The sequence below is a fragment of the Bradyrhizobium ingae genome (assembly GCF_055791185.1).
Genome location: NZ_JBVUBB010000030.1, coordinates 1 through 57671 on the forward strand (window position 1 = coordinate 1; position 57671 = coordinate 57671).

Annotated in this window: 43 protein-coding genes and 1 pseudogene (1 of these 44 running past the window's edge); 27 read left to right on the forward strand and 17 right to left on the reverse strand. The window is 63.5% G+C overall.

The features are described from left to right. The 7 genes from ACV1FX_RS30950 to ACV1FX_RS30980 form a co-directional block, all read left to right on the forward strand. On the forward strand, positions 1-1002 hold a 1002-nt coding region (locus ACV1FX_RS30950), incomplete at its 5' end, for an ATP-grasp domain-containing protein (protein WP_473121331.1). 243 nt (positions 1003-1245) lie between these two features. Beyond that, positions 1246-2073 (forward strand): metal-dependent phosphohydrolase, encoded by an 828-nt coding sequence (locus tag ACV1FX_RS30955; RefSeq protein WP_473121332.1) that lies wholly within the window; start codon positions 1246-1248, stop codon positions 2071-2073. 122 nt (positions 2074-2195) lie between these two features. After that, positions 2196-3089, forward strand: a complete 894-nt coding sequence (locus tag ACV1FX_RS30960; protein WP_473121333.1) for an alpha/beta fold hydrolase — start codon at positions 2196-2198, stop codon at positions 3087-3089. A 118-nt stretch (positions 3090-3207) separates the two neighbouring features. After that, positions 3208-3834: a GTP cyclohydrolase I FolE gene (gene folE, locus ACV1FX_RS30965; RefSeq protein ID WP_473121334.1), complete on the forward strand. Its 627-nt coding sequence runs from the start codon at positions 3208-3210 to the stop codon at positions 3832-3834. A 25-nt stretch (positions 3835-3859) separates the two neighbouring features. After that, positions 3860-5383, forward strand: coding sequence for an FAD-dependent oxidoreductase (locus ACV1FX_RS30970; RefSeq protein ID WP_473121335.1), 1524 nt, complete (start codon positions 3860-3862; stop codon positions 5381-5383). Between the two features lie 130 nt (positions 5384-5513). After that, positions 5514-6089, forward strand: coding sequence for an HdeD family acid-resistance protein (locus tag ACV1FX_RS30975; protein WP_473121336.1), 576 nt, complete (start codon positions 5514-5516; stop codon positions 6087-6089). A gap of 77 nt (positions 6090-6166) precedes the next feature. Next, on the forward strand, positions 6167-6391 hold the full coding sequence (locus ACV1FX_RS30980) for a LapA family protein (protein WP_473121337.1): 225 nt from the start codon (positions 6167-6169) through the stop codon (positions 6389-6391). A gap of 9 nt (positions 6392-6400) precedes the next feature. Here ACV1FX_RS30980 and ACV1FX_RS30985 read toward each other — a convergent pair whose 3' ends face one another. Continuing rightward, positions 6401-8140, reverse strand: coding sequence for a methyl-accepting chemotaxis protein (locus tag ACV1FX_RS30985; RefSeq protein ID WP_473121338.1), 1740 nt, complete (start codon positions 8138-8140; stop codon positions 6401-6403). A gap of 275 nt (positions 8141-8415) precedes the next feature. Between ACV1FX_RS30985 and ACV1FX_RS30990 the strand changes: the two genes are divergently transcribed. The 5 genes from ACV1FX_RS30990 (at position 8416) to ACV1FX_RS31010 (ending at position 18407) form a co-directional block, all read left to right on the forward strand. Next, on the forward strand, positions 8416-9798 hold the full coding sequence (locus ACV1FX_RS30990) for an ethanolamine ammonia-lyase subunit EutB (RefSeq protein ID WP_473121339.1): 1383 nt from the start codon (positions 8416-8418) through the stop codon (positions 9796-9798). Positions 9799-9971: 173 nt separating this feature from the next. Then, positions 9972-11558 carry a B12-binding domain-containing radical SAM protein gene (locus ACV1FX_RS30995; protein ID WP_473121340.1) on the forward strand — a complete coding sequence of 529 codons (1587 nt, stop codon included), beginning with the start codon at positions 9972-9974 and terminating at the stop codon, positions 11556-11558. A 6-nt stretch (positions 11559-11564) separates the two neighbouring features. Beyond that, on the forward strand, positions 11565-12347 hold the full coding sequence (gene eutC / locus ACV1FX_RS31000) for an ethanolamine ammonia-lyase subunit EutC (protein ID WP_473121341.1): 783 nt from the start codon (positions 11565-11567) through the stop codon (positions 12345-12347). 205 nt (positions 12348-12552) lie between these two features. Beyond that, on the forward strand, positions 12553-14919 hold the full coding sequence (locus ACV1FX_RS31005; protein ID WP_473121342.1) for an efflux RND transporter permease subunit: 2367 nt from the start codon (positions 12553-12555) through the stop codon (positions 14917-14919). A gap of 158 nt (positions 14920-15077) precedes the next feature. Further along, positions 15078-18407, forward strand: coding sequence for an AAA family ATPase (locus tag ACV1FX_RS31010; RefSeq protein WP_473121343.1), 3330 nt, complete (start codon positions 15078-15080; stop codon positions 18405-18407). A 166-nt stretch (positions 18408-18573) separates the two neighbouring features. Here the strand turns inward: ACV1FX_RS31010 and ACV1FX_RS31015 are convergent, their stop codons facing one another. Continuing rightward, on the reverse strand, positions 18574-19071 hold the full coding sequence (locus ACV1FX_RS31015) for a hypothetical protein (RefSeq protein WP_473121344.1): 498 nt from the start codon (positions 19069-19071) through the stop codon (positions 18574-18576). A 458-nt stretch (positions 19072-19529) separates the two neighbouring features. Here ACV1FX_RS31015 and ACV1FX_RS31020 point away from each other — a divergent pair, with 458 nt between their 5' ends. From ACV1FX_RS31020 to ACV1FX_RS31045, 6 genes are all read left to right on the forward strand, one after another. Continuing rightward, complete coding sequence (locus ACV1FX_RS31020) at positions 19530-19772, forward strand: hypothetical protein (RefSeq protein WP_284267304.1); 243 nt, start codon at positions 19530-19532, stop codon at positions 19770-19772. A gap of 182 nt (positions 19773-19954) precedes the next feature. After that, positions 19955-20839 (forward strand): squalene synthase HpnC, encoded by an 885-nt coding sequence (gene hpnC / locus ACV1FX_RS31025; protein ID WP_473121345.1) that lies wholly within the window; start codon positions 19955-19957, stop codon positions 20837-20839. After that, positions 20829-21668: a presqualene diphosphate synthase HpnD gene (gene hpnD / locus ACV1FX_RS31030; protein WP_473121346.1), complete on the forward strand. Its 840-nt coding sequence runs from the start codon at positions 20829-20831 to the stop codon at positions 21666-21668. The genes hpnC and hpnD overlap by 11 nt, the downstream gene beginning before the upstream one ends. Beyond that, the gene (gene hpnE / locus ACV1FX_RS31035) at positions 21668-22936 is read left to right on the forward strand and encodes a hydroxysqualene dehydroxylase HpnE (RefSeq protein ID WP_473121347.1); all 1269 of its coding nucleotides are present in this window, start codon (positions 21668-21670) and stop codon (positions 22934-22936) included. The genes hpnD and hpnE overlap by 1 nt, the downstream gene beginning before the upstream one ends. A 53-nt stretch (positions 22937-22989) precedes the next feature. Beyond that, positions 22990-24948 carry a squalene--hopene cyclase gene (shc, locus tag ACV1FX_RS31040; RefSeq protein ID WP_473121348.1) on the forward strand — a complete coding sequence of 653 codons (1959 nt, stop codon included), beginning with the start codon at positions 22990-22992 and terminating at the stop codon, positions 24946-24948. After that, positions 24945-25679, forward strand: a complete 735-nt coding sequence (locus ACV1FX_RS31045; RefSeq protein WP_473121349.1) for a phosphorylase — start codon at positions 24945-24947, stop codon at positions 25677-25679. The genes shc and ACV1FX_RS31045 overlap by 4 nt, the downstream gene beginning before the upstream one ends. 78 nt (positions 25680-25757) lie before the next feature. Here ACV1FX_RS31045 and ACV1FX_RS31050 read toward each other — a convergent pair. Then, positions 25758-26126: pseudogene (locus tag ACV1FX_RS31050) on the reverse strand (DUF3463 domain-containing protein); the annotation flags it as partial. Between the two features lie 58 nt (positions 26127-26184). Here ACV1FX_RS31050 and ACV1FX_RS31055 point away from each other — a divergent pair. Next, entirely contained in the window at positions 26185-26859 is a 675-nt protein-coding gene (locus ACV1FX_RS31055) for a transposase (RefSeq protein WP_473121350.1), read from the forward strand. 907 nt (positions 26860-27766) lie between these two features. On the opposite strand, the gene hpnH is transcribed toward ACV1FX_RS31055, so the two are convergent. Next, on the reverse strand, positions 27767-28915 hold the full coding sequence (gene hpnH / locus ACV1FX_RS31060; RefSeq protein ID WP_473121351.1) for an adenosyl-hopene transferase HpnH: 1149 nt from the start codon (positions 28913-28915) through the stop codon (positions 27767-27769). A 35-nt stretch (positions 28916-28950) separates the two neighbouring features. Next, positions 28951-29877, reverse strand: a complete 927-nt coding sequence (ispH, locus tag ACV1FX_RS31065) for a 4-hydroxy-3-methylbut-2-enyl diphosphate reductase (protein ID WP_473121412.1) — start codon at positions 29875-29877, stop codon at positions 28951-28953. A gap of 433 nt (positions 29878-30310) precedes the next feature. Here ispH and hpnN point away from each other — a divergent pair, with 433 nt between their 5' ends. Continuing rightward, positions 30311-32899: a hopanoid transporter HpnN gene (hpnN, locus tag ACV1FX_RS31070; RefSeq protein WP_473121352.1), complete on the forward strand. Its 2589-nt coding sequence runs from the start codon at positions 30311-30313 to the stop codon at positions 32897-32899. Here hpnN and ACV1FX_RS31075 read toward each other — a convergent pair. Continuing rightward, the gene (locus tag ACV1FX_RS31075; RefSeq protein ID WP_473121353.1) at positions 32867-33481 is read right to left on the reverse strand and encodes a DUF2147 domain-containing protein; all 615 of its coding nucleotides are present in this window, start codon (positions 33479-33481) and stop codon (positions 32867-32869) included. The two genes, hpnN and ACV1FX_RS31075, sit on opposite strands and share 33 nt — an antisense overlap. Positions 33482-33605: 124 nt before the next feature. Between ACV1FX_RS31075 and hpnO the strand changes: the two genes are divergently transcribed. Beyond that, positions 33606-34997, forward strand: a complete 1392-nt coding sequence (gene hpnO, locus ACV1FX_RS31080) for an aminobacteriohopanetriol synthase HpnO (protein ID WP_473121354.1) — start codon at positions 33606-33608, stop codon at positions 34995-34997. A gap of 225 nt (positions 34998-35222) precedes the next feature. Here the strand turns inward: hpnO and ACV1FX_RS31085 are convergent, their stop codons facing one another. The 6 genes from ACV1FX_RS31085 to ACV1FX_RS31110 all read right to left on the reverse strand — a co-directional run bounded on the left by ACV1FX_RS31085 (position 35223) and on the right by ACV1FX_RS31110 (position 40379). Continuing rightward, positions 35223-35984: an anti-sigma factor family protein gene (locus ACV1FX_RS31085; RefSeq protein ID WP_473121355.1), complete on the reverse strand. Its 762-nt coding sequence runs from the start codon at positions 35982-35984 to the stop codon at positions 35223-35225. Continuing rightward, positions 35981-36532 (reverse strand): sigma-70 family RNA polymerase sigma factor, encoded by a 552-nt coding sequence (locus tag ACV1FX_RS31090; protein ID WP_473121413.1) that lies wholly within the window; start codon positions 36530-36532, stop codon positions 35981-35983. The genes ACV1FX_RS31085 and ACV1FX_RS31090 overlap by 4 nt, the downstream gene beginning before the upstream one ends. 103 nt (positions 36533-36635) lie before the next feature. Further along, entirely contained in the window at positions 36636-36971 is a 336-nt protein-coding gene (locus ACV1FX_RS31095) for a cupredoxin domain-containing protein (protein WP_473121356.1), read from the reverse strand. Between the two features lie 24 nt (positions 36972-36995). Then, entirely contained in the window at positions 36996-37934 is a 939-nt protein-coding gene (locus ACV1FX_RS31100; RefSeq protein ID WP_473121357.1) for a metallophosphoesterase family protein, read from the reverse strand. A 127-nt stretch (positions 37935-38061) separates the two neighbouring features. After that, positions 38062-38751 carry a DUF4336 domain-containing protein gene (locus ACV1FX_RS31105; protein ID WP_473121414.1) on the reverse strand — a complete coding sequence of 230 codons (690 nt, stop codon included), beginning with the start codon at positions 38749-38751 and terminating at the stop codon, positions 38062-38064. An 8-nt stretch (positions 38752-38759) separates the two neighbouring features. Then, the gene (locus ACV1FX_RS31110) at positions 38760-40379 is read right to left on the reverse strand and encodes a GMC family oxidoreductase (protein ID WP_473121358.1); all 1620 of its coding nucleotides are present in this window, start codon (positions 40377-40379) and stop codon (positions 38760-38762) included. Positions 40380-40578: 199 nt separating this feature from the next. Here ACV1FX_RS31110 and ACV1FX_RS31115 point away from each other — a divergent pair, with 199 nt between their 5' ends. After that, a complete protein-coding gene (locus ACV1FX_RS31115; protein WP_473121359.1) occupies positions 40579-41748 on the forward strand; it encodes a M20 aminoacylase family protein in 1170 nt (389 codons plus the stop codon). 19 nt (positions 41749-41767) lie between these two features. Here the strand turns inward: ACV1FX_RS31115 and ACV1FX_RS31120 are convergent, their stop codons facing one another. The 3 genes from ACV1FX_RS31120 to ACV1FX_RS31130 form a co-directional block, all read right to left on the reverse strand. Beyond that, on the reverse strand, positions 41768-44299 hold the full coding sequence (locus ACV1FX_RS31120; protein ID WP_473121360.1) for a hypothetical protein: 2532 nt from the start codon (positions 44297-44299) through the stop codon (positions 41768-41770). 235 nt (positions 44300-44534) lie between these two features. Beyond that, a complete protein-coding gene (locus ACV1FX_RS31125; protein ID WP_473121361.1) occupies positions 44535-46157 on the reverse strand; it encodes an inorganic phosphate transporter in 1623 nt (540 codons plus the stop codon). Between the two features lie 108 nt (positions 46158-46265). After that, entirely contained in the window at positions 46266-47663 is a 1398-nt protein-coding gene (locus tag ACV1FX_RS31130) for a UdgX family uracil-DNA binding protein (RefSeq protein ID WP_473121362.1), read from the reverse strand. A 168-nt stretch (positions 47664-47831) separates the two neighbouring features. On the opposite strand from ACV1FX_RS31130, the gene ACV1FX_RS31135 reads away from it, so the two are divergent. Genes ACV1FX_RS31135 through ACV1FX_RS31145 form a run of 3 tightly spaced genes read left to right on the forward strand, consistent with a single transcriptional unit; the run spans position 47832 to position 53660 of the window. Beyond that, the gene (locus tag ACV1FX_RS31135) at positions 47832-48623 is read left to right on the forward strand and encodes an ImuA family protein (protein WP_473121363.1); all 792 of its coding nucleotides are present in this window, start codon (positions 47832-47834) and stop codon (positions 48621-48623) included. Next, positions 48514-50166 carry a Y-family DNA polymerase gene (locus tag ACV1FX_RS31140; protein ID WP_473121364.1) on the forward strand — a complete coding sequence of 551 codons (1653 nt, stop codon included), beginning with the start codon at positions 48514-48516 and terminating at the stop codon, positions 50164-50166. Before ACV1FX_RS31135 ends, ACV1FX_RS31140 begins: the two co-directional genes overlap by 110 nt. After that, positions 50163-53660 (forward strand): error-prone DNA polymerase, encoded by a 3498-nt coding sequence (locus ACV1FX_RS31145; RefSeq protein ID WP_473121365.1) that lies wholly within the window; start codon positions 50163-50165, stop codon positions 53658-53660. The genes ACV1FX_RS31140 and ACV1FX_RS31145 overlap by 4 nt, the downstream gene beginning before the upstream one ends. A 155-nt stretch (positions 53661-53815) precedes the next feature. Here the strand turns inward: ACV1FX_RS31145 and ACV1FX_RS31150 are convergent, their stop codons facing one another. Next, entirely contained in the window at positions 53816-54586 is a 771-nt protein-coding gene (locus ACV1FX_RS31150; RefSeq protein ID WP_473121366.1) for an SDR family NAD(P)-dependent oxidoreductase, read from the reverse strand. A gap of 178 nt (positions 54587-54764) precedes the next feature. After that, complete coding sequence (locus ACV1FX_RS31155) at positions 54765-55052, reverse strand: hypothetical protein (RefSeq protein ID WP_254096314.1); 288 nt, start codon at positions 55050-55052, stop codon at positions 54765-54767. Between the two features lie 56 nt (positions 55053-55108). On the opposite strand from ACV1FX_RS31155, the gene ACV1FX_RS31160 reads away from it, so the two are divergent. After that, positions 55109-56521, forward strand: coding sequence for a CoA transferase (locus tag ACV1FX_RS31160; RefSeq protein ID WP_473121367.1), 1413 nt, complete (start codon positions 55109-55111; stop codon positions 56519-56521). Between the two features lie 155 nt (positions 56522-56676). After that, on the forward strand, positions 56677-57671 hold the 5' portion of the coding sequence (locus tag ACV1FX_RS31165; RefSeq protein WP_473121368.1) for an efflux RND transporter periplasmic adaptor subunit. 250 nt of this gene lie beyond the right edge of the window; only the first 995 of its 1245 coding nucleotides appear in the window; the start codon lies at positions 56677-56679; its stop codon lies beyond the right edge, outside the window.

A 57671-nucleotide genomic window follows, 5' to 3' on the forward strand; every position in this document is an offset into this window, starting at 1 on the left:
GGCCAGAGCGAGGCCGCGGAGACTGCCTATGAGCGAGCCGTCCGGCTTCACCCGGTGCTGCGCCGACCCGCGACGCGGTCGCCGGCCAGCTTTCGCGTGCTCGCTCTGTTCGCGCCCTTCGTGGGCAACACGCCGGTCGCGTATCTGTTTCGGGATTGCGCCTACCAGACCGACATTCTCTCGCTGTCGCCCTCGACCCGCCCGGATAGCGCGACGCTCGCGCACGACGTCGTCGTCAACCTCGTATGCGACGCCGATCAGGGCGCGGCCGTGCTTCCGCTCGCCGATGAGATTGCCAGGCGCCTCGGCAAGCCGGTCGTCAACGAACCCGAAAAGGTCCTGCGGACGACACGCGATGCAACCGCAGTTGCGCTCGCCGGTATTCCTTGCTGTCGCGTGCCGCGCACGCTGCGCGTCGCAGCAGGTCAGGTGCACCCGCCCGAAGGAAACGAGCCGACGTTTCCGTTGCTGGCAAGACCGGCGGGGACCCATGGCGGGGACTTTTTCGCAAGATTCGAGGATCCCGATGCCCTGACGGCGTTCCTGACCGAACGCGTGAGTGAGGATCGCTATCTGATCGAGCCGATCGATTATCGGTCGGCCGACGGCTTTTTCCGCAAATACCGCTTCATTTTCGTGGGCGAGGAGATCCTGCCCTATCATCTGGCGATCGGAGACGGTTGGAAGCTTCACCGCGACAGCGCCGATATGGCAAGCCAGGACTGGATGCAGCGCGAGGAAGAGCAATTCCTGCGTGCCCCCAAATCGGTCTTTTCCGCAGGTCATTATGACGTATTGCGGACGATCAGGAGCCGCATCGGGCTCGACTATTTCGGTATCGACTGTGCGCTCGACGACCAGGGCAATCTCGTCGTCTTCGAGGTCAACGCTTCGATGCTGGTGCACGACGAAAATCCGGATTTTCCCTACAAGGCCCCGTTCGTTCGCCGGATCAAGACTGCGTTCGACGCCATGCTGGCCCGGCTCGCGCGGAGCGATTAGCCTCGGGACGCATGCCGGCAGCGCCGACCGACAGGTGCGGCACGCGTTGGCCTGACCGGTAATCCTCGCCATCCTCGATAGGACGACAAAGCTGTTGCGCGGCTCGCGCAACACAAATCTTTTCCCTGCGCCGCCATTGGAGATTTGGTCAGCGGGGCCGAGTTAGGCTATGCTGCCTCAGGCGAGGAGAAACGAGGCGTCAGGAGTTGGCGTGGGGACACCACCGACGACGGGGCTGCATCCATGATCACGTTACCGAGACTGGCTGCCGAATCTCTGGAAAAGCTGCTTGGCTCGTTCATGCGCCGCCGGTACGACGAGTCCGCTGCAAGAATGATCGAGAGCGCGACTCGCACGACGATGGAATGCATCGGCAACAGCGACGCGCTCTATCACAATATCGAGCATACGATGCTCGTGACGCTGGCGGGCCATTCCATCCTTAACGGCCGATACCTCCACACCCACCTGGAGGCGGAGGATTTCATCCACGTCCTGATCGCCTGCCTCGCTCACGACATCGGCTATGTGCGCGGCCTGTTCGAGGAGGATGACGAGGACGGCTTCCTGATCGACGAGGCCGGGACCAAGATCGCGCTGCCGCGCGGTGCCTCCGATGCCAGCCTGATGATGTACCACGTCGATCGATCGAAGCTTTATGTCATGCGGCGGCTGCAACATATCCCGGAGCTCGATCCGGAGCGCATTGCCCGTGCCATCGAGGGCACGCGGTTTCCGGCCCGGGACGGCCAGGACTACGACGCCGACGCCTCGATCCTGCGTGCCGCCGATTTCATCGGGCAGCTCGGTGATCCCAATTACCTGCGCAAGGCCAACGCGCTGTACTACGAATTCGAGGAGGTCGGCATCAACCGGCAACTCGGATATGACTCGCCTGCCGATATCGTCCATCGCTACCCGCAATTCTATTGGGACAGCGTCGCTCCGCATATCCAGACCGAGATCGGCTATCTCAACCAGACCGACATCGGCCGGCAGTGGATCGCCAACCTCTACAGCAACGTATTCCGCGCCGAGCGCGACATCCCGCTGTCGGGGCCGCAGAAGTAGCCGAGAGTTTGTAATCCGCATGGAGCGAACCGAAATGCGGGGACGCCGACGTGTGCGAATCCCGGCTTTCGCTGCGCTCCATGGGGCTACGGGGCAAGTTCGTTCAGAGGATTGTCGCAACAATGCAACCAAAAACAGTAACCACCGGCGTCCTCGAAATCGCCTACCTGGAATTCGGAGCGCCGGACGGCTGGCCCTGCATCATGGGTCACGGTTTTCCCTACGACGTGCACGCCTATGCGGAGAGCGCGCCACTGATCGCGCAATCCGGCGCGCGGGTGCTTGTGCCGTGGCTGCGTGGGTATGGCGCGACGCGGTTTCTGTCCAACAAGACGCTGCGCTCGGGCGAGCAGGCTGCGCTCGGCGCTGACGTCCTGTCCTTCATGGATGCCCTGAAGATCGAGCGTGCGGTGGTCGGTGGCTATGACTGGGGTGGGCGCGCTGCCTGCGTGGTCTCGGCGCTGTATCCGGAGCGGGTCGTCGGACTCGTCTCCGGCAATTCGTATAACATCCAGAACATCGCGCGGTCGATGGAGCCGGCTTCGCCGCCGGAGGAGGCCGCACTCTGGTATCAATATCTCTTCCACAACGAGCGCGGCCGCCGCGCGCTCGAGCGCAACCGGCGCGGCTTTGCCCGCCAGCTCTGGTCAATGTGGTCGCCGACCTGGGCGTTCGATGATGCGACTTTCGAGCAAAGCGCAGCCGCCTTCGACAATCCGGACTTCGTCGACGTCGTGATCCATTCCTATCGGCATCGCTACGCGTTGGTCGAAGGCGATCCTGCCTATGCGGCCATCGAGGCGCGGCTTGCCGCGCAACCGCCGATCCGCGTGCCGACGATGGCGATCGACGGTGATCGCGACGGCGTCATTCATGGCACCGCCCATCACGCGCGCAAGTTCGAGGGCTTTTTCGAGCGGCGCGTGTTCAATGGGGCAGGTCACAATCTGCCGCAGGAGCGGCCCGCTGAATGGGCACAGGCCGTCCTTGACCTGCGCAAGGCTGTAGAGAGCTAAGCCTGGTTCCGGGACATCCCGATTTTTCCGTATCTCTGGGAACCTTTTCCCGCTGGCGCCGTCCAAGCCTTGGTATCCGCGACGCAATCGTTGCGGCTGGTCAGGGGGAGGAGTCGACATGGAACGACAGGCGCGACGGCTGGAACGCGTTGCACTCGCGCAGGTGCCGGCAGGCATGCCAAGCCAGGCGGAGGTCGAGGACGCGGTGCGCACCATGATTCGCTGGGCGGGCGATGATCCCGCACGCGACGGCTTGCGCGAGACGCCGGACCGAGTGGCGCGTGCGTTCCGGGAATATTTCGGCGGCTACGCGCAGGACCCGACCGAAATCCTGCAAAAGACTTTTGAGGAGATCGAGGGCTATGACGAGATGATCGTCCTGCGCGGCGTTCGCTTCGAGAGCCATTGCGAGCATCACATGGCGCCGATCGTCGGACGTGCCTGGGTCGCCTACATCCCGCAGGGACGCGTCGTCGGCATCTCCAAGCTCGCGCGGGTGGTCGACATCTATGCCAAGCGTCTCCAGATTCAGGAAAAGATGACGGCGCAGATCGCCAACACGATCAACGACGTGCTGAGGCCCCAAGGAGTCGGCGTGATCATCAAGGCGACGCACCATTGCATGACGACGCGCGGCGCGCACAAGCCGGGCACCGATCTCGTGACCAGCCGCATGCTCGGCGTGTTTCGCGACAACGCGTTGACGCGACAGGAGCTGCTCGGCCTTGCCAACTCGGACGATTGAGACCTGAAGCCACGGGAGATGGCGCATGAGCGATGAGAAGAAGCCGAGCGGACCCGATCTGAGCAAGGGCGTGAACCTCGCCGATTTCAAGGACGGCAAGCTGCTCGGCCATGTCGGTGACGAAGACGTTCTCCTCGTGCAGCTCGGCGCCGAGGTCGTTGCGATCGAACCTGCCTGTACGCACTATCATGGTCCGCTCGCCGAGGGGCTCGTGGTCGACGACACCATCCGATGTCCCTGGCATCACGCCTGCTTCTCGCTGCGCACCGGAGAGGCGGTGGCAGCGCCTGCGCTGAATGCACTGGCTGTCTGGGAGGTCGAACGCACGAAGGACAAGATCGTCGTGCGCCGCAAGCGAGAGGCGCCACCCCAGGCCGCGCCGCACCGGTCCGCGCCGACGCCGGACCGGTTCGTGATCGTCGGTGGCGGCGCGGCGGGATTTGCGGCGGCCGAAATGCTCCGCCGCGAAGGATTTGCCGGCAGCATCACCATGCTAAGCAACGACAGCGCCTTGCCGGTCGACCGGCCGAACCTCTCCAAGGACTATCTGGCCGGCAACGCGCCGGAGGATTGGCTGCCGCTTCGGTCGGAGGATTATTACGCCGACGCAGGCATCGATCTCAGGCTCGACACGTCAGTCGCCGCGCTCGATACGAAACAACGTCATGTGACATTGGGCAACGGCGACAAGGTGCCGTTCGACCGGCTGTTGCTGGCGACCGGCGCAGAACCCGTGAAGCTGAGAATTCCGGGCAGCGACCTGCCGCATGTCCACACACTGCGATCGGTCGCCGACAGCCGCGCCATCATCGCGGCGGCAGGCAGTGCCAAACGCGCGCTGGTGATCGGGGCGAGCTTCATCGGCCTCGAGGTCGCCGCTTCCTTGCGGGCGCGCAAGCTCGAGGTTCACGTGGTCGCACCGGAGGAGCGGCCGATGGAGCGCATACTGGGAGCCGAGATGGGCGATTTCGTCCGTGCGCTTCATGAAGAGAACGGCGTCCATTTCCACCTCAAGGACACCGTCGAGAAGCTCGACGGCCGCCGCGCTCATCTGAAAGGCGGAAGCACAATCGAGGCCGACCTCGTGGTGGTCGGCATCGGCGTCAAGCCGCGCCTCGAACTCGCCGAGCAGGCCGGGCTTGCGGTCGATCGCGGCGTCACGGTCGATGCTTGCCTCGAAACCAGCGCGCCCGGCATCTTTGCGGCGGGTGACATCGCGCGCTGGCCGGACCCGTATTCGCGGACCAGCATCCGGGTCGAGCACTGGGTGGTTGCCGAGCGGCAGGGCCAGACAGCGGCGCGTAACATGCTGGACCGGCACGAGCGCTACGACGCCGTGCCGTTCTTCTGGAGCCAGCATTATGACGTGCCGATCAACTATGTCGGCCACGCCGAAGGCTGGGATGACATCAAGGTCGACGGCAGCGTCTCGGGCAAGGACTGCCTGCTTCGGTACCGGAAGGACCGCCGCGTGCTCGCGGTCGCTTCAATTTATCGCGATCTCGACAGTCTGAAGGCCGAGCTCGATATGGAGCGGTCGCGCGCGTGAAGCGCGCTTGGATCGCCTTGACCTGCATCAACGGCGGCGACGGCGACGGCTGCTCTTCTGGCTGTTGTCCTCACCGAGCCCGTGCTATCCTGGCGTGTGCCGTGGGGGTTCGCTTGTAGGAGTAGCCGTCATGACAACTGCTTCGGATATGTCTCATAGCCTAGGCTTGGGCTCCGGCATCGCGGCGCTGCGCCCGAAATGGGGCTGGATCGTCGCGCTCGGCATCGTCTACGTCATTGCCGGCTTCGTTGCGCTCGGCAGCGTGATGATCGCGACGGTGGCGAGCGTGCTCGTGGTCGGCGCAATGATGATCGTGGCCGGCGTGACCGAGGTCATCGGTGCGTTCCAGATGAAGAGCTGGGGCAAATTCCTGATCTGGGCGCTGCTCGGCGTGCTCTACGTCATCGCCGGCTTTTTGACCTTCGAGAATCCGCTGTTTGCCGCGGTGCTGTTGACCCTGTTCCTCGGTGCCTCGCTGATCGCTTCCGGTGTCGTCAGGCTGTTTCTCGCCTTCAGCATGAAGCGGGAGAGCCCCTGGATCTGGGTCGCGCTCTCGGCCGTCATCACCCTGCTGCTCGGTCTGTTGATCCTGGCGCGCTGGCCGGTCAACAGCGTCTACATCCTCGGCCTGTTCCTCGGCATCGACCTGATCTTTGCCGGCGCAGGCTGGCTGAGCCTCGGCTTCAGCCTGCGGCGCGGCACTTAAGGCGAGCGCGGGGGAAAGGCTGATTTCAAGTCGCGGTTGACCGCGCGATCCTGCGCGCGGCCGAAGGGGGGTGCTTCATGCGTTGGGTCTATCTCGCCATCATCATCCTGTTCGCGGTCGCGATCGTGGTGTTCGCCGCGCAGAATTTCGAGACCGTGACGGTCTCATTCTTCAGGGTGAACCTCAGCCTGCCGCTCGCACTGCTCTCCGTCGTCGTCTATCTGCTTGGCGCTGCGACCGGCGGCAGCCTGTTCGCGCTGCTGCGACGCTCCTACAAGGGCTCGTGGCGGAGCGTCGGCTGATGCGAAGAGCTAGCTCGCCTTAGCGGTGTGGCGCTCGGTGGGGCCCGAGCGCAAATTCTGGAAGAACTTTTCCACCTCGCGCGACAGCGTTTCGGCGGTAGCGGTGAGGCTGCTGGCGGCCGTGAGCACCGAGGCCGCCGCCGTATCCGTCTCGCCGATGGCGTCGCGGAGCGAGGTGATGTTGGCGACCAGCGTCTCGTTGCCTTGCGCGGCGGACTGCGCGTTGGCGGAGATCTCGCGGGTCGCAGCGTCCTGCTGGCCGACGGCGCCGGCAATCGCCGAGGTCACGTCGTTGATCTCGCGCACCGCGCCGCCGATCTCGCGCACGGCTTCGACCGCGTTGCGGGTCGATGACTGGATCATGCCTACGTTCTCGCTGATCTCCGCGGTCGCTTTTGCCGTCTGTCCCGCGAGCGCCTTGACCTCGTGGGCGACCACGGCGAAGCCGCGGCCCGCGTCGCCTGCGCGCGCCGCCTCGATGGTAGCGTTGAGCGCGAGCAAGTTGGTCTGCTCGGCGATCGCCTGGATCAAATTCAGCACGCCGTCGATGCGCTGCGTGGCGGCAGCCAGGCTCTCGATCTCGGAGATCGATTTCTCGGTGCGCTGGCCGGTCTGCTCGACGGCACTCGCCGATTGCCGCACCTGACGGCCGATCTCCTCGACGGATGCCGACAGCTCTTCCGCTGCGCCCGCAACAGCCGTGACGTTGTGCGAGGCCTGCTCGGTGGCGCTCGCCGCCGTGCAGGCCCGCGTGTTGGCATCGGCCGTGACGCGGGTGATGGTCTGTGCGGTCTCGCGCATCGCGGAGGCGTTATCGGTGAGGCCGCGCATGACCGCGCCGATCGCTTCGCGGAAGGTCTCGACAGAGGTCTCGATGTGGCTGGCGCGCTCGTCGCGCGCCGCGGAGTCCTGTGAGACTTGCGAGGCCAGATTGCGGTTGCGGTCCATCGCTTCCTGGAAGATCTGGATGGCGCGCGCCAGCGCGCCGATCTCGTCGGCGCGCCCGGTATGGGGCACCACGACATTCTCTTCGCCGTCGGCGACCTGCTTGATGGTCGCGGTGATCGTCGAGAGCGGCCGAGCGATCGAGCGCGCGATGATGACGATGCCGATCACGACGAGCGCCAGCGCGACGCCGCCGAGGCAGGTCAGCACGAAGGAAAGCGTTCGATTGGTCTCGGTTTCCTGCGCAATCTGCTTGGCGCGCTGAGCGTAGACCTTGGACAGCGCCTCGAGGTCCTTGTTCAGATCCAGACGGACGCTGCGGTTGGCGTCGTTGTCGCCCCATTCGCGGCCAGCAGCCGGACCGATCTCATAGGCGCGGCGAACCAGCTCCTTTCGGAACTCGACGAACTGCTCGATGCGCTTCTTGAAGGTCGCGAACTGCTCGGCGTCGTCGGCCTTGACGATGGTCTCCCAGCGTTTGACCACGTCGAGCATCTGCGCGGTGAACTTCAGGAGGCCATCGCCGTATTTCTTCACCACGGTCGGGTCGGTCGACATGTAGACGCCGCGAGATTCCATCACCGAGGCGTAGACCAGCGAGTTGACGCGCTCGACGTTCAGCGCCGCCGCATTCGCGGTCTCGATCGCCGCCGTGAGCTCGGTGCCGCGGCGGCTGTTGTAGTCCGCCAACCCTGCGATGGCCGCGGTGAGCAGCGCAAACAGTGCGAAAATCGAATAGAGCCTGGTGGCAAGGGTGAAACGGCCTGCCAGGCCGGCGGCATTCCCAGTGCGATCGTTTGTCATGGCTTCCAGAACGCGAACGATAAAATTGATAGGAAACTATGCACAATGAAGGTGGACGCGCCGTTAATGTGCCGGGGTTGCGTGTCTTGTCCTGGTCGTAGAAAATACGAGGTATATCAGACCGTTGGAGGCGCCAGCCGGTTCCGGCGAGGCGCTTCCTCCGATTGGCATGCCATGCTGCAGGGATCGGCGCGCATGATTGCCGCCAGGCAAGTACTGCTCGGGACTGGAGTTGGTCTGCATCGGCCATTGGCCGACTGACGCCGGAGGGGCTTTTGGTCTACCGCCACACCATCGATGCCACGACCTACGTTTTCGCCGATCTGCGTGACCTCCTGGCCAAGGCGACCCCGCCGCGCTCCGGCGACCGGCTGGCCGGGATCGCGGCTGCCAGCGCCGAAGAGATGATCGCCGCGCGGATGGCGCTCGCCGATGTTCCGCTTGGCCAGTTCCTCCAGGAGGCCGTGATTCCCTATGAAGCCGACGAGGTCACGCGCCTCGTCATCGACACCCACGATGCAAAGGCCTTCGCGCCGGTGTCTGCGCTCACGGTCGGCGGCTTCCGCGACTGGCTGCTGTCGGACGCGGCGACGACAGAAGGTTTGCGAACGCTGGCCCACGGCATCACGCCGGAAATGGCGGCCGCGGTGTCGAAGCTCATGCGCAATCAAGATCTGATCCTGGCAGCGCGCAAATGTCAGGTGATCACATCGTTCCGCAACACCATCGGCCTGAAGGGGCGGATGAGCACGCGGCTCCAGCCCAATCATCCCTTCGACGACGCCAAGGGCATCACTGCCTCGATTCTCGATGGCATCCTGCTCGGCGCCGGCGATGCCTGCATCGGCATCAACCCGGCGAGCGACGACCCCGCGACCATCGGCCAGTTGCTGCGGCTGCTGGATGAAATCATCGCGCGGCTGAGCATCCCGACCCAGGGCTGCGTGCTCACCCATGTGACGACGACGCTGTCGCTGATCGGGCAGGGCGTGCCGGTCGACCTGGTGTTCCAGTCGGTCGCCGGAACCGAGGCCGCCAACCGCAGTTTCGGCATCGATCTCGCTCTGCTCGGGGAAGCGAACGAGGCGGGGCTGTCGTTGAAGCGCGGCACGGTCGGGCAGAACGTGATGTATTTCGAGACCGGCCAGGGTTCGGCGCTGTCGGCGGGCGCCCATCACGGCGTCGACCAGCAGACCTGCGAGGCGCGCGCCTATGCGGTCGCCCGCGCGTATCAACCTCTGCTGGTCAACAGCGTGGTCGGCTTCATTGGGCCGGAATATCTCTATGACGGCAAGGAGATCATCCGCGCCGGGCTGGAGGATCATTTCTGCGGCAAGCTGCTCGGCCTGCCGCTCGGGGTCGACATCTGCTACACCAATCACGCCGAAGCGGACCAGGACGACATGGACAATCTCCTGACACTGCTCGCTGCCGCCGGCGTCACCTTCATCATGGGGGTGCCGGGCGCGGACGATGTCATGCTGAACTATCAGTCGACCTCGTTCCATGACGCGCTCTATGTCCGCGACGTCTTCGGCCTGCGCCGCGCGCCGGAGTTCGACGACTGGCTGGCGAAAAGTGGGATTGCCGGTGCCGATTTCCGGCTTGCTCGCGATGCGGGGCTGCTACCCGATTTTGCCTCGGGGTTGATCGCCTGAGCCGGCCCAAATTTCGCATGGTCACGGACAATCGGCATGAACCGAGGAAACCATTGGTGCGTCTCATGAATTAGGCCCATGCCACAATATTGAGGAATTTCGGGCCCAGCGTTACGTTATGTGTCTTGATGTCTATTCTGCACGGTTTGTAGGAAGTCGTTGGGGGAAGCTCGATGCGCGCTGAAAGCAACGGAACGATCCGGCATATTCTCTGTGTCTTCCCGCGTTACACCTCGTCCTTCGGCACTTTCGAGCACGCCTATCCCCTGACCGACGGCGTCAGGGCCTTCATGCCGCCGCAGGGGCTATTGCTCATATCCGCTTATCTGCCCAGGGAATGGCAGGTGAAGTTCGTCGACGAGAACCTGCGTCCGACGACGAAGGAAGAGTTCGAATGGGCGGAAGCGGTCTTCGTCAGCGGCATGCACATCCAGCGCCAGCAGATGAACGACATCTGCCTCCGTGCCCATGAACATGATCTGCCGGTTGCGCTCGGCGGCCCCTCGGTCAGCGCCTGCCCGGACTACTATCCGTCCTTCGACTATCTCCATGTCGGCGAGCTTGGCGATGCCACCAATGAGCTGATCGCGATCCTGTCGCGCGACACCGCGCGCCCGGCACAGCAGGTGGTGCTGACGACCAACGACCGCGTGCCAATGACGGAGTTTCCGATCCCCGCCTACGAGCTAGCGGAGGTGAAGAAATATTTCCTCGGCAGCATCCAGTATTCCAGCGGCTGTCCCTATCAGTGCGAGTTCTGCGACATTCCCGGCCTCTACGGGCGCAATCCGCGCATCAAGACGCCGCAGCAGATCATCGCCGAGCTCGATCGCCTGCGCGAATGCGGCATGACCGACACGGTCTATTTCGTCGACGATAATTTCATCGGCAACCGCAAGGCGGCGATGGACCTGTTGCCGCACCTGATCGAGTGGCAGAAGAAGACCGGCTATGTGATGCGGCTCGCCTGCGAGGCGACGCTCAATATCGCCAAGCGCCCCGAGATCCTCGAGAAGATGCGCGAGGCCTATTTCATCACCATCTTCTGCGGCATCGAGACGCCTGATCCCGACGCGCTGCACGCGATGCAGAAGGACCACAACATGATGGTCCCTATCCTGGAGGGTGTGCGCACGATCAACTCCTACGGCATGGAGGTGGTGTCCGGCATCATCATGGGGCTCGATACCGACAAGCCGAACACATCGCAGGCGCTGCTTTCCTTCGTCGAGGAGTCCCGCATCCCGCTGCTCACGATCAACCTGCTTCAGGCGCTGCCGAAGACGCCGCTGTGGGACCGGCTCGAACGCGAGGGCCGGCTGATCAACGACGACGGTCGCGATTCCAACGTCAACTTCCTCCTGCCCTACGATGATGTCGTGGCGTCCTGGAAATTCTGCATGGAGCGGGCCTACGCGCCCGAGAAGGTCTATGCGCGCTATCAGCACCAGTGCGACTACACCTATGCCAACCGCATCAAGGTGCCGGTCGCGCCGGAGATGAAGACCTGGCCGAACATCAGGCGCGGTCTCGTCATGCTGCGCAACATCTTCTGGAAGGTTGGCGTGCTCGGCGACTACAGGCGCGTGTTCTGGAAGTTCGCCCTGGACCGAATCAGGCACGGCGATCTCGAAGGCCTGATCGGGTGCGCCATGATCGCGCACCATCTCATCACCTTTGCGCGCGCGGCATCGAGCGGCCAGCAGAACGCATCGAACTACTCGCTGAGGCTGCGCGAGGCGTCCGTTCCCGCCGAATGATGCGACATGTCTAGCCCATCCGTTCCGAGCCGCCCGACCCTGGACCTGCGGAGGCTGACACCCGCGCGCGTCGCGCTCGGGCGCAGCGGGGCGAGCCTGCCGACCAGGCCGCTGCTTGACTTCACGCTAGATCACGCACGCGCCCGCGACGCCGTGCATGCCGCCTTCGATGCCGAGCGGATCATCGCCGAGCTCGGTGAGTTCGGCCTTCCCTTCCTTGCGGCGAGGAGCCGTGCGGCCGATCGCGCCGACTATCTGCGGCGGCCGGACCTCGGACGCCAGCTCGAGCCCGCCTGCGCCGAGCTTCTCGCAGCGCGTGCCACGGTTTCCGGCCGGCTTGCGATCGTGATCGGTGACGGATTGTCGCCGACCGCGGTGCATGTGCATGCAATCGAGCTGCTGCGCGCACTGCTGCCGCGACTCGCTGAACCCGCGCCTGTCGCAATCGGCCAGATCATTGTCGCGTCAGGCGCTCGTGTCGCGCTGGCCGATGAGATCGGCGCCATTCTCGGCGCAGCCATGGTCGTGATGCTGGTTGGCGAGCGGCCGGGATTGTCGGCTCCCGACAGCCTCGGGGCTTACCTGACATTTGCGCCCATGCCCGGCCGTACCGATGCCGAGCGCAATTGCGTCTCCAACATCCATCGGGCCGGGCTCAGCTATGGCGAGGCGGCCTTCAAGATCGCCTGGCTGGTCCGCGCAGGCCTGTCGCGAGGCGTGACCGGCGTGGCGCTCAAGGATGAGAGTGGTGATCCCCCGGCGCGAATCGGCACGGCACTGCCGGAATGAGCCGATCAAGGGCCGAAATCGCCGCATCTTGATCGATTTTGTTCCCCAGCGCGCGCTTGCGAGGAGGCGGGCCGACCTGCTAAACCCCTCGCGGCGATTTCCCGCGCATTTTCAAAGGCAAGCCTCCCATCTGTATGGCGTTTTCAAGCCGATATGCGGGGCGCATAAGCTCACCAACCGAGCCGATTTAGGAACTGGACAAGGCATGCTCGAAAAGCACAGCGAGAGTGAGGTTCATGTCGACAAGGTCGAGCACGGACCCTCGTCCTCCATCGCCTTCGGTATCGAGCGTCTCGGGCTGATCGCCATCCGCGCGCCGGTCCTGTCCTGCCTCATCCTGATCGCGCTGATCGTCGGCGCCGTCTTCGGCATCCAGCGGATCAAGATCGACGATTCGCTGTCGCAGCTCTTCCGCTCCAACAGCCGTGAATTCCACCAGTACGAGGAAGTGACCAAGAAGTTCCCGGCGGAGGAGTTCGACGTCCTCGTCGTGGTCGAGGGCAAGAACCTGCTGGCGCGCGAGAATCTGATGAAGCTGCGCGACTTCATCACGGACATGCAACTCGTCGAAGGCACGCGCGGCCTCGTCTCGCTGTTCTCCGCGCGCCAGGCGCCGGCGCCGGGCAAGTTGCCGGCGGCGCTATTCCCTGCCGAGCTTCCCGAGGGTGCCGCCTACGACAAGTTCATTGAGACCGTCAAAAGCAACGAGATCATCCGCGGCAAGCTGTTGTCGGAGGACGGCACTCTCGCGCTGGTCGTGCTTTCGCTCGATCCGCAAGTGGTCGCCTCCAGCAAGCTCGGCAAAGTCGTCGGCGACATCCGCGCGCTGATGAAGGAGGATCTCGGCGACACCGGGCTCAGCGTGCAGCTTTCCGGCGTGCCGGTGATGCAGCTGGAGATCCGCAATGCCGTCGAGCGCGACGGGCTGACCTACAATATCCTCGGCATTCTCGCCGGCTGCATCATCGCCATCATCTTCTTCCGGAAGATCTCCTTCATGGTGGTGGCGGCGTTCCCGCCGATGATCGCGATTTTGCTGGCGCTCGGCGCGCTCGGCTGGGCCAACTTCAATCTCAACATGTTCCTGAACGTGATGACGCCGCTCATCATGGTCATCAGCTTCTCCGATTCCATGCAGCTCACCTTCGCCGCGCGCGACCGGCTGATTGCAGGCCAGGACAAGTTCACCGCGTTCAAGAACGCCGTTCTGGTGGTGGGTCCGGCCTGCGTGCTGACGCACGGCACCGCCGGCATTTCCTTCATCGCGCTGCAGTTCTCCGACTCCGACCTGATCCGCAAGTTCGGCGAGGCGGGGCTTGCCGCCACCATCATCGCGCTCGTTACGGTGCTGTCGCTGGTCCCGGTGTTCGGTGTGCTGTTCGTACGTAACGAGAAGATATTTGCCGTGAAGTTCCAGAGCGCGGATGCCGGCGTGCAGGCGCTGCGCAATTTCTGCTACTGGATCGCGGTGCGGATGGTGGGGCGACCCGGTCTGTTCAGCCTGATTGCGGTGCTGTTCGTGGCGAGCCTAGGGGTGATCTACGCCAACCTCCAGCCGCGCTACCGCCTTGCCGACCAGGTGCCGGACAAGCGCCAGGCCGTTGCGGCCAGCAACCGGCTCGACGCCAAGCTGACGGGCGCCAATCCCGTCAACGTCCTGATCACCTTCCCCAAGGGTGAATCGCTCTATTCGGCGGAGACGCTGGACACCATCGCGGACGTGCACGCGACGGTGGAGAAGGCGGCCGGCGTCGGCAACGTCTGGTCGCTCGAAACGCTGCGCCGCTGGCTGTCGGAAAAGGCGGGCAGCTCGGACGTCGCGACGCTGAAGGAATATGTGAACGTCATCCCCGAGCATCTGGTGCGACGGTTCATCGATGCCGAGCAGGATGCGGTCGTGGTCGCAGGCCGCGTGCCGGATAAGGATTCCAGCCAGCTCCTGCCCATCGTCGACAAGCTCGACCAGGAGCTCGACGCCGTTCGCAAGAAGCATCCCGGCTACGAGATCGCGGTGACAGGCCTTGCCGCGATTGCGGCGCGCAACTCGGCCAGCATGATCGAGAAGCTGAACCGCGGCCTCACGGTCGAGTTCGCGCTGGTCGCGATCTTCATTGGGCTCGCCTTCCGCTCCTGGGTGGTGATGTTCGCGTGCATCCTGCCGGGCATCTTCCCGGTGGTGATGTCGGGAACGGTGTTGTGGGCGATGGGTGAGGGACTGCAATTCGCCAGCGTCGTGGCACTGACCGTCTCATTCGGTCTCGGCCTCTCCGCGACCATTCACTTCCTCAACCGCCTCAGGCTGGAGAGCAAGCCCGGGGTATCCTCGGCGCTCGCGGTCGAGCGTGCCACGGTGCTGGTCGGCCCCGCGCTGATCCTGACCACGGTGGTGCTCGCCTGCGGCCTCGTGGTCACTGTGTTCTCCGACCTGCCGTCGCTGCGCCTGTTCGGCTGGCTCAGCGCCTTCTCGATGGTTGCAGCGCTGGTTGCAGACCTCTTCATCCTGCGCCCGACAGCGATGTGGCTGATCAACCTGCACGAGAAGATTCACGGAGCGGACAAGCGCGCGATCTGAGCGAGAGCGGCTCTCGTTACCATCAGGGATGCGGCGTTCGCAGCCGAAATTCAGCTTGCCTATACGAATATCCGCGCGCAGGATAATCGCGCAGTCTCTCCGAACCCGCGTTGGCGGGTTTGGCGTGACCGCCAGAGGCGTTCGGGTTGTGTGCCACAATGACCGATCTGCAGCACTGGCTGGAAGAGATTGGATTGGCGCAATATGCCGACCTGTTTGCCACGAACGATATCGATTGGGAAATCCTGACGGATCTGACTGAGCGCGATCTGGAGCAGCTCGGCGTTTCCTTCGGTCACCGCAAGAAGCTGGTTAAGGCGATACAGGCTCTCTGCGGCTCATCGCACGCCGCCAGCCGCTCCGTTGATCCCCGATCGCCGCCCACGGCGGCTCAGAGTGCCGAAAGGCGCCACCTTACGGTGCTCTTTTGCGATCTCGTAGGCTCGACGTCCTTATCCGCACAGCTCGATCCCGAGGAGTTGCGTAAGATCCTCTTTGACTTCCAGGACTGTTGTGGTGACGCCATTCGTCGCTATGACGGGCACATAGCACGTCTGATGGGCGACGGAGTTCTGGCCTATTTCGGCTTTCCATCGGCGCACGAGGATGATGCCGAACGTGCGGTCAAGGCGGCGTTGGCGATCGTTGAATCGGTTCCGGCTTTGGCCGTTCCGATCGCCGGAAAGCTCGAGGTGCGGATCGGCATTGCAAGCGGTCTCGTCGTCGTCGGTGATTTGATCGGAGAGGGGCCGTCGCTCGAATTCGCGCTTGTCGGCGATGCGCCAAATCTGGCGTCGCGTTTGCAGGCGTTGGCCGAGCCCAACCAGATATTGATCGCTCCGCGCACTCGGCTCCTGCTTGGGGGGCTGTTTGAATTTGCCGATCTCGGCGATCGCAATTTGAAAGGGTTCGAGCGGCCAATTCGTGTGTGGCGGGTCGTAGCGCCAGGCTCTCTATCGAGTCGTTTTGAGGCGCGCACCTCCTTGCATTTGACGCCGCTGATCGGCCGGCAAACTGAAGTACGCCTCCTGCTCAAGCAGTACGGCAAAGCAAAGCACGGCAAGGGCCAGATAGTCCTGATCTCCGGTGAGCCCGGAATTGGCAAGTCTCGACTTGTCTTGGCGCTGCGGCAAAGACTGGCCGGAGAGAGATACGGTTTCCTGCAATTTCAGTGTTCGTCCTACCATACAAGCAGCGCGCTACATCCGGTCCTTCATTACCTGGAGCAGGCCGCGGATATAGCTCGCGATACCTCACCTGCAACCAGATTGAACAAGTTGGAGGATCTGGTTCGCCGGACGACGGAGCAAACCCAGTCGATCGTTCCGCCTTTGGCCGCGCTGTTGTCGATCCCATCGCCCGAGGACCACTATCCCCAACGCAAACTCACAGCCGAGCAGCTAAAGGGTCAGACTTTCAGTGCGCTCCTCACTCTGCTGCAGGTAGGCGCCGAACAGCAACCGATGATTCTTGTCTTCGAGGACGTGCATTGGGCAGATCCAACCTCCCTCGAACTGCTGGAGCGCATCCGAGACAAGGTTAGGAGCTGGCGAATATTGGTCGTCCTGTTGCATCGCCCGGATTTTACGTTGCCTTGGGCCGAACAACCGCACGTGACCTCGTTGACGGTCAATCGGTTGGATCGGCAGCAGGTGTCTTCGATGGTCCAGTCCCTGACCAAGGGCAAAGACTTGCCGCGGACCGCAATCGATCAAATTCTGGCCAAGACAGATGGCGTGCCACTCTTTGTCGAGGAAATCACGAAGGCGGTCCTCGAAAGCGGAGGAGGCGGATCGCGCGAGGAACGTTCCGGCACGCATTCCACGCTGCTGGTGCCAGATACATTGCATGATTCGCTGATGGCTCGTTTGGACCTGCTCGCGCCGGCAAAAACCGTCGCCCAGATCGCATCCGTAATTGGTCGCGACTTTTCCCTCGAGCTGTTGAAGGCGACGGCCCCGTTTTCGGGAAGCGATGTTCAGGCCGCCGTCGATCGCTTGCTGGCATCGGGTCTGGTGTTCCGAACCGGCCACCTGAGCGATCAGAGCTTCTCCTTCAAGCACGCGCTCCTTCGAGACGAAGCCTATGCGAGCATACTCAACGACCAGCGCCGAAAGCTTCACGGAAGAATAGCCGACATCTTATGTAGAGATTTCCCGGAGGATGCTCATGCAGCTCCCGAGATCGTTGCGCAGCACTATGCCGAAGCAGGCAGGGCTGAATTCGCGATCGATTATTGGATAAGGGCTGCACGGCAGGCCAGTGCGCGATCTGCTTTCGTCGAGGCCAGTACTCACCTTCAAATGGCTCTCAAGCGGTTGCTCGATCTTCCCTCGGGCGCCGAACGCGACAATCTTGAATTGCAGTTGCAGCAGTCGCTGGGGAATGCGTTCGCCGCTTCAAAGGGGTTTGCCGCCACCGAGACCGTCGAAGCTTACAAGCGCGCTCTTGACCTGTGCAACACCGCCAAGAGCTCCGATCAGAGATTTGCGGTGCTGAACGGGATCATTGCCTTCCATGTCACGCGAGGCGATTTCGAGCAGTCACGGGCATTGGCAGAAGATCTGTTGATGCGAGCCCAGCAGCAGGACAATCCTATGCCCAAGCTGATCGGTCATCGTGCTCTGGGCCAGGCGCTGTTTCTGATCGGCGAGTTGGCTCGGGCGCGTGACCATCTGGGCAATTCGCTCGAGTTGTACGATGCGAAGCATCACGCGCCGCTCACTCCGATTGTTTCGCAAACCTATTTGACGCTTGCGTCTACGCTGCTTGGGGACGTCGAACGTGGGTTGGCGTTCGGCCAGGATGCGGTGCGCCTCGCCGAACAGCAGCAGCATCCGCATAGCCTCTGCAATGCGCTCGCGTTTCTGGCGGGGGCGCACGTGCTGTGTGGAGACCAGGAGGCAGCGTATCCGGTGGCCGAACGAACCGTCAGGCTGGCCACCGAGTATGCGTTTCCGCTTTGGCTGGCCGGTGGCCGGATGCTGCGAGGCTGGGCGAGTTACAATGTCGGGAATGTGGAAGAGGGCTTGCCGGAGCTTCGCAAGAGCATAAAGGCGCTGGAGGCCACCGGTGCGCTGATCTGGGTGCAGTTCGCTCGCTATCTCCTCGCCCAGGTGCTGGCAAAAGCAGGACAATTCGCGGAGGCCATGAAGCTCGTCGACCAAACCTTGCTGATGGTCGCGGGAACGAGCGGACGCTGGTACGAGGCCGAGCTTCACCGGCTCAAGGGCGACTTGCTGGTCAGGGAAGGCGGCTCTCCGGCAATTGCAGAAGGCTGCTACGAAAAAGCGATAGCCGTTGCCGTGCGGCAGGGGGCACGCCTTTGGCAACTGCGGGCCTCGAATGCCCTGTCCGGGTTATGGTGTGCTCAGGGCAAGATTCCGGAGGTGCGAGCTTTGTTGGCTCCGCTCAGCACGAGATTCGATGGAAGGATCGTCGTGCCCGATTTGCGGCGCACGAAGGCTCTTCTCTCTGAAAACGGTTAAGTATCAGATTGGAGGTCACCGGAGGCACGAGAGGCGAGAAGGCCGGCGGCCTTGAGCAGAATTCTGCGACTGGGGTCCGTGTTGTCAATGAATCATGTCATGAAAAACCCCCGGCTCGTGAGAACCAGGGGCCATGTCGTCCGCTCATCAGGTGAGGTGAAGCGCTTCAGCTCTTCACCATGGTGATGTTGACGCCGCGGATTTCGCCCTTGGAGTTGATCTGCACCGTCTGCTTGCTGCCGTTGGTGCGCAGCGTCAGGTTGGCGGCGAAACCGTTGGCCTCGACGAACACGTCGATCTGGCCGCCGCCGGCGGTGCCCTGCAGATTGCCGAAGATGTTACGGCTGGCTTCGCTCCAATTGCCTGAAATGCGGTCGCCCTGGCTCGTCACGTCGCTGGTGAGATCGAATTTGTAGCTGTCGCTGGCGCAGTGCAGGGCCTGTTTCAGGCCGAGACCGCTGGCCGCAACCTTGTAGTCGGCCTTGCAGCGGATGCGCTCGGTGGACCCGTCCGACAGCGACACGGTGCCGGTGCCCGACCACGCGCCGTCAAAGCCGGCAAAGGGCCCGGACGACTGAGCGTGGCTCGCCGAAACCGAAAAGAGCAGCGCGGCGCCAATGCCTGCCGCCTTGATCGCCAGTCCGGACCGTCCAAAGAATTTCATGTCGAATATCCCGTTTTCTGAATGACGTTCGCTCCTGATAGAACGTCTCGCCGCATCGAAAGTTTAGTGTCTCCATCTGCGGGCAGGTTCAAACCATAGCCCCGTGAGGTGTCAGGACCGCGAACCATTGCGGCCATTTTCGACGTTCCCGCACGGGTTTCAGCTGTGCCTTTTCGATGACGACCGCAAGGGCTTGCGATGCATGTCTGCAACAGGTCCATGGCAAAACACCGGCTGCCTAAATAATCTCATAGTATCAATCTCTTACATCTGCCAATGAGAGCCCTGCGAAGGCGCTATCTGGTGGATTTGGTGCCAATTTGGCCGCATTTACCAGTGCTTGTGCTGTCTCCACTGCTGCGCGCTCCGCGGCAACGCCATCAGAACAATCCGCTCCGGTCGTCCGCCCTGTGCTGTCCGGGAACGGAGAGATTCTGCCGTCAGAATGAAGGACTACCATGCGTAAATTTCTCCTCGCTCTCACCCTGCTGTCGGCATCCCTTTCGACCGCGGCATTTGCCCAACAGCCCCAGCAGGGACGCGGCACGGCCGAAGAGCAGAAGGCCTGCACGCGCGACGTGCAGAAATTCTGCCGTCCGGTCATCGATCAGGGCGATTTCACGATTCTGGCCTGCCTGAAGGAGAATCGGGCCAAGATCTCGCAGGCCTGCGATCAGGTCCTGAAGACCCACAACCAGTAAGCTTTCGCGTGGCCCGTGGAGCGTTCACGGGCCCGCCTTTGCGGCGGCGTCGATTCTGAGGGCAGGGGACCCGCGAGACAGGTTGGTTTTGCGGGCATATTCCCCTATATGGGGGCCGCGACGGCTTGGGCCGGCGCGCCGAAAAAAGCCTTCCTGTTCAGACGATTGTTAACCAGTCCCCAATGACTTCTGCGAGCGAATTGCGATCCGGCAAGGGTGACCGCGACGAGAATTTTCCCGTCGCGTCGTGGATCATTCATCCGCGTCACCGCGCGCTGATCCTCGCCTTCTACAATTTCGTTCGCACGGCCGACGACATCGCCGACCATGCGACGTTGCCGCCTGAAGAGAAGCTCGCCTATCTCGACTTGCTCGAGGCCGAGCTCAACGGCAATGGCGATACGCAGGCCGAGGCCGTCATTCTCCGCCGCGCGCTGGCCGAGCGCGGTATGTCGCCGCGCCATGCGCTCGACGTGCTGATCGCGTTCCGCATGGACGTGACGAAACTGCGCTACGAGACCTGGGACGAGGTCATTCACTACTGCCGCTACTCGGCGATGCCGGTCGGCCGCTTCATGCTCGACGTGCACGGCGAGGCGACCTCGACCTGGGTTGCGTCGGATGCGCTCTGCGCCGCCTTGCAGATCAACAACCACCTCCAGGATTGCGGCAAGGATTTTCGCGCGCTCAACCGCGTCTACCTGCCGCGCGATGCGCTGGCCGCAAGCGGCGCCGCGGTCGAGCAGCTTGGCGGCGATCATTCGCCGCCGCAGATGCTGGCCTGTCTCCAGGCGCTCGCCGCTCGCAACGAAGAGCTCCTGAACGATAGCAAGTCGCTTTCCGCCGAGGTGCGGGACTTCCGCCTGGGCGTCGATATCTCGGTGATCCAGGCCTATGCCGACCGCATCGTGCGCCTCCTGAAGGTGCGCGATCCCCTGCGCGAGCGCGTGCATCTGAACAAGCTCGAGCTCCTCACCTTCAGCCTCGCCGGCATCGCTGGTGAAATCGGCCGTCGCGCCTTCGGGCGCAGGCCAATCTCCAATCCGGGGCCTGCCCATGACGCTTGAGGCGACCTCGCCCGGCGCCAATTATGGCTCGACCGCATCCGGCAGCTCGTTCTACGCCGCGATGCGCATCCTGCCGCGCGACCAGCGCGAGGCGATGTTCCAGATTTACAGCTTCTGCCGTCAGGTCGACGACATCGCCGATTCCGACGGCCCGCGCGATGAACGCCTCGCTGCTCTTCAGGAATGGCGCAACGACATCGACGCGCTCTATCAGGGCCATCCGCCGGCACGGCTCGCCGACTACGTCGCCTCGGTGAAGACCTTCGGGCTGAAGCGGGAGGATTTCCTCGCCATCGTCGATGGCATGGAGATGGACGTGCCGCAGGACATCCGCGCACCCGACATGGCAGTCCTTGATCTTTACTGCGATCGCGTCGCGAGTGCCGTGGGACGCCTGTCGGTGCGGGTGTTCGGCATGCCGGAAGAGGACGGCATCCTGCTCGCACATCACCTCGGCCGCGCGCTCCAGCTCACCAACATCCTGCGCGACATCGACGAGGACGCAGGCCTCGGCCGGCTCTACCTGCCGCGTGAGGGCCTGATGCATGCCGGCATCACCTCCAACGATCCGACCCGCGTCATCGCCGAGCGCGCGCTGCCGAAGGTTTGCCTGCCACTCGCCCAGCGCGCAAAGGCGCATTTCGAGAAGTCGGACGAGATCATGGCGCGCAACAAGCGCCGCGCGGTGCGCGCGCCGCGGATCATGTCGAAATATTATCACGCCATTCTGGACCTCCTGCTCGAACGCGGCTTTGCCGCGCCCCGCGCGCCGGTGCGTGTGTCCAAGGTCGCACGTATCGCCATCCTTCTCCGTTACGCTTTTTTCTGATGCAAAAGACAGCTCACATCATCGGCGCCGGCATTTCCGGCCTCTCTGCCGCCGTGCGGCTTGCCAATGCCGGCTTCAAGGTCGCCGTGCACGAGGCGACGCAGCAGGCCGGCGGCCGCTGCCGTTCCTATTTCGACGGCGCGACCAATCTCGTCATCGACAATGGCAACCATCTGTTGTTGTCGGGCAATCGCCACGCGCTCGCCTATGCGCGCTCGATCGGCAGCGAGGCGGGGCTGGTGGGCCCGGCGCGTGCGCAGTTTCCCTTCGTTGATCTGAAGACCGGGCAGCGCTGGCAGCTCGATCTCGGCGACAGCCGCCTGCCGGGTTGGGTGTTCGACGAGAGCCGTCGTGTCCCCGACACCGGACTGACCGACTATCTCAAGCTCGCGCCGCTGATCTGGGCGTCGGAGGAGACGCTGGTCGGCAAGGCGATCCCCTGCGAGGGCGTGCTGTATCAGCGCCTGGTGCAGCCGCTGTTGCTTGCGGCGCTCAACGTCGATCCTCCCGAAGGCTCGGCGGGGCTTGCCGGCGCGATCGTGCGCGAAACGCTGCTTGCCGGCGGCCAGGCCTGCCGTCCGCTGATCGCGCGCGATGGCCTGAGTGCCGTGCTGATCGAGCCTGCGGTGAAGTTCCTGACCGAGCGCGGTCACTCCGTGCAGCTCGGTCATGAGCTGCGTTCGTACGCGACCACCGACGGCAAGGTCGGCGCGCTCAATTTCGGCGGCGAGGATGTCGTCGCGATCGGGCCCGACGACGTGATCGTGATGGCGGTACCGCCACGCGCCGCCGCCTCGCTGCTGCCCGGCCTGAAAACCCCGACGCAATTTCGCGCCATCGTGAACGCGCATTTCCGCTTTGAGCCGCCGCCGGGCTCGGCGCCAATTCTGGGCGTGATCGGCGGCGTCGTCGAATGGCTGTTCGCGTTCCCGAACCGGCTGTCCGTCACCATCAGCAATGGCGACCGGCTGGTCGAGATGCCGCGCGAAGAGCTCGCGCAGACGATTTGGAACGAGGTCTGCAAGGCGGGCGGCATTGCCGGCGAATTGCCTCCCGAATTGCCCCCCTGGCAGATCGTGCGAGAGCGCCGCGCCACCTTTGCCGCCACGCCCGAGCAGAATGCCCTGCGTCCCGGGCCGGTCACCACGCTGAAAAACCTGTTTCTTGCCGGCGACTGGACTGCTACGGGCTTGCCAGCAACCATTGAGGGATCGGTCCGGTCCGGCGATCGCGCCGCCGATTTGGTCCTGGCCGCACAGCGGACCTGACGGGCTTTGGTCCCGGTCAATTATCCCAGCAACTATCGGAGATATCGAGCGAGATGCATTCCGTGAACAAGAACGCGACCAACCGCGAAGTCTTGGAATCGAGCATTGCGTCGGCCACGCAAGGGTTGCTCGGCTTCCAGCAATCCGACGGCCATTGGGTGTTCGAGCTCGAGGCCGACTGCACGATTCCGGCGGAGTACATCCTGCTGCGGCACCATCTCGCCGAGCCGATCGACGCCGTGCTCGAAGCCAAGATCGGTAATTATCTGCGCCGCGTGCAGGGCGCCCATGGCGGCTGGCCGCTGGTGCATGACGGTGAATTCGACATGAGCGCGAGCGTGAAAGCTTACTTCGCGCTCAAGATGATCGGTGATTCCGTCGACGCGCCGCACATGGTGCGTGCGCGCGAGGCGATCCGTTCGCGCGGCGGCGCGATCAACAGCAACGTCTTCACCCGTTTCACGCTTGCGATGTTCGGCGTCGTGAGCTGGCGCGCGGTGCCAGTGCTGCCGGTGGAGATCGTGCTGTTGCCATTCTGGTCGCCGTTCCACCTCAACAAGATCTCCTATTGGGCGCGCACCACCATGGTGCCGCTGATGGTGCTCGCGGCGCTCAAGCCGCGCGCACGGAATCCCAAAGGCGTCGGCATCGACGAGCTGTTCCTGCAAGATCCGCGGTCGATCGGCATGACCGCCAAGGCGCCGCACCAGAGCATGGCCTGGTTCGTGCTATTCCGCTCGCTCGATGCGGCCTTGCGCGTCATCGAGCCGTTGTTTCCCAAGAGCCTGCGCAAGCGCGCGATCGATGCGGCGCTCGCCTTCACCGAGGAGCGGCTGAACGGCGAGGACGGCATGGGTGCGATCTATCCGCCGATGGCCAACATCGTCATGATGTACGACGCGCTAGGCAGGGACGAGAGCTATCCGCCGCGCGCGACCACACGCCGGGGCATCGACAAGCTGCTCGTGATCAAGGACGACGAAGCCTATTGCCAGCCCTGTGTCTCGCCGATCTGGGATACGACGCTGACCGCGCACGCTCTGCTCGAGGCCGGCGGTCCAGCAGCGGTGCCGGCCGCCAAGCAGGGCCTCGACTGGCTGATCCCGAAGCAGGAGCTGGAGGTGAAGGGCGACTGGGCGGTGAAGCGTCCCGACACGCGTCCCGGCGGCTGGGCCTTCCAGTACAACAACGCCCACTATCCCGATCTCGACGACACCGCCGTGGTGGTGATGTCGATGGATCGCATGCGCCGGGAGCACGGTACGGCCGGCTATGACGCCGCGATCGACCGTGGCCGGGAGTGGATCGAGGGCATGCAGAGCGACGACGGCGGCTGGGCTGCCTTCGACGTGAACAACCTTGAATATTATTTGAACAACATCCCGTTCTCCGACCATGGCGCGCTGCTCGATCCGCCGACCGAGGACGTCACCGCGCGCTGCATCTCGATGCTGGCCCAGCTCGGCGAGACCGAGAAGACCAGCAAGCACGTGGCCGATGGTGTCGCCTATCTGCGCCGGACCCAGCACCCGGAGGGCTCCTGGTACGGCCGCTGGGGCATGAATTTCATCTATGGAACCTGGTCGGTGCTGTGTGCTCTGAACGCGGCCGGCCTCGGCCACACCGACCCGATGATTCGCAAGGCCGCCGACTGGCTGGTCTCGATCCAGAACAAGGACGGCGGCTGGGGCGAGGACGCCGTCAGCTACCGGCTCGATTACAAGGGCTGGGAGGCTGCTCCCTCGACCGCCTCGCAAACGGCATGGGCCTTGCTTGCCCTGATGGCGGCCGGTGAAGTCGATCATCCGGCCATAGGCCGCGGGGTGGAGTACCTGATTGCAACACAGAACCAAAAAGGGCTGTGGGACGAGCAGCGCTACACGGCGACAGGCTTCCCCCGTGTATTTTATCTACGCTATCATGGTTACTCGAAGTTCTTCCCGCTGTGGGCGCTGGCGCGGTATCGGAACTTGCGGAACACCAACAGCAGGGTGGTAGGGGTCGGAATGTGACTTTGGGGACGGGGGACGGGGGCTCCGCGGGTAATGCAATAGACCTGCGGCCGATACTTATTGTGACCGGTCTGGTTCAGGAGGCCCGCATCGCGGCAGGGCCCGGGATGGCCGTTATTTGCTCTTCCAGCAGTCCGACGCAGTTGCGGGCGCTTTTGACGGTCGTCGACCCCGAAAGCATCCGTGGCGTGATCTCGTTCGGCGTGGCCGGCGGACTTGATCCCACACTTCGCTCGGGCGACGTCGTGGTGGCGACCGAGGTGCTGGCGGGCGACGCCCGCTGGGCCGCCGGCCTGTCGCTCAGCGAAGATCTCATCGACAAGCTGACCTCCGGACGCCGCCGCGTCGTGCGTGGCCGCCTCGCCGGTGCCGAAGAGGTGGTCACCGGCCGTTCCTGCAAGGCGGCGCTCCATTCGGAAACAGGTGCAGCCGCCGTCGACATGGAGAGCCATATCGCGGCTGCCTACGCCGCCGAGGCAGACCTGCCGTTCGCCGCCCTCCGGGTCATCAGCGATCCCGCCCACCGCGCCCTGCCGGCGCTGGCGCGCGAGGCGATCAAGCCGAACGGCCAGATCGACGTGGCGACCATCTTGCGCGGCGTCGTGCGCAATCCGGGCACGCTGCGCGCCCTGGTCTCGACCGGCATCGACTTCAACCGCGCCCTGCGCTCCTTACGCGTCAGCCGCGACTTCCTGCTCGGCAGCGAGGGACCCGTCCCCGAGACGGTCTGAGAGGTTTCGAAGCGCACAAAAGAAAAGGCCCGGTCGCGATGGCGACCGGGCCTTTTCCTTCGTGCCGATTCGAGCCGCTTAAGCGGCGGTCGAAGCCTTCTGCTCGGCGGCGAGCGCCTCGTCGCGGCGAATCTCGGAGAGCTTCTTCTGGACCTGCTCCGAGAAGATGTACTGCGCCGGACGCTGCTTGGAGAGGTCGATCTCGGGTGCCATCGGGCCGGTGGTCTTGATACCGCGCAGCGCGACCCAGGCCGCCTTGAACGGATTGTTGAACGCCGCGGTGGCTGCCGTCGGCTCGTAGCCGCAATGGGCCATACAGTCGGCGCACTTCTCGTACTTGCCGGTGCCGTAGGTCTCCCAGTCGGTGGTGTCCATCAGCTCCTTGAAGGTTTTTGCGTAGCCTTCACCGAGCAGATAGCAGGGCTTCTGCCAGCCGAAGATGTTCCGAAATTACAGTGACAGTGCACTCAATTGACCCAACCCGCCTTTCGATGCATGCTGCGGCATGGCTCGTCTCGCCCGCGTCGTCATCCCCGGTCATCCGCACCACGTCACCCAGCGTGGCAACGGCCGGGCTCGAACTTTTTTCGGCGATGACGACTATGCCCTTTATCGCGACCTGCTGGCGGTGAATTGCCGGGCGGCCGGGGTCGAGGTGTGGGCCTGGTGCCTGATGCCGAACCACGTGCATCTCATCCTGGTCCCATCCGACGCCGACGGCTTGCGCCGCGCACTCGCGCGTGTGCATCGTTCCTATGCAGGGGCCATCCAGGCGCGGCGCAAACGCACCGGACATTTCTGGCAAGGCCGCTTCGGCGCGGTCGCCATGGACGAAGACCATCTCGCGGCGGCGCTGCGCTACGTCTCGCTCAACCCGGTGCGCGCCCGGCTGGTGCAGCGCGCGCAGGATTGGCGATGGTCGAGCACACGCGCGCATCTGCGCGGCAAGGATGACGGGGTGACAGTGCTGGCGCCGATCCGGGACCGCTTCCCGCGCTTCGCCGATCTTCTCGACGGCGCGCCCGATGCCGATCTGTTCGATCGCCTGCGCGCTGCGGAGAGCATTGGCCGGCCCCTTGGCAACGACCGCTTCATCGCTCGCCTTGAACGAATGACAGGGCGACCTCTCAAGCCAGCCAAGCGTGGGCCGAAGCCGCAGCAGGATGGCGATGGCGATTAGTTTTGTGCACTGTCACCGTAACCGTAACTCGATGGGGAAACTAATATGGCCGTCGTCGTCGCTATGGAAAATTTTTGCTTCAGTGTTGTCTCGGCGGTCCTTTTCCTTTGGATAAAGAGATATGTCGTTCGAGTGACCTTGAGCGTGCTCTTCCCGCTTGCGCTCTATTGGCTCGCTTTCCAAGCTGTGTCGAGTGGGCAAGATTTTTGGGATATTAGGCTGATCGGCCCTGTGGCCTTAGGGGGATCTTGTGGAGCCCATATGAAATCGTTGTTATCGCTAGTCAGGAAAGTGCGTAGCACGTTTAGCTGGTAGCAGGTCTTTCGGCCTGGAATTACGGTGAGTGCGCCGGTATTACGGCCGGTACTACGGTGACAGTGCTGGACTGCACCCCTGAAGTGAGACACGATAATTTCAGTGACAGGGGATCATCTGTGGCAACGAGAGGGAACAATCGTCAATTCCCGCCGGCCTTCGAGTTGAAGGCGATCAGGCAGACGCAGGGGACGCAACGGCGTTGTGTCCGCTTCCCGCAGGCGCGAGCCCAAGCCGTCCGGAGGCGCTCCAACTGCGACTTTCGTAATTCCCAAGCGACTTCCGGCGGGTTGACCAATCGACACGGTCTGTGGCCGTTTTCACCGAGACTTCCGCGTGCTGCGGTTGCTCGTTTGCCGCTGACATGGCAATGGCTTATCCGAATTGACATCGTGCCGTTTGGCCGCTGCGTTTCTACTTTGCATGGGGTTGTTTTTCACTTTCTTGACTGAGGCCTGCCCGGCAGCCAGCAAGAAGGGCGACGAGCGCAGCCTGCGTGCCGCTCCGCTTCTTCCCCGGCGTTTGACTCGAGCAAACGAAAAGGCCCGGTCGCGATGGCGACCGGGCCTTGTTCGTTCGGGCCTGCTCGCGGTTACGCGGCGGTCGAGGCCTTCTCCTGCGCGGCGAGCGCCTCGTCGCGGCGAATCTCGGAGAGCTTCTTCTGGACCTGCTCCGAGAAGATGTACTGCGCCGGACGCTGCTTGGAGAGGTCGATCTCGGGTGCCATCGGGCCGGTGGTCCTGATACCGCGCAGCGCGACCCAGGCCGCCTTGAACGGATTGTTGAACGCCGCGGTGGCTGCCGTCGGCTCGTAGCCGCAATGGGCCATACAGTCGGCGCACTTCTCGTACTTGCCGGTGCCGTAGGTCTCCCAGTCGGTGGTGTCCATCAGCTCCTTGAAGGTTTTTGCGTAGCCTTCACCGAGCAGATAGCAGGGCTTCTGCCAGCCGAAGATGTTCCGCGCGGGCATGCCCCAGGGCGTGCACTCGTAGGACTGGTTGCCGGCGAGGAAGTCCAGGAACAGGCTGGAATGCATGAAGTTCCACTTCTTGCCCTTGCCCATCGCGAAGACGTCGCGGAACAGCTTCTTGGTCTTGGTGCGGTTGAGGAAGTGCTCCTGGTCCGGCGCGCGCTCATAGGCGTAGCCCGGCGACATGGAGACGCCGACACCGAGCTCGACGGTGAGGTCGAGGAACTTCGCGATCTCCTCGGCCGGATGACCGTCGAAGATGGTCGCGTTGACATTGACCGTGAATCCGCGCGCCTTCGCCGCTTTGATCGCGGACACCGCGCGATCGAACACGCCCTTCTGCGACACCGCCTTGTCGTGGTGGTCCTTCAGGCCGTCCAGATGCACCGAGAAGAACAGGTACGGGGAGGGCTCGAACAGGTCGAGCTTCTTCTCGAGCAGCAGTGCGTTGGTGCAGAGCGAGACGAACTTCTTGCGCGCCACGAGGCCGCGCACGATCTCGCCGATCTCCTTGTGGATCAGCGGCTCGCCGCCGGGGATCGCCACCATCGGTGCGCCGCACTCGTCGGCGGCGTCCCAGCACTCCTGCGCCGTCATGCGGCGGTTGAGGATCGCGTCCGGATAATCGATCTTGCCGCAGCCGACGCAGGCGAGATTGCAGCGAAACAGCGGTTCCAGCATCAGCACGAGCGGATAGCGCTTGCGGCCAAGCAGTCTCTGCTTGAGCAAATAGCCGCCGATACGCATTTCCTTGAAGAAGGGTATTGCCATCACACGTTTCTTTCTGGGCTTTGAATTCAGGGAGGTCAGCTTGCGGCGAGTTCCGCCGGAAGCCGGAATTCGATGTTTTCCTCGCGACCCGGGAGCACTGAGACCGAGACTGGTCCAATCCGTCGCAGGGCTTCGATCACGTCATCCACGAGAACCTCAGGTGCCGAGGCGCCGGCTGTGATGCCGACGGTCTTGGCGTCTTTCAACCATTCCGGATTGAGCTCGCGGCCATCGGCGACCAGATAACTCGCCACGCCGGCCTCAGTGCCGATTTCGCGGAGCCGGTTCGAGTTGGAACTATTGGCGGCGCCCACCACCAAGATTACGTCGACCAGCTTACTTAAGTCCCTTACCGCAGATTGGCGGTTCTGTGTCGCATAGCAGATATCCCGGATGTCGGGGCCTTGAATATCTGTAAACCGGGCCTGAAGGGCCGCGATAATGTCCCTGGTGTCGTCCACCGACAGCGTGGTTTGGGTGATATAGGCCACTGGCCGATCGGCCGGCAGCGTCAGGGCCTTAACCTCTTCGACGCTCTGGACCAGCAACACGGGGCCCGGAACCTGGCCCATGGTTCCCTCCACCTCGGGATGGCCGGCATGGCCGATCAGTATCAGGGTACGGCCTTTCGAGATGTATCGCTTCCCCTGATTGTGAACTTTCGTGACCAGGGGGCAGGTCGCATTGAGCACAGGAAGGTCGCGCTCGGCAGCTTCTTCCTCGACGCTGCGCGCCACACCATGGGCGCTGAAGACGGTCATCGCCTTCGGCGGAACCTCGGACAGCTCCTCGACGAAGATTGCGCCTTTCTTCTTCAGGCTCTCCACGACGTATTTATTGTGTACGATCTCGTGGCGCACGTAGACGGGCGGGCCGTACTTCTCGAGCGCCCGCTCCACGATCTCGATTGCACGCACCACGCCGGCACAAAAGCCGCGCGGCTGCGCTAGATAAACTTCCATAGGACGCCCATCACGCAAGTTGCACCAAATCCGTTCAGTTGTCCCCGGCGCCACCCCGATACTTGGCAATAGTGCAATATCCACGCCATTGGTTCCGCGTCGGCGGTAGCTGACCACCCCGTCCGTTTGGCCCCAAGCGCATGGAGGCACAGGGTTCTTGTGTCAAAAAAACGGCCGCGAGGAAAGGCGGAACGCAGTCTCGGTTCCGTTAACGGTACTATGATGCGGAAAAGTTAAGGCAAGAGCCTCACCCCTTCGTCACTTTACCGCCTCAACTGGCCGTCTATACCCGCGCGCACGGTCATTGACTTCCGTCAATTCCTCGAACCTGCCGACCGGTCAAACCGCCCAAAACAGCGATAGGTTTCGCCGGGGAACTCCGATAAACAGCGGGCGTTTCCGGCAAGCTGTTTGAAAGCCAGAAAGAAAAGATGTGCTGCAAAGTATAGTCGTTGCGATCGTCCGAGCCTGCACCCGATTTGCCACCCTCGTCGTTGTCGCCGGGCTCCTGCTGGCGGTTGGCGCCGGCTACTACGCAGCGCGCCATTTCGCCATCAACACCGATATCAACTCGCTGATTGCGCAAAATCTCGACTGGCGGCAGCGCGACCAGGCTTTCGACCGCGCCTTTGACCGTGACGCCACTATTTTGGCTGTCGTCGAGGCGGCGACGCCCGAGATGACGACGGCTGCGGCCGACGCGCTCTATGCGAAGCTGAAGGATGACAAGACCAACTTCGTGTCGGCGCAGCAGCTCGGGACCGGCGAGTTCTTCGAGCGGAACGGGCTGTTATTCTTGCCGACCGAGGAGGTCGGCAAGATCACCGGCCAGTTCGAATCCGCAGCGCCCCTGATCGAGATCATGGCGGGCGATCCCTCGATCCGCGGTCTCACCGGCGCGCTGGAGACCGGCCTTGCCGGCGTCAAGCGCGGCCAGGTGAAGCTCGACAACACCGAGCGTCCGTTCAACCTGATCGCGCAGACGGTCGAGACCGTCCTTAACAAGGGCAACGCAATCTTCTCCTGGCGCGAGCTCGTCAGCGACAAGCCGCTGACCGATTCCGACAAGCGCGCCTTCATCGAGTTCAAGCCGGTCCTCGACTACAATGCGCTCGAGCCCGGCAAGGACGCGACCGACGCGATCCGGAAAGCTGCGGCCGATCTGGATTTCCCGACCAAATATCAGGCGCGAGTGCGCCTGACCGGCCCTGTCCCGATCGCCAACGAAGAATATGCGACGGTTCAGGAAGGCGCTGTCGTCAACGGCGTCGGCACTGTCATCGTGGTGCTGTTCATTCTGTGGCTTGCGCTGCATTCGGCGAAGATCATCTTCGCCGTGTTCGTCAACCTGTTCGTCGGGCTCGCGATCACGACGGCCGCAGGCCTGATGATGGTCGGCTCGCTCAACCTGTTGTCGATCGCCTTCGCCGTGCTGTTCGTCGGTCTCGGCGTCGATTTCGGCATCCAGTACAGCGTTCGCTATCGCTCGGAGCGCTACAAGGTCGATGATCTCACTTCTGCGCTTGTGCTGGGCGCCAAGCGCTCGGCGATCCCGCTTTCGCTGGCAGCGATGGCGACGGCGGCCGGCTTCCTCTGCTTCATCCCGACCGACTACAAGGGCATCGCTGAGCTCGGCCAGATCGCTGGCGTCGGCATGCTGGTGGCGTTCTTTTCCTCGATCACCGTGCTGCCGGCGCTATTGAAGCTCTTGAATCCGCCCGGCGAGAAGGAGCCCGTGGGCTACGCCTTCCTGGCGCCGGTCGATCGCTTCCTGGAGACGCACCGCGTCGTGATCGTCGGCGGCACATTGCTGCTCGCGCTCGGCGGCCTGCCGCTTCTCTACTACATGAAGTTCGACTTCAACCCGATGAACCTGCGCAACCCCAGGGCGGAGTCGATCGCGACCTTCCTTGACCTGCGCAAGGATCCGAACACCGGCGCCAACGCCATCAACGTGCTGACCAATTCGGAAGAGCAGGCGAGGCAGGTCGAGGCGAAGCTCGAGAAGCTGCCGGAGGTGCTGCGAGTAATGTCACTCGACAGCTTCGTGCCATCGGATCAGGAGCCGAAGCTGAAGCTGATCGCGCAGGGCGCCAAGGTGATCAACCCCGCGCTCAACCCGGATCAGGTCGATGCTGCGCCATCGGACCAGGAAAACGTCGACGCGCTGAAGTCCTCGGTCGACGCCTTGCGCAGGACTGCAGGCAACGAGAAGGGACCCGGCGCGGTCGCCTCGCGGCGGCTTGCCGATGCGCTCGAGAAGCTCGCCAACGCGGATGAGGCGACCCGCAACAAGGCGCAGGACGTCTTCATCACGCCAATGAAGATCGTGTTCGATCAACTCAGGAACGCGATGCAGGCCGAGCCGGTTACGCTGAAATCGCTACCGCCCGATCTGGTCAATGCCTGGAAGAGCAAGGACGGCGTGATCCGCGTCGAGGCGCTGCCGCGCGGAGATCCAAACGACAACGACACCCTGCGCAAATTCGCCGCGGCCGTGCTGGTAGCGGAGCCGACCGCGATCGGCGGTCCGGTCTCGATCCTGAAATCGGGCGATACCGTCGTGCGCGCCTTCATCATGGCCGGCATCTATGCGCTGGTCGTGATCAGCCTGCTGTTGTGGATCACCTTGCGGCGCTTCACCGACGTGCTGATGACCTTGGTGCCGCTCCTGGTTGCGGGCGCGGTGACGCTCGAGATCTGCGTGCTGATCGGCTTGCCGCTCAACTTCGCCAATATCGTCGCCTTCCCGTTGCTGCTCGGCGTCGGCGTCGCCTTCAAGATCTACTATGTCGTGGCTTGGCGCTCCGGCAGGACAAATCTGCTGCAGACCAGCCTGACGCGAGCGATCTTTTTCAGCGCGCTGACGACGGCCACTGCGTTCGGCAGCCTCTGGCTGTCGAGCCATCCGGGCACGTCCAGCATGGGCAAGCTGCTCGCGCTGTCGCTGGTGACGACGCTTGCCGCCGTGCTGCTGTTTCAGCCGGCCCTAATGGGCAAACCCCGCAATCTCAGGGAGTAGGCAGATGTCGCCGACGGGATCGGCGGCACTCTTCTGACCAGGTTTCGCGCTCGCGCCGGCGCTCTTGGGAGCGCCGGGCGGCGTGGTCGCAGCCGTCTTGGGCGCCGCGCCGGTGGTCTTCGGCGCGCCCTTGGCCATGCTGTTGGCGGGACTCGACGGGATCGGTGGCCCAACCCGAGTCCAGGTCTCGCCGCCACAAAGGAAACCGAGCACGCAGCCCTTGATCTCGAGTTCGTCGGCGCCGGCGGGCGTGATGGTCGATGCGTAAAGCTGGCCGTCCTTGGCGTTGTAGACTTGGCCCTCCCACTGGTCGGCACCGGCCGTCTTCTTCATGTCGATCAGGATCGCCATGCCCAGCGTCGGTCTGCTCTTTTTTGACGCATCCGGGTTATTCTCGTCGCGACCGCCGGGGGTCTTCTCCCAGGAAACCGCGCCCCACATGCTGCCATTGCATTGAGCGACGCGGATATTGGCGACGCCGTCGGCGACCCGCCAGTCGCCGGTCGGATCGGCCGCGAAGGCCGGGTTCAAACTGCTGAAACCGCTAACCAGTATTATTCCGGAGTAAAGGGCCAAACGCATCATAGTTCCTCGGCAGTGCAACATGATTTAAAGCTGTGCTTGCGAAGATGGTCCGAAAAAGGGCAAAAGGCCGCAACGACCGTTTTCTGTTGACGACACAGCCATCAACCGAAGTATGTAGCGGATGCACACTCCAAATCCAAACATGGCCCAGCTCTTTGCTGACCGCGAGGCGCAACGCAGCTCCCTGCATACGCGTCACCTGAACGAGCAGTTCGTTCGGGTGCTCAAGACCATCGGTTACGATGTCGGCTTCCAGAAAGGGCAGGGGCAGTACCTCTACGACCGCGATGGCGCGCGCTATCTCGACCTGCTGTCCGGATTCGGTGTGTTCGCGATCGGCCGCAACCATCCGGTGATGCGCGAAGCGTTGAAGAGCGTGCTCGACGCGGATCTGCCCAATCTCGTTCAGTTCGACGTCTCGACGCTCGCCGGCGTGCTCGCCGAGCGGCTGCTGAAATACGTGCCCTATCTCGACAAGGCATTCTTCGCCAATTCGGGTGCGGAGAGCGTCGAAGCCGCGATCAAGTTCGCTCGCGGTGCCACGGGGCGCCCAGGCATCGTCTATTGTTCCCACGCTTATCACGGCCTGACCTACGGCGCGCTGTCGCTGACGGGGGATGCGAATTTCCGCAGCGGCTTCGAGCCGCTGCTGCCCGGCTGCACCTCGGTCCCGTTCAACGATCTCGCCGCGCTGGAGAAGGCGCTGTCCTCGCGCGAGGTCGCAGGCTTCATCGTCGAGCCGATCCAGGGCAAGGGCGTCAACATGCCCACCGACGAGTTCCTGCCGGGCGCGGCTGCGCTCTGCAAGAAATACGGCACGCTATTCATCGCCGATGAGATCCAGACCGGCATGGGCCGCACCGGCCGCTTCCTCGCGGTCGAGCACTGGAACGTCGAGCCCGACATGGTGCTGCTGTCGAAATCACTTTCGGGCGGCCACGTGCCGGTCGGCGCGGTGCTGACGCGGAAAAGCATCTTCGACAAGATCTTCAACCAGATGGACCGTGCGGTGGTGCACGGTTCGACCTTCTCCAAGAACGACCTCGCGATGGCCGCCGGCATCGCCACGCTGGACGTGATGGAATCCGAGAAGCTGATCGAGGCTGCCGCCAAGCGCGGTGCCGAGCTTCGCCTCGCGCTGACGCGCATGGTGCCCGGCTATGAGCTGATGAAGGAAGTGCGCGGCAAGGGCCTGATGATCGGCGTCGAGTTCGGCCCGCCGAAATCGCTGCGGCTACGCGCCTCCTGGAACGTGCTGGAGACCGCCAACAAGGGCCTGTTCTGCCAGCTCATCACCGTGCCGCTGTTCAAGGACCACAAGATCCTGACGCAGGTCGCCGGCCACGGCAGCCACACGATCAAGCTGCTGCCGCCGCTCACCATCACCGAAGAAGACTGCAACTGGATCGAGAAGGCGTTCGACGACGTCATCGCCGGCAGCCACAAGGTCCCCGGCGCGATCTGGTCGCTTGGCAAGACGCTGGTGGACAACGCGGTGAGGCGGTCGGCGTAGGCCGGTTTACTTTGCCGCGTATAGCGATCGGGATTGCGGCCGCCAATCAGTGCACCATGTCGTCCTGGCGAGAGCCAGGACCCATACCGCGTGATCTCTCAGTAGAACTTCAGGGCCAGTACCAACCACGGAACTGCATGCTGTGGTAATGGGCTTGGCTTTCGCCAAGACGACCTCGAAGAGGATTGCGCAGCAGTAACCACGTTGTTGTGGTTCGGCAGAACCTTACCCCTCCACATTCGCCTTCATCGCCGTCTCGAACTTGTCGACGAATTCCGCGAGCTCGTCGGCTCCGATGTCGCTGACGGCCCAGAAGTTCAGGCCGCGGTCGCCCCAGCGGCGGCAGTTGAAGCCCTGCATGGTCTGGGTCTTCGGCGGGCGGTGCTCGGCGCTTGCAGTCTGCGACACGAACAGGTTGATGATGTGCTGCCGGCGCCGGTAGACCACCGCGCCGATCGCGCGGGCGTCGATATAGTCGAGCCGGCCGCCGACCAGCGTAAAGCCCTGCGCGGTGAGGTCGATCACGGGCGGCGCGACATCGAGCTTGCCGTTGAACCACGGTTTTACCGTGTGCTGGTCGGTGGAGACGACATCGGTCAAATGACCGGCCTGAAGCGAGCGCAGATGCGCCGAGACGACTTCGGACAGGATGCGCTGCTGGTCGTCCTGGCGCAGCACGATAGCGACGAGGCCGGTGGCGGCGAGCGCCGAGACCGCCGAGCCCATCGCAAAGCCGCGCAGCACCGCGCGGCGACTCTGCTGGCGCGGCTGCGGCAGCGAGGCTTCGATGCGGGCGCGCAAGGCGCTGGGCGCGGTGTAACGCAGGCTCGCATCGGCGAGCACGCGCTTCATCTCGCGCTGCGCGGCGAGCTCGGCTGCACAAGCCGGGCAGGTCGCGATGTGCGCCTCGACCTCGCTGGTATGGCCGGCGTCGAGCTCGCCGTCGATCAGTGCGTGAAGCAGAAGCTTTGCCTCGTCGCAGGTCATTTCGGTTGCTCCTCTTCCGCCATCCAGGCTGCACGCAGCATGGCGCGGGCCCGGGCAAGGCGGGACATCACGGTGCCGATCGGTGCGCCGACGGCGTCTGCAATTTCGCGATAGGACAGGTTGTTGATCTCCCGCAGCACGAAGGTTTCCTTGAAAGGCTCGGCTAGAGCCTCGATGAGTTTTCTGATCGCCGTCGCATCGCGCGTCCGCAGCATGTCAGCTTCGGGATTTGCTTCGGTTTCGCGCCAGATCGGCGGCTGGTCGGATGCTTCGGGAATATCCTCGATCGCCGCGGGCGAGCGCGCCCGACGCGCATATTCTGCGTTGCAGACGTTGCGCAGGATCGCGAACAGCCATGGCTTCATCGCCGGACCGCGATAGCTGTCGAAATGCTTGAGGGCGCGCAGATAGCACTCCTGCACGGCGTCCTCCGCATCCGAGGCGTCACGCAGCAGGTAGCGCGCGAGCGTATAGACATCGTCCAGATACGGCAGCGTCGCTTCGCGGAAGCGCCGCGCCTTGTCGGGATCGTTGCTGATGGAGGACATCGCCGCTCGCTTTGCCTTGTCGCCGTTGCCGGCTTTCGACGCGCGTGCCCGGCCAGCGTCAATCCACTGGCCGGGCAGGATGGTGATGCCTTGGTTTGAGCCGTTACTCAACCTTGATCAACCCCGTCATGTGCGGATGCAGCGAACAAAAATACTTGTAGTCGCCGGCCGCAGTGAAGGTGAATGCAAATTTGTCGTCGGTGTCGAGCGTCTTGGACCTGAACTTGCCGGCCGAGACGATGGTGTGGGGGATATCGTCCCGGTTGGTCCAGGTGATGGTGGTGCCGGTCTTCACCGTGAGCTCGCCCGGTTGGAAGGTGAAATTGTCGATATGTACCTCCATGTCGTCGGCGCGGGCGTTGGTAATGGGCAGCAGCACGGCCGCGGCCAAAGCGAGACCTAGGTCGAGACCGAAGTCGCGGCGATTGAGTGTCTTCATGATCAGCTTCCGTTCAGCCTTGAATCAACCTTGGAGCGGCGTATCGATGATGGCGAGCGGCTGGTTGCCTTGCTTGAAGTTGACGCTGGCGACACCGAGCATGGAGCGGAGCTTTGCGTCCTCGACCTTCATCGGGCCGGGTGAGGGGGCTGCGCCCGGCGCGGGCTGCGGGAAGGCGGTAGAGCGCGCGGTGTGGAAGGTGACGTTGCCCTCGATCTTCTGCATCACCTGGTGGATGTGGCCGTTGAGCACGGTGACCGAACCGAAGCCCTTGACGTATTCGAGCGCGCGCGCGCCGTCCTCGGTGCCCCACCCCCATTGCGGATAGACGGTCCAGAGCGGGATATGGGCGAACAGCACGATCGGCGTGGACTTCGATTTGCCGCGCAGATCATCCTCCAGCCATGCGAGCTGCTCGGCGCCGAGATTGCCGAGCCCGCCGGCCTTGAGGTCGACGACGTTGACGAGGCCGACGAAGTGCACGCCGCCGGCATCGAACGAATACCAGCCCTGGCCCTTGGTGCCGCGGCCGTAGCGGTCGCGATAGAACTTCACCTCCTCGTCGAGGAAGTCGTGCTCACCGGGCACGTAATGCACGTCCAGCTTGGTCTGCGAGATGATGCGCTCGGCATTGTCGAACTCGGCGGCCTTCGACAGATGCGTGATGTCGCCGGTGTGGATCATGAAGGACGGCTTGGCCGGCATCGCGTTGATCTTGTTGACGGCTTCCTCCAGCGTGCCGAGCGCGTTGGGATTGGCGGGCTTGTCGAAGCCGACATGGCTGTCGCTGATCTGGAGGAACGTCATGCCGGGCGCTTCCGCAGCTTGCACGGAATCGACGATGCCAAGCGAGCGCGGCACGCCGCCCGTGATGGTCCAGAGCACACCTGTCCCTGCCCAGGTCATGCATTCGAGCACCTTGCGGCGGTTGACGCCGTCGTCCTCGTGGTCGTGTCCGCTCATCACGCCTCTCCTTGCGCCCGGAATTGGGCTTCGGGGGAGGTGATCGGGGAAGGGGCTGGTTTATTCCGGGAAGCGATGACGATTTCGTGAGGGAGTGGCGCAAGTCCAGCGGCCTCAGATCTGCCGCTTAAGGGCTAAGCCACGCAAATGCGCGGCGCAGAAATGCCGATGCATCCGTCTCGACTGGCGTTCCGTGGGCCATCAGTACCTTTTCTGCAGGCCACGCGAGAACGCGCGTGAGAGCTTCTCGCGCCACGCGTCGGTTGGCAAACGCAATCCGGAACTTGTGCGGCACCGACGGCTCGGGCCCAACCATGCGATCCAGCTTCGCAACGGTTGCCCGCCACCCCGACAGCAGATGAGACGGAATTTGCTGGAGGAGATCTGTGAAGAGCACCGTCCTGCTGCTGGCATGAAAGAACACCACTTCCGTCGTGATTAGGTTGCCACGCACCGCGACTTGGTCGATGACCTCGGCCCAATCGGGGGCCGGTGTATCCTCGACGTCGGTATCGAAGCTGATATCGATGCGCTTCTTGCGCAGGCCGGGAGGCGCGTGGAGCTTGGCTCCCGGGTAGGCCCGCTTCCACTCAGGCAGGAAGAGGTGATGAAGTGAGTTGGGCGCGACGATGTGGCGGACTTCGCCGACGGTATCGACTGCTTCTCGCAGAGCCTCGGTGATTTTCGTGGGCGACCAGACAAACAGACTTCCGTCCGGTAACCTGATGACCGCCATTCGGGTAGGATAGTGAAATCCAGCGACCGCGACGTTGGGCCCATCTGCGATCCAGATGTCGCGGCCGAACTCCTGCAGCATCGTCAAAGCTACCTCGCATCTTCCAAAATCATCATTGCCCCTTTTTCGGCGATCATCGCGGTCGGCGTATTGGTGTTGCCCGACGTGATCGTCGGCATGATCGAGGCGTCGATGATGCGGAGGCCACTGAGGCCGTAGAAGCGCAGGCGCTCGTCGACGACCGCCATAGGATCATTGGCCGCGCCCATCTTCGCCGTGCCGACGGGATGGAAGATGGTGGTGCCGATATCGCCGGCGGCTTTGGCGAGCGAGGCATCGTCATCGCCGACGGAAGGACCGGGCAAATATTCGCTCGGGTGATATTTTGCCAGCGCCCTCTGCCGCATCAGGCGGCGCGTGGTGCGGATGGCGTCGGCTGCGACCTGGCGGTCGTCGTCGGACGAGAGGTAATTCGGCGCGATGATCGGCTTTTCTTCCGGCGTCGCAGCGCGTAAGCGAACGGTGCCGCGCGAGGTCGGCTGGAGATTGCAGGCGCTGACCGTGATCGCGGGGAAGCGGTGCAGCGGATCGCCGAACTTGTCGAGCGAGAGCGGCTGCACGTGGAACTGGATGTTGGCGCGCGCACGCGTCGCGTCGGAACGGGTGAAGATGCCGAGTTGCGACGGCGCCATGGTCAGGGGACCGCGGCGACGGAAAGCATAGTCGAGCCCCATCAGGCCGCGGCGGAACAGGTTGTAGTAGGTTTCGTTCAGCGTGCGGACGCCTTCGACCTTGTAGATCGCGCGCTGCTGCAGGTGGTCTTGTAAATTGCGTCCCACGCCGGGTCGGTCCATCACGATGTCGATGCCGAGCGGCGACAGCCAGTCGGCTGGTCCGATGCCGGAGCGATGCAGCACCTGCACGGAGCCGATGGAGCCGGCCGAGAGGATCACCTCGCGCCTGGCGCGCGCCTCGATGGTCTCGCCATTCTGAATGAAGCGTACGCCGACGGCACGGCCCTGCTCGATGATGAGACGATCGACCAGCACGTGCTTCTCGAGCCGCAGGTTGGGCCGCTTCAGTGCGGGCTTGAGGAAGCCGCGCGCCGACGACCAGCGCCGGCCGCGCTTCTGGTTGACATGGAAATAGCTCGTGCCCTCGTTGTCGCCGGTGTTGAAATCCGGGATGCGCTTGATGCCCATCTCCTCGGCCGCGTCGCCGACAGCGTCGAGAATGGTCCAGGACAGCCGCGGCGCCTCGATGCGCCAGCCGCCACCGACACCGTGATGCTCGCTCGGCCCAAGAAAGTGGTCCTCCAGCCGCTTGAACAGCGGCCGCACGTCATCATAGCCCCAGCCGGTGAGCCCGAGCTGGCGCCAGTGGTCGTAGTCGGCGGCTTGTCCCCGCATCGAGATCATCGCGTTGATCGCCGAGCACCCGCCGATCACCTTGCCGCGGGGATAGGCGAGCGCGCGGCCGTTCAGCCCGGGCTCGGCCTCGGTCTTGAACATCCAGTCCGAGCGCGGGTTGCCGATGGCGAAGAGATAGCCGACAGGAATGTGGAACCAGATCCAGTTGTCGTCGCCGCCGGCCTCCAGAATGAGGACGCGGTGCTTCGGTTCGGCCGTGAGGCGGTTGGCGACGATGCATCCCGCCGTGCCGGCTCCGACGACAATGTAGTCAAACTCACCTTCGAGCCGCCTTGGCATTCTGTTTCCACCCGGATGATCGTCATGCCGGGAATCCGTCCCGGACATCCACGTGCTCGCTGTTTTAATAGTCGGACGTGGATGGCCGGGACAAGGCCAAGCATGACGGCGGGCCAGGGCCATGTCCGAAGCGGTTAGGTGGACCGCCGCTTGCATGGTAGACAGTCCTGTATTCCCAACCGAAAGCTTGAGATCCTCCATGCCCATCGTGAACCGTGTCGCCGACCTTCAACCTGACATCCAGGCTTGGCGGCGGGACATCCATCAGCACCCCGAGCTGCTGTACGACGTCCACCGCACCGCAGCATTCGTCGCGGATCGCCTGCGCGAGTTCGGCTGCGATGAGGTCGTGACCGGCATGGGCCAGACCGGCGTGGTCGGGCTGATCAAGGGCAGGAAGCCGGCGGGCGAAGGTATCAAGACCATCGGCCTGCGCGCCGACATGGACGCACTCCCGATCGAGGAGCAGACCAACCTGCCTTATGCCTCGAAGAATCCGGGCAAGATGCACGCCTGCGGCCATGACGGCCACACCGCGATGCTGCTGGGGGCGGCCCGCTATCTCGCGGAGACCCGCAATTTCGCCGGCGATGCGGTCGTGATCTTTCAGCCGGCCGAGGAGGGCGGTGCCGGCGGTGCGGCCATGGTCAAGGACGGACTGATGGAACGTTTCGCCATCGATCAGGTCTACGGCATGCATAACGGCCCCGGCATTCCGATTGGCTCGTTTGCGATCCGGCAGGGGCCGATCATGGCAGCGACCGACGAGGTCGACATCAAGATCCAAGGCCTCGGCGGGCATGCAGCGCGTCCGCACAAATGCATCGATTCAGTACTGGTCGGTGCGCAGTTGATCACGGCACTGCAGTCGATCGTGGCGCGCAGCATCGATCCCCTGGACTCGGCCGTGATCTCGATCTGCGAGTTCCACGCGGGCAATGCCCGCAACGTCATTCCGCAGACGGCGGAGCTCAAGGGTACGATCCGTACGCTGACGCCGGAGGTGCGCGCCCTCGTCGAGAAGCGCGTGCGCGAGGTGGTGGCGGGCGTGGCGCAGATCACCGGTGCGACAATCGATCTGCATTACAAGAGGAATTATCCGGTGGTGAACAATCACGCCGCGCAGACCGATATCGCGCGGACGGTTGCCAAGCAGGTCGCGGGCGATGGCAATGTGCACGAGATGCCGCCCCTGATGGGCGGCGAGGACTTTGCCTACATGCTGGAAGCGCGGCCCGGCGCCTTCATCTTCTGCGGCAATGGCGACAGCGCGGGCCTGCATCACCCCGCATATAATTTCAACGACGAGGCGATCGTCTACGGCACGTCCTACTGGATCAAGCTGGTGGAGAGCACGCTGGCGGCGTAAGACCGCGGGCGTGCCGGCATCATCTCGTGATTGCGCCGGCGATCTTCCTCAGCGCCTCGGCATTGGCCGATACGCCATCGCGCAGGCACGGTGCGCCCGGTTCGAGACCGAGTGCACCGTGAATGAACTTGCGGGCCGTTTCTGACAGCGCCCAATCCATCGGGGGCTCGAACGGCTGCCCGTCCACTTCCCCCTTGCACAACATGAGCGGAACGAACTCCGCCGTGACGTTGGGCGGAAGAGCGAGAGCGGACGTCGCGACGAAAGCGTGCATGATGTGGGCCTCGTGGCCTGTGCGACTCGCGAACAGGCCGGTGAGCGGCGCGAGCACCTCGTTGAGCAGTCGCGCGCTGTTGCTCTGCTGCTCAGGCGCGGCTTGCGATTCGGCAGACACGGGTGCCGTTTTCGTACCGCCCGTCGGCAGGGACTGCTGCGTCGGTTGCTGGCCGGGAGGGCGCGAGTCTTTCGTGGTCTCTTCAAACCCGATGAACACGAAGATGAAGTGCAGGGGCTCGGTCCGCTCAGGCAGCGCGGCGATGGCCTGCGCGAGTTCGCTGAGGGCCGCAACGCCGGCGGCGTCGAAATAACCACCATCCAGGATATGACCTTGGCGTTTGCCATCCCTGGTCAACGTACCGGCGGGACTGATCCACGGAAAGCGGGCGCCGTTGTGAATCGCGGTTGAGATCGCGACATCCCGGCCCGCAATCCCATGGAAGTCGTCCGCGTCGATTGCGTTGCCGAGATTGACGGTGCTCGTCAGGATCCGCCGGCCCGTCTCTTCGCTCGCACCATTGATGATGAGAATGGGTCGCCAGGGCAGATCCTTCTTGGGGCCGAGCGTCAGGAAGGGTTGTCGCATCAGGTTCGTGCAGCTCTTCCGATCGACCGGGCAGCTATCGTTCCAGGCCACTTCCCAAGCCCGCTCGAGGGCTTCGGCGCGATCGGGCAGGAACGCGATCGGCAGGAAGCGCTGGAGCAAGTCGGGAAACAGCATGCCGGTCAACGTTGGGCTCAACGCATCCGCGCCCGTGAAATCGGGCAGGGTCTTCGCAAGCAGGTCAGGCGCGACGGCGGGATCGACGTGCAAAAATGCGGAGTAGCCGACCGCGCCGACGCTGCCACCCGAGACCGAGCTGATCGCGAACAGGCTCGGTGCCAGCGCGCCGTTGCTCAGCCGATGCAGCGCGCCCAGAACTTCCGCGGTCCAGTCTCCGGCGCGCGATGCGCCGCCTTCGGACGCGACCAGCACGATCGGGAGCGCGCCGTCCTTCGGGGGATCCTTCTGTTTTGATCGCCACATCGTGTAGGCTTCGGGGAGCGATATCCGCGATGCGACGGGAAGCGGCCCGGGACCGCGTCCGAAGGCCCGGCGGCCGACGGTGTGGTTATCCATCCAGAGACTGAACACGGCAGCGGCGAGCAACGTACTTGCCACGATGGGCAGGCGAAGGCCGCCTCCCGTCTGGATAGCGATGATGGTCGGTGGGATGATCAGGCCCAGGCCGATGAAGACGACCGCGGGGGCGCCGAGGACGTGGCCGAACAACACCGGCGCGAGAGCCGCAAACACCATCAGCACAGGCGCCAGCAGCAGGCAGATGCCGACCCACCAGCGCGCAAAGCCGATGCGTTCGTTGGCCGTGCGAAAACGCCTGGTCCAGTCTTCGCGCTTGATCAGGAAAACCAGGAATCCCAGTGCGACGCCGACCAGAAGGAAGGGCAGACCGAGATGTCGTTGCGGAATGCGCAACAGCGCGATCAGCACCAGCACGAAGGGTGCAACGCCCAATACGCGTGGCCCCCATTCGAGCAGCCATCTCGGCCGCCACGTCGTTCGGTCCAGGCCGTAGTTGAAATCGATCAGCAGCCGCGGCCAGAGCCAGGACTGGATTCCGAGGAACAGCAGGCCGAGCACGAAAGCGATGAGCTGATGCTTGGGCGCATCGAGCGAGTCATCGCCGATGGAACGCACGAGATCGACGCCTTGCGGCAGCAAAGCGAGGATGAGGCAAGCTCCGAGCACGAGGATTGCCAGCGTGCCGATGCCGCGGGTCATTTCGAACGTCCGACGGATCAGGTGCCAGCGCCCGGTCAGCCCCTCGAACGCCTCGGGATCAGTATCGGCGTTGCTGACGGCGACGCCGCCACGCGCGCCCGTCACCGTGACGGAGCCGTGATTGTTGCCGTACTTGCTGAGCAGGTCATTGGCATAGAGGATCACCTTGCCGGATGTACGGAAGCGGTGCGTGCATCCGCGTCCGATCGGGAAGCGTTCGCCGGTGCCTTCGATTTCGGCACACAGGCAGAACCAGTTTTGGCCGGCAAAGCGCGGCTCGATCTGGAAGATGTCTGCGATGAAGTTGCGATAGCCCTCAGGACCGCAGGATATCCACCAGTCCTTCCAGCGGCCGCAGGCGCTGAATGACCAGACCTCTCCGGCCACGACCTGCGGCCCGTCGTTGGCCTTGATCTCGGATCTGACCTCGGTCGGTCCAAAGCTTTGCGACGGTGCGATCGTCGCAGCAGGCTGTTCGGATACGGTGGTCATGAAATGATCAACCCCGCGAAAAAAAATGTTCGATCCGCAATGCGGCGTCGGCGGCCAGCTGGGCCGCCCGGCCATGGATCAGCGCGCATTGTAAGCCTGCGCGAGGACGGTTTACAATCTGAAGATGTAGTTGCGGCGACAGGTAATTTTGCACCTTGATGCCGGGCAAAGCACAAGGCCCGCGCCAACTGGCGCGGGCCTTGCTCGTGGATTGACGGTGGACCCGGATGTGTCTTCAGAACACGCGCGAGAAGACGTAGTACAGCACGCCCGAGATGATCATCGCGGCCGGCAGCGTCAGCACCCAGGCCATTGCGATGTTGCGGATCGTCGCCCATTGCAGACCGGAGCCGTTTGCCGCCATGGTGCCGGCGATGCCGGATGACAGCACGTGCGTGGTCGAGACCGGCAGGCCGTAGACGTCGGCGGCGGCAATGGTGGCGGCTGCGGTGATCTCGGCGCAGGCGCCTTGCGCGTAGGTCAGGTGCGTCTTGCCGATCTTCTCGCCGACCGTGACGACGATGCGCTTCCAGCCGACCATGGTGCCGAGGCCAAGCGCGATGGCGACCACGATCTTCACCCAGCCGGGGATGAACTTCGTGGCGCTATCGAGCGAGCCCTTGTAGGCGGTGAGCACGGCGACGTCGTCGGCGCTGAGCTCGGCCTCCTTGTCCTTCATCAGGAAACGGATCGCTTCCGAGACGAGGTACATGTCGTTGCGGGTGTTGCCGACGAGTTCCGCCGGCACCTTCGCCAGCGATCCGTAGGTGGTAACCTGCTTTGCGATGTCACGCACGAGCACAGCGAGCGACGGGAACGTGCCGCCGTTGACCTCGTGTTGAGCGACGTAGTTGGTCACCGCGGGGCGCGGGTTGCCGATCACGTTGTAGCCGGCAGCCTTGGCCTCGATCACCCTGCTCGCGGCCTCCGAGTTCGCGGTGAACGCCTCGATCTGGCTCGCCGGCAGCGCGCGGTTGAGCGCATAGGCCGTCGGCACGGTGCCGATCAGGATCAGCATGATCAGGCCCATGCCCTTCTGGCCGTCATTGGAGCCGTGGAAGAAGCTCACCAGTGTGCAGGTAAGGATCAGGATGCCGCGGATCCACCACGGCGGCGGCTGATCGCCCTTCGGCTCGCCGAACAGAGCGGGCGTTGCACGCAACAGCACGGTACGCAGGATCAGGAGCAGGCCGGCGGCGAGCGCGAAGCCGAACAGCGGCGACAGCAGCAGCGCCTTGCCGATATTGGTGGCCTGGGTCCAGTCAACGCCCGAGGTGCCGCTGCGGCCATGCAGGACCGCGTTCATGATGCCGACGCCCATGATCGAGCCGATCAGCGTGTGCGAGCTCGACGCCGGCAGGCCGAAATACCACGTGCCAACGTTCCAGATGATCGCTGCGATCAGAAGTGCGAACACCATGGCGAAGCCGGCGCTCGAGCCGACCTGGAGGATCAACTCCACCGGCAGCAGCGAGACGATGCCGAACGCGACTGCGCCCGATGACAGCAGCACGCCGAACAGGTTGAACATGCCGGACCAGACCACGGCGATGTGGGCGGGCAGCGAGCGAGTGTAGATGACGGTTGCGACCGCATTGGCGGTGTCGTGGAAGCCGTTCACGAACTCGAATCCGAGCGCGATGAGCAGCGCGACGAAGAGCATGAGGAAGGGCGCAATGCTCTTGACCTGCGTGCCGGTCGCATCGACGTCGACCCAGATGCTGTAGGCGACGAAGAGCAGCGCCGCGGCGATGATCCCCATGTAAATAATGCCGGTCAGCGGATGAAAACCGCGGTCGAGGTCGGGGCCCCTCCGCAAGGCCGGCTCGATGGAGCCGGGTAAAGCAAGGTCACTCATTGAAAACTCTCCTGTCCCTGTGCCCCGATTTTGCGCGCGGCATGTGACAGGCAGTTGAAATGACGGTGCTTCTCCACCGGTATCTGCTGCGGCGCAGCGTGAGCTACGTCACGCAGCTCGTGCCGATTTTTCCCGGAATCCGGCCGCGATCCTGAGATCGTCGACGAAGCGCTGGTATTCCAGCTCCTTGGCCTTGGGGTCCGGCAGCCGCAACAGGTAGGACGGATGCACCGTCACCAGCGCCTTGCGGCCGTCGGCGAGGTCGATCAGCCGGCCGCGGTTCTTGCCGATCGGGGTGATCTTGCCGAACACGCATTGCGCGGCGGTCGCGCCCATCGCGACGACGAGGCTGGGCTTGAGCGCTGCCAGTTCCCGTTCATACCATTGCCGGCAGGCACGGATCTCCGGCGTGTTCGGCTTCTGGTGCAGGCGGATTTTCCCGCGCGGTACAAACTTGAAATGCTTCACCGCGTTGGTGACGTAGACCTTCCTGCGATCGACGCCGGCCTCTTCCAGTGCGCGATCGAGCATCTGCCCGGCCGGTCCCACGAAGGGGTGGCCGGCGATGTCTTCCTTGTCGCCCGGCTGTTCGCCGACCAGCATGATGGTGGCGCTCTTGGGGCCTTCGCCGAACACGGTCTGTGTTGCATCCTTGTAGAGATGGCAGGCGCGGCAATGGGCGGCTTCCTCGCGGAGCGTTTCGAGATCATCGGCGGCGGGTTTGCGTGGCATGGAGGCCTCGGGACGCAGGGTGGTCCGTCCGCCGGTCCAGCGTTCGGCATCGGCGAGCAGAGGTTCAAGTATCGAGGCTTCCGGGAGGTTCCTCGCGCGCTTGTCGGATGTTTCCGCTGCGATCGGCCGATCAGGATTGAAATGGCGGCGCCAGGTTTCCTCCAATCGGTTTGATGCCGGCATCTCCGTCCGGCTGATCCCCGGCGTGAAGGAGATGACGTGGCCGTCCCAATGGGCGCAAATATCGGGCGTCAGGATCGACCAGGGCATGTCGGCATAGCGGCGCGCGAAAAAGGGCGCCGCGAATGCGACGATGTGATGCTCCGGCACGAACCAGGCGGCGTAATGTGCCTTCTGCTCGCGTCCGATCTCGCGGAAACGGATGACATCGCGCATGCGTTGCACGTCGCGATGCACGGCGTTAGCCATCGTCATGGCCAGTGCCACGTCGGGATCGGTCATCAGTCCGAGGAGGTCGTGATCGGCTTTCAACCGCCATAGCAGGCGATAAAGCAGCGCAAAGCGTTCGCCGTCGCGATTGAGGATCGCGACGCGCGCAAGCTCGATGAAATTGGCCGGGACGTTGAAGGTGCTCTCGATCTCGATCGGCGGCAGGCTCGGCGCTTCGGACAGGCCGGGCGGCATCTGATCCTTGGTTGGGCCCTGCACGTCCCACGTCACGTCCACCGGGGCGATGTGATGCAGTGCCAGCGCGCGTGCGGCTTTACGCCAGCCGTCAAAATCAGTCTCGCTATCAAGGGTGATGAGGTACATGGCACTTGAATCCTATTGATTCCGCTCATGAATCCGCGGGCGCGCCAATTCGATTGACTCCAGTGGCGCTGTTAGCTTTATATTAGAACATATCATGAACAAATGAGCCAGCCGATCGTTTGTCTTTCTGACGATCCTGGCGACCCATCAGGCAAAGGAGCAGCGAGCATGAGCGCACGCACAAGCGCGCTTGCGGCTTTGCGCGGCCAGATCGAGCGCATCGAAACGTCGGAAGCCGCGCATCATCGCGATCGCGTGGCGCTCGGCCACCCGGAAGCAGACGACGCGTTGCAGGGCGGGCTGGCGCGCGCGGCGATCCACGAAGTGTTTTGCGAGGGACGCCAGGGCACGGTTGCGACGGGGTTTGTCTCCGGCCTTGCAGGTCGCGTGATGGCGCGCCGCCCGCTGCTGTGGGTGCGCCAGGATTTTTCGGAAATCGAGGCGGGCGCGCTGTCGATGAGTGGGCTGGCCGAGTTCGGTCTCGATCCGCGCCGCGTGGTGGTGGTGCGCGCTGCCGATGCCGAGAGCGCGCTGCGGACGTCAGCAGATGCGCTTGCCTGCGATGCGCTGGGTGCCGTCGTGCTCGAGCTCTGGGGCGAGACGAAACAGTTCGATCTCGTGGCAAGCCGCAAGCTCACGCTTGCAGCCCAGGCTTCCGGCGTGACCGGGCTGCTGCTGCGGATGGCGGCAAACCCTCTGCCGTCGACCGCGGAAACCAGATGGATGTTGCGGGCGGCGCATTCGCCGCCTGGACCTGTGTGGAGCGCCTGGGGCGCGCCTTGCTTCGATGCCGAGCTCGTTCGCAATCGTCATGGCCCGGTCGGCCGGTGGATCATGGAATGGAAATGTGATGAGTGCCAGTTCAGCGAACCGTCGTCGTATCCTCAGCCTGTGGCTGCCGCGCCTGCCCGTCGATCGCATCAAGCGGGTGCTTTCGCTCATCAGCGAAAGGCCGGGTAAAGCGTTTCCAGGCGAAGTGGATATCGGTTCGGGTGGAGAAAACGCGTTAAAACGAAAAGATGAACCGAGCATCGTCGTTGCCAAGGAAAGCAACGCGCTTTCGATCTACGCGCTCGATGAAGCGGCTGGGCGCCTCGGTCTGCATATCGGCCAGCCGCTGGCGAATGCCCGCGCGATCTGTCCAGACATCAAGGTGTTCGACGCCGATGTCGCGGCGGATGCCAGGACGCTCGAGGATATCGCCGACTGGTGCGATTGCTTCACCCCGCTGGTGGCGCTCGATCCCCCGCATGGCCTCTTTCTCGACATCACCGGCTGCGCGCATCTGTTCGGCGGCGAAGCCAATCTGTTGCAGGCGCTCGTTCGTGCGTTGGCACGGCAGGGTTTTGCGGTCAGCGCGGCGATCGCCGGCACTTCCGTTTGCGCGCGCACGCTGACGCGGCAGGCACCTGGCACCATCGTTGCCGATGGCGCGGAGGCGGAAGCAATCAACCGTTTCCCGGTCTCGGCGCTCGGCGCGGATGACGCCATCGCCACGGGTCTGCGCCGCGCCGGCCTGAAGACCATCGGCGATGTTGCTTCGCGCAGCCCCCACGAGATCACTGCGCGCTTCGGTGCGCGCTTCTCGACGCTGCTCGCGCATGCGCTGGGGCAGGGCGATGCGCCGATCAGCCCGCGAAAACCGTTGCCTGACTACATCGTGGAAAAGCGCTTCGCCGAGCCGATCGCGACTGACACCATGATCGCGATGACGCTGTCGCGGCTTGCGGATACGCTTGTTACCTCAATGGAGAAGCAGGGCAAGGGTGCGCGCCGGCTTGAAGCGGCATTCTTCCGCACCGATGGCGTGGTGCGCGCGATCATGGTCGAGACCGGGCGTCCCGTCACGCAAAGCAAGGTCGTCGATCGTCTGTTTCGCGAGCGGCTCGACACACTCGCCGATCCCCTCGATCCCGGCTTCGGCTTCGACATGGTCCGTCTCTCGGCGAGTCGCACCGAGATCGTCGTGCAGGAGCAGCGCGATCTCGACGCGCACGTCCATGACAATGACGAACTCGCCGCGCTGGTCGATCGCATCGCTGCGCGAATCGGCGGCAAGCGCGTCGTCGTGCACCTGCCACAGGATACGCATATCCCGGAGTGCGCCGTGCTGGCTGCGCCCGCGCAGCATCATCTCGCCGCTGCCGCGCAGGCTGAATGGCCATCGCGCGTCGCAAACGAGCCACCGCTGCGTCCGTTGCGGCTGTTCAACAGACCGGAGCCGATCAAGGTGCCGTTCGCGACCGTGCCTGACGGTGCGCCGCATCAATTCACCTGGCGCCGCGCGCTGCATGCAGTGGTGCGGGTGGAAGGGCCCGAGCGCATCGCGATGGAATGGTGGCGGCAGGACGGCAAGCAGCTCACACGGGACTACTTTCGTGTCGAGGATGCCGAAGGCCTGCGGTTCTGGATCTTTCGCGATGGTCTCTACGATAGCGAGCTTGTCGACGAGGAGGGCAGGTCCGTTCCCGCTAACTGGTATGTGCACGGTCTCTTCGCATGAATACGCCTGCTTACGCCGAGATCGGCATCACCACCAACTTCTCCTTCCTGCGCGGCGGCTCGGATCCGCGCGCCTATGTGCATCAGGCCAGCATTTTGGGCATTCCCGCGATCGGGATTGCAGATCACAACACGCTTGCCGGCGTGGTGCGTGCCTACAAGGAACTCGACAATACGGAAGTGCTACACAAGCCAAAACTCCTGATCGGCACGCGCATCGTCTTCATCGACGACACGCCCGACATCCTGGTCTATCCGCGCGACCGTGCTGCTTACGGCCGGCTCTGCCAGCTTCTCACCCGGGGCAAGCGCGGCGATGACATCACACGGATCGAGAAGGGCGAGTGCCATCTCACCTTCGCCGATCTCCTGGAATTCTCCGAAGGCCAGCTTCTGGTCCTGACGCTGCCGCATCGCTTCGAGCCGGGACAAGCGCTGGATGTTCTCGGAAAACTGAAGACAAGCCGTGCCGAGGGCGTGTGGCTGGCAGCGAGCCTGCTCTATCGCGGCGACGACCGGCGTCGCCTCGCGCGGCTCGATGATCTTGCGGTGAAGGCAAAGGTGCCGCTGCTCGCGACCAACGAGGTGCTCTATCACCATCCCGCGCGCCGGCCCTTGCAGGACGTGCTGACCTGCATCCGGGAAAAAACCACGATCGAGGCGATCGGGAAGAAGCTGGAGGCCAATGCCGAACGTTTCCTGAAAACACCTCGGGAAATGGCGCGGCTGTTCCGCGATTTCCCTGCGGCGATCGCAGAAACCATGCGCTTTGCAGACGCAATCGACTTCTCGCTCGACCAGCTCAAATATCAATATCCGGACGAGCCGGTACCGCCGGGCAAGACCGCGCAAGGGCATCTGGAGGACCTGACCTGGGCGGGCGTGCAGACATATTTCGGCGGCAGGATCGACGACAAGCTTCGCGCCACCCTGCACAAGGAGCTCGCGCTGATCGCCGAGCTGAAATACGCGCATTATTTTCTCACCGTGCACGACATCGTCCATTATGCGCGCAGCCAGAACATTCTGTGTCAGGGCCGGGGCTCGGCGGCGAATTCGGCCGTGTGTTACGTGCTCGGCATCACCTCGGTCGATCCGACCAAGGTCGATCTGTTGTTCGAGCGCTTCATCTCCAAGGAGCGGCTGGAGCCGCCTGATATCGACGTCGATTTCGAGCATTCGCGGCGCGAGGAGGTGATGCAATATGTCTATCGCCGCTACGGCCGCCATCGCGCCGCGATCATCGCGACCGTCATCCACTACCGCCCGCGCAGCGCCATCCGCGATGTCGGCAAGGCGCTGGGCCTGACGGAGGACGTCACCGCGGCGCTCGCCGACACGGTCTGGGGCAGCTGGGGCAAGGGTCTCAACGACATGCAGGTCAAGCAGGCCGGGCTTGATCCCAACAATCCCATGGTCAGCCTCGCGGTCGAACTTGCGACCGAGCTGATCGAATTCCCGCGCCATCTCTCGCAGCATGTCGGCGGCTATGTGCTGACCCAGGACCGGCTCGACACCTATGTGCCGATCGGCAATGCCGCGATGGACGATCGAACGTTCATCGAATGGGACAAGGACGACGTCGATGCGCTCAACATGATGAAGGTCGACGTGCTGGCGCTGGGCATGCTGACCTGCATCCGCAAGTGTTTTGATTTGATCGACCAGCACAAGGGCAAGCGCTGGGTCCTGGCGAGCGTGCCGCAGGACGATCCCAGAGTTTACGACATGCTGTGTGACGGCGAGTCGCTCGGCGTGTTCCAGGTCGAGAGCCGCGCGCAGATGAACATGCTGCCGCGCCTGAGGCCGCGGACCTTCTATGATCTCGTCATCGAAGTCGCGATCGTGCGCCCCGGGCCGATCCAGGGCGACATGGTGCATCCTTACTTGCGACGGCGGAACGGCCAGGAAAAAGTGAGCTATCCATCTCCGTCACCGGAGCATGGCGACAAGGACGAACTCTACAAGGTGCTGCACAAGACGATGGGCGTGCCCCTGTTCCAGGAACAGGCAATGCGGATCGCGATCGAGGCGGCAAAATTCACCTCCGAGGAAGCCAACGGCCTGCGCCGCTCGATGGCGACCTTCCGCAATGTTGGCACCATCGGCAAGTACGAGGACAAGCTGATCGGCAACATGGTCGCGCGCGGCTATGACCCCGACTTCGCCAGGAGCTGTTTCGACCAGATCAAGGGGTTTGGCTCCTACGGCTTTCCGGAGAGCCATGCTGCGAGCTTCGCGCAACTCGTCTACATCTCCTCCTGGCTGAAACATTATCATCCGGACGGATTCTGCTGCGCGCTATTGAACTCGCAACCGATGGGCTTTTATGCCCCCGCGCAAATCGTCGGCGACGCCCGCAAGAACGGCGTCGAGGTGCGTGAGATCGACGTCTCCTATAGTTTTGCGCAGAACACGCTGGAGAACACGGATGGCAAGTACTGCGCCGTGCGTCTCGGCTTCCGCCAGATCGACGGCTTTCATTGGCTCGATGAGGATGAGGAGAAGCTGAAACAAATTCAGTCGTCATTCCGGGAACCCAACCACAACGGGACTGCGCTCCCTCTCCCGCTTGCGGGGGAGGGCTGGGGTGGGGGTGTCTCCGCAATCGATGATCCCCAAAAGGAGAGAGCCCTCACCCGGATCGCATCGTTAGATGTGATCCGACCTCCCCCGCTTGCGGGGGAGGTGAAGGAAGACTGGGCCGACCGCATCGTCGCCGCGCGCAACCGCCGTCCTCTCACTTCGCTCGAAGACTTCGCCCGTGACACCGGCCTGCCCAAACGCGCGCTGATCCTGCTGGCTGATGCCGACGCCTTCCGCTCGCTCGGGCTCGATCGCCGCGAGGCGCTATGGCAGGTGCGACGCCTGCCCGATGATGTGCCGCTGCCGCTGTTCGAGGCGGCAACCGCGCGCGAACAGCCGGACGAGCATGCAAAACCGCTGCCGGTGATGCCGCGCCCGGAGCAGGTCGTCGCCGACTACCAGACCATCCGCCTGTCGTTGAAGGGGCACCCGATGGAATTCCTGCGCGAGATGTTTACGCGCGAGCGCGTCATTGCCTGCAAGGACGTCAATCATGAGAACGAGCGGCGCCGCGTTCGCTGCGCCGGCGTGGTGCTGGTCCGGCAGCGGCCGGGCAGCGCCAGCGGCGTCGTGTTCATGACGCTGGAGGACGAAACCGGCATCGCCAATGTCGTGGTGTGGCCCAAGATCATGGAGCAGTACCGCAAAGAGGTCATGGGCGCGCGTCTCATCCTGGTCGAGGGCTATATCCAGAGCAGCCCCGAAAAAGTGACGCATCTCATCGCGCAACGGATGGTCGACCGCTCGCACGATCTCGTCGGGCTTGCCAATGATGCGCTAAGCCTCAGGCATCCACCCCTCGTCGAGCCCCTCAACGACGATCGCCGCGACCATCTCGATGCGCCCGCGCAGAAAATCCGCCACCCTCGCGACGTGAGGATTCTGCCGCCGTCACGGGATTTTCATTGAGGTGGAGTGCGCGTTATGGCGGAAAATGCTGCCACACCCTCAGTCGTCATACCCCGCGAAAGCGGGTATCCAGTACGCCGCAGCTTCTCTGCGAAGCGACCAATGTCTCTGGAATACTGGATCGCCCGGTCAAGCCGGGCGATGACAGTGTGCCCTCAGAAATTCACCCGATTCGATATTCCGCCGTCCACGACGAGATTGGAGCCTGTCGTGAACGATGACACCGGGCTTGCCAAAAACACTGCGGCGTTTGCGATTTCCTGCGGCGTTGCCATGCGCCCCGTCGGATTGCGGGCGAGCGTATCCGCGAAGAGTTTGGGCATATTCTGTTCGGTCATGTTCCAGACGCCGCCCTTGAAATAGACGGTGCCGGGCGACACCACGTTGACGCGTATCTTCTTCTTGGCGTATTGCCGCGCCAACCCTTTGGCCATGTGGATCAGTGCCGCCTTGATCGGACCGTAGGAGCTCGCCTGGTTGGCCTGCGCCGCCGACACCGAGGAGATGATGACGAAGGCTGCATCGCCGTTTTTCTCGCTGCTTGCTTCGAGGAACGGTCGCGCGGCATCGAACGCATGCACGGCGCCGAGTACGTCGAGCCGGAAATTCTGTTCCCAAGAGGCGACATCCGCGCCTTGCGCCATGGCGCCGGCGTTGGAGAACATCATGTCGATGCCGCCGAGTTCCTCAGCGACGCCGTCGATCCAGGATTTCAGCGTCGCGCCATCGGTCACATCGACCGCGCTACCCGTCGCGCGCACGCCGCTCGCTTTCAATTCGGCCACGGTGGCCGCGACCTGCTCGGCATTGCGCGCGCAGACCGCGACATTGGCGCCTTCACCCGCCAGCGTCGTCGCAATCGCCCGCCCGATTCCGCGCGTGCCGCCCAGCACGACGGCGCTTTTTCTTTTGAGACCGAGATCCATTTTGAGGTTCCTTGTTGATTCGTGTGGAGTCTGATCGTTCAAGCGACCATGTTGAATTGGTTCTCGAAGTCATACCCCGCGGCTTCGCAGTTCTATTACCGGCGTCTCTGGAATACTGGATCATCCGCTTTCGCGGATGATGACAGCGCGCAAGACGGCCGGAGCACAGCTTCACCTCTCACTCCGGCGCTGCGCCTACCGGCGGGCCGCCGGGCGGGCGGTGCAGGAAGGTGAGCGATGCGTAGGCGCCGATCCATGAGCCGATGGCGGCGAAGGCGACGTAAGTCGCGTTTTCGGTGTAGCTGATCACGGCGTAGGAGGAGAGCAGGTACCAGATCGCGCTCCAGGTCGCCGCCGGCACGCGCTTGCGCGCCACGACCGCAGAGGTGAACATGACGTAGACCGCGTCGGTGGCGGCGGTCGCGAGCAGTACGGCACCCGCGGTGAGGGGATCGATGGCAGCCATTGCAGTCCTTTCCGTGCTCATGCGATGCTGCCGAAATTATCGGGAGAGCAATCGCCATGCAAAGCCCTGCCGACATCCTCGAAGGTATCTGGACCTCTGCGGGCGGCGATGCCACGGCGCTCGCGCGCGTGCGGCTGAGCGGCGAGGAGCCACAAATCCCGTCCTCGTTCCGCGTCGCAGTGGCAGGCCAGGTCAGCATCGCCGCGGCGGGTCTTGCGGCCGCCGAAATCTGGAGGCAGCGCACGGGCGACGCGCAGGACGTCGCGGTGGACATGCGCCATGCCGTCGTCGAATGCCGCTCCGAACGATACCTGCGCGTCGATGACAAGCCGCCGCCACCGGCGTGGGACGCGATCGCGGGAATCTACAAGACCGGTGACGGCCGCTTCGTCCGCTGCCACACCAACTTCCCGCACCATCGCGATGCCGTCTGCAGGGTGCTCGGCTGCGAGGCGGAGCGCGACAAGGTGCAGGCCGCGTTGATGCAGTGGAAAGGTGAGGACTTCGAAACCGCCGCTTATACGGCGGGCGGCGTAGTTGCCTTGATGCGCTCTTATGACGAATGGATGACGCTACCGCAGGCGCGTGCGCTGGCCGAGCTGCCGCTCGTCTCGATCGAGAAGATCGGCGAGGCGCCGCCAAAGCCGTGGCCCAAGCTTCGGCCGAAAGGCGACCGCCCGCTCGCGGGCCTGCGCGTGCTCGATCTGTCCCGCGTCATCGCGGGGCCCGTTGCGGGCCGCACGCTCGCCGTCCACGGCGCCGATGTGCTGCTGGTGTCCGGCCCCGAGCTGCCTGCCATTCCATGGCTCACCATCGACACCGGGCGCGGCAAGCTTACGACCTTCATCGAGTTGAAAAGCGATGCGGGCCGCACGAAGCTCCGCGCGCTGCTTGCCGAGGCCGACATCTTTTCGCAAGGGTATCGTCCGCGCTCACTCGCCGCTCTCGGCTTCACGCCGGAAGATGCCGCGCGCATCAATCCCGGGATCGTCTATGTGACGCTGTCGGCCTATGGCCATGCCGGTCCCTGGGCGGAGCGGCGCGGCTTCGACTCGCTGGTGCAGACTGCGACCGGCTTCAACCACGCGGAGGGGCTGGCAGCGGGCATCGACGGGCCGAAGGAATTGCCGGCGCAGATGCTCGACCACGCCACCGGCTATCTGATGGCCTTCGGCGCGATGATGGCGAAGGCACGGCAGGCCCGCGAGGGCGGGAGCTGGCACGTGCGCGTATCGCTGGCACAGACCGGGCGCTGGTTGTGGAATCTCGGCCGGCTCGCGAACGGCCTGAACACCCCTGATATTCCGGGGGCGGCTGTACATCTTGCGTTCATAAGGGACATGGCATCCGGTTTCGGAACGTTGAAAGCGGTCAGCCATTCGGCGATGCTGTCGAAAACCCCGGCCGATTGGCTGCGTCCGGCAATGCCGCTCGGCAGCCATTCCCCGGAATGGCCGGGCCATAGCTGACACGAAGCTGACATAGAACTGACGTGGCGAAATTTTAACGCAAACCGAAAGACGACCTGCGTTTTTTAGGTTGTCTGAAATCTCAATTCGGCACTATTAGCGCGACCGGTGAGGCAGTCATTTTGCCGGAATCATCGCGAGAATGACCGGGCCCCATGTTAGTCAAAAATACCAAGCAATCGCAGGTATTTACCAAGCAGCGGCTGATTACCTCCGTAGTTTTACTGGCGCTCGCCGGCGGGGCCGCCTATGCCTATGTCTACGCGGGCGGCAAGGAAAAGAACCACTCGGAAGTCTCCAGCCAGTCGCGCAAGAACGCGCAGAACTTCACGCCGACGCCGTCGGAATGGGCGACGCTGTCGATCGAGCCCGTGAAGCAGAAGACCTTCCGCGCCGAATATGTCACCGAGGGCAAGGTCGCGGTCGATGAGGACCGCTCGACGCCGGTATTCTCGCCCTATGCGGGCCGGGTCACCAAGCTGCTCGTGAAGCCGGGCGAGAGCGTCAAGCAGGGCCAGCCGCTATTCCTGATCGAGGCCGCCGACACCGTCCAGGCCCAGAACGATTTCATCACGGCGATCACCTCTCAGAACAAGGCAAAATCGGCGCTCGAGCTCGCCGACATCCAGTTCAAGCGCGCCAAGGATCTCTATGAAGGCCACGCCGTTCCGCTGAAAGATTATCAGCAGGCAGAAGCGACGCAGGTGCAGGCGCAGAACGACATGCGCTCATCGGTGACGGCGCTGGAAGCCGCGCGCAACAAGCTGCACATCCTCGGTTTCACCGACGAATCGATCAAGGCCTTCCAGGACAAGGGCAGCATCAATCCGGAGATCACGATCTACGCGCCGATCTCCGGCACGGTCGTGCAGCGCAAGATCGGCCCTGGCCAGTATGTCAGCGCGGGCGCCAGCGATCCGGTGTTCGTGATCGGTGATCTCTCGACCGTTTGGCTCACGGCCTTCGTGCGCGAAAGCGATGCCGCCTCCGTCTGCGTCGACCAGGACATTACCGTGAACGTGATGGCGCTGCCGGGCCGTCCCTTCACCGCAAAGATCAATTACGTCGCCGCCGCGATCGACCCCAACACCCGCCGCCTTCTGGTCCGTGCCACCATCGACAACAAGGAAGGCCTGCTCAAGCCGGAGAT

What these genes read in the sequence shown, in the direction of transcription:
- ACV1FX_RS30955 (WP_473121332.1), top strand. Translation starts at nt 1,246, where the DNA reads ATGATCACGTTACCGAGACTGGCTGCCGAATCTCTGGAAAAGCTGCTT.
- ACV1FX_RS30960 (WP_473121333.1), top strand. Translation starts at nt 2,196, where the DNA reads ATGCAACCAAAAACAGTAACCACCGGCGTCCTCGAAATCGCCTACCTG.
- folE (WP_473121334.1), top strand. Translation starts at nt 3,208, where the DNA reads ATGGAACGACAGGCGCGACGGCTGGAACGCGTTGCACTCGCGCAGGTG.
- ACV1FX_RS30970 (WP_473121335.1), top strand. Translation starts at nt 3,860, where the DNA reads ATGAGCGATGAGAAGAAGCCGAGCGGACCCGATCTGAGCAAGGGCGTG.
- ACV1FX_RS30975 (WP_473121336.1), top strand. Translation starts at nt 5,514, where the DNA reads ATGACAACTGCTTCGGATATGTCTCATAGCCTAGGCTTGGGCTCCGGC.
- ACV1FX_RS30980 (WP_473121337.1), top strand. Translation starts at nt 6,167, where the DNA reads ATGCGTTGGGTCTATCTCGCCATCATCATCCTGTTCGCGGTCGCGATC.
- ACV1FX_RS30985 (WP_473121338.1), bottom strand. Translation starts at nt 8,140, where the DNA reads ATGACAAACGATCGCACTGGGAATGCCGCCGGCCTGGCAGGCCGTTTC.
- ACV1FX_RS30995 (WP_473121340.1), top strand. Translation starts at nt 9,972, where the DNA reads ATGCGCGCTGAAAGCAACGGAACGATCCGGCATATTCTCTGTGTCTTC.
- eutC (WP_473121341.1), top strand. Translation starts at nt 11,565, where the DNA reads ATGTCTAGCCCATCCGTTCCGAGCCGCCCGACCCTGGACCTGCGGAGG.
- ACV1FX_RS31005 (WP_473121342.1), top strand. Translation starts at nt 12,553, where the DNA reads ATGCTCGAAAAGCACAGCGAGAGTGAGGTTCATGTCGACAAGGTCGAG.
- ACV1FX_RS31010 (WP_473121343.1), top strand. Translation starts at nt 15,078, where the DNA reads ATGACCGATCTGCAGCACTGGCTGGAAGAGATTGGATTGGCGCAATAT.
- ACV1FX_RS31015 (WP_473121344.1), bottom strand. Translation starts at nt 19,071, where the DNA reads ATGAAATTCTTTGGACGGTCCGGACTGGCGATCAAGGCGGCAGGCATT.
- ACV1FX_RS31020 (WP_284267304.1), top strand. Translation starts at nt 19,530, where the DNA reads ATGCGTAAATTTCTCCTCGCTCTCACCCTGCTGTCGGCATCCCTTTCG.
- hpnC (WP_473121345.1), top strand. Translation starts at nt 19,955, where the DNA reads ATGACTTCTGCGAGCGAATTGCGATCCGGCAAGGGTGACCGCGACGAG.
- hpnD (WP_473121346.1), top strand. Translation starts at nt 20,829, where the DNA reads ATGACGCTTGAGGCGACCTCGCCCGGCGCCAATTATGGCTCGACCGCA.
- hpnE (WP_473121347.1), top strand. Translation starts at nt 21,668, where the DNA reads ATGCAAAAGACAGCTCACATCATCGGCGCCGGCATTTCCGGCCTCTCT.
- shc (WP_473121348.1), top strand. Translation starts at nt 22,990, where the DNA reads ATGCATTCCGTGAACAAGAACGCGACCAACCGCGAAGTCTTGGAATCG.
- ACV1FX_RS31055 (WP_473121350.1), top strand. Translation starts at nt 26,185, where the DNA reads ATGGCTCGTCTCGCCCGCGTCGTCATCCCCGGTCATCCGCACCACGTC.
- hpnH (WP_473121351.1), bottom strand. Translation starts at nt 28,915, where the DNA reads ATGGCAATACCCTTCTTCAAGGAAATGCGTATCGGCGGCTATTTGCTC.
- ispH (WP_473121412.1), bottom strand. Translation starts at nt 29,877, where the DNA reads ATGGAAGTTTATCTAGCGCAGCCGCGCGGCTTTTGTGCCGGCGTGGTG.
- ACV1FX_RS31075 (WP_473121353.1), bottom strand. Translation starts at nt 33,481, where the DNA reads ATGCGTTTGGCCCTTTACTCCGGAATAATACTGGTTAGCGGTTTCAGC.
- hpnO (WP_473121354.1), top strand. Translation starts at nt 33,606, where the DNA reads ATGCACACTCCAAATCCAAACATGGCCCAGCTCTTTGCTGACCGCGAG.
- ACV1FX_RS31085 (WP_473121355.1), bottom strand. Translation starts at nt 35,984, where the DNA reads ATGACCTGCGACGAGGCAAAGCTTCTGCTTCACGCACTGATCGACGGC.
- ACV1FX_RS31090 (WP_473121413.1), bottom strand. Translation starts at nt 36,532, where the DNA reads ATGTCCTCCATCAGCAACGATCCCGACAAGGCGCGGCGCTTCCGCGAA.
- ACV1FX_RS31095 (WP_473121356.1), bottom strand. Translation starts at nt 36,971, where the DNA reads ATGAAGACACTCAATCGCCGCGACTTCGGTCTCGACCTAGGTCTCGCT.
- ACV1FX_RS31100 (WP_473121357.1), bottom strand. Translation starts at nt 37,934, where the DNA reads ATGAGCGGACACGACCACGAGGACGACGGCGTCAACCGCCGCAAGGTG.
- ACV1FX_RS31105 (WP_473121414.1), bottom strand. Translation starts at nt 38,751, where the DNA reads ATGCTGCAGGAGTTCGGCCGCGACATCTGGATCGCAGATGGGCCCAAC.
- ACV1FX_RS31110 (WP_473121358.1), bottom strand. Translation starts at nt 40,379, where the DNA reads ATGCCAAGGCGGCTCGAAGGTGAGTTTGACTACATTGTCGTCGGAGCC.
- ACV1FX_RS31115 (WP_473121359.1), top strand. Translation starts at nt 40,579, where the DNA reads ATGCCCATCGTGAACCGTGTCGCCGACCTTCAACCTGACATCCAGGCT.
- ACV1FX_RS31120 (WP_473121360.1), bottom strand. Translation starts at nt 44,299, where the DNA reads ATGACCACCGTATCCGAACAGCCTGCTGCGACGATCGCACCGTCGCAA.
- ACV1FX_RS31125 (WP_473121361.1), bottom strand. Translation starts at nt 46,157, where the DNA reads ATGAGTGACCTTGCTTTACCCGGCTCCATCGAGCCGGCCTTGCGGAGG.
- ACV1FX_RS31130 (WP_473121362.1), bottom strand. Translation starts at nt 47,663, where the DNA reads ATGTACCTCATCACCCTTGATAGCGAGACTGATTTTGACGGCTGGCGT.
- ACV1FX_RS31135 (WP_473121363.1), top strand. Translation starts at nt 47,832, where the DNA reads ATGAGCGCACGCACAAGCGCGCTTGCGGCTTTGCGCGGCCAGATCGAG.
- ACV1FX_RS31140 (WP_473121364.1), top strand. Translation starts at nt 48,514, where the DNA reads ATGAGTGCCAGTTCAGCGAACCGTCGTCGTATCCTCAGCCTGTGGCTG.
- ACV1FX_RS31145 (WP_473121365.1), top strand. Translation starts at nt 50,163, where the DNA reads ATGAATACGCCTGCTTACGCCGAGATCGGCATCACCACCAACTTCTCC.
- ACV1FX_RS31150 (WP_473121366.1), bottom strand. Translation starts at nt 54,586, where the DNA reads ATGGATCTCGGTCTCAAAAGAAAAAGCGCCGTCGTGCTGGGCGGCACG.
- ACV1FX_RS31155 (WP_254096314.1), bottom strand. Translation starts at nt 55,052, where the DNA reads ATGGCTGCCATCGATCCCCTCACCGCGGGTGCCGTACTGCTCGCGACC.
- ACV1FX_RS31160 (WP_473121367.1), top strand. Translation starts at nt 55,109, where the DNA reads ATGCAAAGCCCTGCCGACATCCTCGAAGGTATCTGGACCTCTGCGGGC.